The sequence below is a fragment of the Streptomyces sp. NPDC025793 genome, from assembly GCF_055558375.1.
Map to the genome: position 1 here is coordinate 1 of NZ_JBVHMR010000029.1, position 56,568 is coordinate 56,568.

The 56,568-nt window shown below is 72.6% G+C and carries 53 protein-coding genes and 1 riboswitch (1 of these 54 only partly in view); of the genes, 43 read left to right on the forward strand and 10 right to left on the reverse strand.

The genetic code is table 11. The features are described 5' to 3' along the window. Nucleotides 1-348, forward strand: a 348-nt coding sequence (locus ACZ4MF_RS35920; protein WP_467496789.1) for a methionine adenosyltransferase domain-containing protein, incomplete at its 5' end; no start/stop codon positions are given. Nucleotides 349-489: 141 nt separating this feature from the next. Further along, on the forward strand, nt 490-2,655 hold the full coding sequence (locus ACZ4MF_RS35925; RefSeq protein ID WP_467496791.1) for a primosomal protein N': 2,166 nt from the start codon (nt 490-492) through the stop codon (nt 2,653-2,655). Between the two features lie 91 nt (nt 2,656-2,746). Here the strand turns inward: ACZ4MF_RS35925 and ACZ4MF_RS35930 are convergent, their stop codons facing one another. Further along, nucleotides 2,747-3,292 (reverse strand): hypothetical protein, encoded by a 546-nt coding sequence (locus tag ACZ4MF_RS35930; RefSeq protein ID WP_467496793.1) that lies wholly within the window; start codon nt 3,290-3,292, stop codon nt 2,747-2,749. A 312-nt stretch (nt 3,293-3,604) separates the two neighbouring features. Between ACZ4MF_RS35930 and fmt the strand changes: the two genes are divergently transcribed. The 9 genes from fmt to ACZ4MF_RS35975 all read left to right on the forward strand — a co-directional run bounded on the left by fmt (nt 3,605) and on the right by ACZ4MF_RS35975 (nt 12,880). Next, nucleotides 3,605-4,537: a methionyl-tRNA formyltransferase gene (gene fmt / locus ACZ4MF_RS35935; protein WP_467496794.1), complete on the forward strand. Its 933-nt coding sequence runs from the start codon at nt 3,605-3,607 to the stop codon at nt 4,535-4,537. Between the two features lie 180 nt (nt 4,538-4,717). Further along, nucleotides 4,718-6,145, forward strand: a complete 1,428-nt coding sequence (locus ACZ4MF_RS35940; RefSeq protein ID WP_467496795.1) for an RsmB/NOP family class I SAM-dependent RNA methyltransferase — start codon at nt 4,718-4,720, stop codon at nt 6,143-6,145. Nucleotides 6,146-6,255: 110 nt separating this feature from the next. Further along, nucleotides 6,256-6,939, forward strand: coding sequence for a ribulose-phosphate 3-epimerase (gene rpe / locus ACZ4MF_RS35945; protein WP_467496796.1), 684 nt, complete (start codon nt 6,256-6,258; stop codon nt 6,937-6,939). A 90-nt stretch (nt 6,940-7,029) separates the two neighbouring features. Then, nucleotides 7,030-8,073 carry a sugar-binding transcriptional regulator gene (locus ACZ4MF_RS35950; RefSeq protein ID WP_467496797.1) on the forward strand — a complete coding sequence of 348 codons (1,044 nt, stop codon included), beginning with the start codon at nt 7,030-7,032 and terminating at the stop codon, nt 8,071-8,073. Nucleotides 8,074-8,175: 102 nt separating this feature from the next. Then, nucleotides 8,176-8,664, forward strand: a complete 489-nt coding sequence (locus ACZ4MF_RS35955; RefSeq protein ID WP_467496798.1) for a guanyl-specific ribonuclease — start codon at nt 8,176-8,178, stop codon at nt 8,662-8,664. After that, on the forward strand, nt 8,661-8,990 hold the full coding sequence (locus tag ACZ4MF_RS35960) for a barstar family protein (RefSeq protein WP_467496799.1): 330 nt from the start codon (nt 8,661-8,663) through the stop codon (nt 8,988-8,990). The genes ACZ4MF_RS35955 and ACZ4MF_RS35960 overlap by 4 nt, the downstream gene beginning before the upstream one ends. 132 nt (nt 8,991-9,122) lie before the next feature. Next, nucleotides 9,123-10,565, forward strand: a complete 1,443-nt coding sequence (locus ACZ4MF_RS35965; RefSeq protein WP_467496800.1) for a GuaB1 family IMP dehydrogenase-related protein — start codon at nt 9,123-9,125, stop codon at nt 10,563-10,565. Between the two features lie 347 nt (nt 10,566-10,912). Continuing rightward, a complete protein-coding gene (locus ACZ4MF_RS35970) occupies nt 10,913-12,400 on the forward strand; it encodes an amino acid permease (RefSeq protein ID WP_467496801.1) in 1,488 nt (495 codons plus the stop codon). A gap of 27 nt (nt 12,401-12,427) precedes the next feature. Continuing rightward, the gene (locus ACZ4MF_RS35975; RefSeq protein ID WP_067129751.1) at nt 12,428-12,880 is read left to right on the forward strand and encodes an Lrp/AsnC family transcriptional regulator; all 453 of its coding nucleotides are present in this window, start codon (nt 12,428-12,430) and stop codon (nt 12,878-12,880) included. Between the two features lie 115 nt (nt 12,881-12,995). On the opposite strand, the gene ACZ4MF_RS35980 is transcribed toward ACZ4MF_RS35975, so the two are convergent. Next, nucleotides 12,996-13,736 (reverse strand): GntR family transcriptional regulator, encoded by a 741-nt coding sequence (locus ACZ4MF_RS35980; RefSeq protein WP_467496802.1) that lies wholly within the window; start codon nt 13,734-13,736, stop codon nt 12,996-12,998. Nucleotides 13,737-13,941: 205 nt separating this feature from the next. Between ACZ4MF_RS35980 and ACZ4MF_RS35985 the strand changes: the two genes are divergently transcribed. The 11 genes from ACZ4MF_RS35985 (at nt 13,942) to ACZ4MF_RS36035 (ending at nt 26,485) form a co-directional block, all read left to right on the forward strand. Next, the gene (locus ACZ4MF_RS35985; protein WP_467496803.1) at nt 13,942-15,102 is read left to right on the forward strand and encodes an ABC transporter substrate-binding protein; all 1,161 of its coding nucleotides are present in this window, start codon (nt 13,942-13,944) and stop codon (nt 15,100-15,102) included. Then, nucleotides 15,099-15,980, forward strand: a complete 882-nt coding sequence (locus tag ACZ4MF_RS35990; protein WP_467496804.1) for an ABC transporter permease — start codon at nt 15,099-15,101, stop codon at nt 15,978-15,980. Before ACZ4MF_RS35985 ends, ACZ4MF_RS35990 begins: the two co-directional genes overlap by 4 nt. Continuing rightward, entirely contained in the window at nt 15,965-16,786 is an 822-nt protein-coding gene (locus ACZ4MF_RS35995) for an ABC transporter permease (protein WP_467496805.1), read from the forward strand. The genes ACZ4MF_RS35990 and ACZ4MF_RS35995 overlap by 16 nt, the downstream gene beginning before the upstream one ends. An 8-nt stretch (nt 16,787-16,794) precedes the next feature. Next, entirely contained in the window at nt 16,795-17,877 is a 1,083-nt protein-coding gene (locus ACZ4MF_RS36000) for an ABC transporter ATP-binding protein (protein WP_467496806.1), read from the forward strand. Between the two features lie 14 nt (nt 17,878-17,891). Further along, entirely contained in the window at nt 17,892-19,358 is a 1,467-nt protein-coding gene (locus ACZ4MF_RS36005) for an HAD-IA family hydrolase (protein ID WP_467496808.1), read from the forward strand. Nucleotides 19,359-19,452: 94 nt separating this feature from the next. Next, on the forward strand, nt 19,453-22,083 hold the full coding sequence (locus ACZ4MF_RS36010; protein WP_467496809.1) for a sensor histidine kinase: 2,631 nt from the start codon (nt 19,453-19,455) through the stop codon (nt 22,081-22,083). After that, nucleotides 22,073-22,525 carry a roadblock/LC7 domain-containing protein gene (locus ACZ4MF_RS36015; protein ID WP_356032739.1) on the forward strand — a complete coding sequence of 151 codons (453 nt, stop codon included), beginning with the start codon at nt 22,073-22,075 and terminating at the stop codon, nt 22,523-22,525. The genes ACZ4MF_RS36010 and ACZ4MF_RS36015 overlap by 11 nt, the downstream gene beginning before the upstream one ends. A 7-nt stretch (nt 22,526-22,532) precedes the next feature. Then, nucleotides 22,533-22,913, forward strand: coding sequence for a DUF742 domain-containing protein (locus ACZ4MF_RS36020; protein WP_356032742.1), 381 nt, complete (start codon nt 22,533-22,535; stop codon nt 22,911-22,913). Nucleotides 22,914-23,059: 146 nt separating this feature from the next. Beyond that, the gene (locus ACZ4MF_RS36025) at nt 23,060-23,710 is read left to right on the forward strand and encodes a DUF4232 domain-containing protein (protein ID WP_467496811.1); all 651 of its coding nucleotides are present in this window, start codon (nt 23,060-23,062) and stop codon (nt 23,708-23,710) included. Nucleotides 23,711-23,916: 206 nt separating this feature from the next. Beyond that, nucleotides 23,917-24,705 carry a carbon-nitrogen hydrolase family protein gene (locus tag ACZ4MF_RS36030; protein ID WP_467496812.1) on the forward strand — a complete coding sequence of 263 codons (789 nt, stop codon included), beginning with the start codon at nt 23,917-23,919 and terminating at the stop codon, nt 24,703-24,705. Nucleotides 24,706-24,787: 82 nt separating this feature from the next. Beyond that, nucleotides 24,788-26,485: a flavin monoamine oxidase family protein gene (locus ACZ4MF_RS36035; protein ID WP_467496814.1), complete on the forward strand. Its 1,698-nt coding sequence runs from the start codon at nt 24,788-24,790 to the stop codon at nt 26,483-26,485. A gap of 43 nt (nt 26,486-26,528) precedes the next feature. Here the strand turns inward: ACZ4MF_RS36035 and ACZ4MF_RS36040 are convergent, their stop codons facing one another. From ACZ4MF_RS36040 to ACZ4MF_RS36050, 3 genes are all read right to left on the reverse strand, one after another. Then, a complete protein-coding gene (locus tag ACZ4MF_RS36040; protein WP_467496816.1) occupies nt 26,529-27,458 on the reverse strand; it encodes an LLM class F420-dependent oxidoreductase in 930 nt (309 codons plus the stop codon). A 136-nt stretch (nt 27,459-27,594) separates the two neighbouring features. Further along, nucleotides 27,595-28,287 carry a DUF5995 family protein gene (locus ACZ4MF_RS36045; RefSeq protein ID WP_467496818.1) on the reverse strand — a complete coding sequence of 231 codons (693 nt, stop codon included), beginning with the start codon at nt 28,285-28,287 and terminating at the stop codon, nt 27,595-27,597. A 133-nt stretch (nt 28,288-28,420) separates the two neighbouring features. Beyond that, nucleotides 28,421-29,812, reverse strand: coding sequence for a uracil-xanthine permease family protein (locus ACZ4MF_RS36050; protein ID WP_467496915.1), 1,392 nt, complete (start codon nt 29,810-29,812; stop codon nt 28,421-28,423). 142 nt (nt 29,813-29,954) lie between these two features. On the opposite strand from ACZ4MF_RS36050, the gene ACZ4MF_RS36055 reads away from it, so the two are divergent. Next, complete coding sequence (locus tag ACZ4MF_RS36055) at nt 29,955-31,211, forward strand: alginate lyase family protein (RefSeq protein WP_467496820.1); 1,257 nt, start codon at nt 29,955-29,957, stop codon at nt 31,209-31,211. 86 nt (nt 31,212-31,297) lie between these two features. Continuing rightward, nucleotides 31,298-31,756, forward strand: a complete 459-nt coding sequence (locus tag ACZ4MF_RS36060) for an acyl-CoA thioesterase (RefSeq protein ID WP_467496822.1) — start codon at nt 31,298-31,300, stop codon at nt 31,754-31,756. A 31-nt stretch (nt 31,757-31,787) separates the two neighbouring features. Here the strand turns inward: ACZ4MF_RS36060 and ACZ4MF_RS36065 are convergent, their stop codons facing one another. Continuing rightward, nucleotides 31,788-33,002 (reverse strand): MFS transporter, encoded by a 1,215-nt coding sequence (locus ACZ4MF_RS36065; protein WP_467496823.1) that lies wholly within the window; start codon nt 33,000-33,002, stop codon nt 31,788-31,790. Between the two features lie 110 nt (nt 33,003-33,112). On the opposite strand from ACZ4MF_RS36065, the gene ACZ4MF_RS36070 reads away from it, so the two are divergent. After that, nucleotides 33,113-34,333 (forward strand): ROK family transcriptional regulator, encoded by a 1,221-nt coding sequence (locus tag ACZ4MF_RS36070; protein ID WP_467496825.1) that lies wholly within the window; start codon nt 33,113-33,115, stop codon nt 34,331-34,333. Between the two features lie 64 nt (nt 34,334-34,397). Here ACZ4MF_RS36070 and ACZ4MF_RS36075 read toward each other — a convergent pair whose 3' ends face one another. Then, nucleotides 34,398-35,141, reverse strand: a complete 744-nt coding sequence (locus tag ACZ4MF_RS36075; protein ID WP_467496826.1) for an SDR family oxidoreductase — start codon at nt 35,139-35,141, stop codon at nt 34,398-34,400. A gap of 359 nt (nt 35,142-35,500) precedes the next feature. After that, a riboswitch (FMN riboswitch) is annotated at nt 35,501-35,631 on the forward strand. A 155-nt stretch (nt 35,632-35,786) separates the two neighbouring features. Between ACZ4MF_RS36075 and ACZ4MF_RS36080 the strand changes: the two genes are divergently transcribed. From ACZ4MF_RS36080 to ACZ4MF_RS36120, 9 genes are all read left to right on the forward strand, one after another. Then, nucleotides 35,787-36,395, forward strand: coding sequence for a riboflavin synthase (locus ACZ4MF_RS36080; protein WP_467496828.1), 609 nt, complete (start codon nt 35,787-35,789; stop codon nt 36,393-36,395). Beyond that, nucleotides 36,392-37,033 carry a nicotinamide riboside transporter PnuC gene (gene pnuC, locus ACZ4MF_RS36085; protein ID WP_467496830.1) on the forward strand — a complete coding sequence of 214 codons (642 nt, stop codon included), beginning with the start codon at nt 36,392-36,394 and terminating at the stop codon, nt 37,031-37,033. The genes ACZ4MF_RS36080 and pnuC overlap by 4 nt, the downstream gene beginning before the upstream one ends. Then, nucleotides 37,030-38,319 carry a bifunctional 3,4-dihydroxy-2-butanone-4-phosphate synthase/GTP cyclohydrolase II gene (locus ACZ4MF_RS36090; protein ID WP_467496832.1) on the forward strand — a complete coding sequence of 430 codons (1,290 nt, stop codon included), beginning with the start codon at nt 37,030-37,032 and terminating at the stop codon, nt 38,317-38,319. The genes pnuC and ACZ4MF_RS36090 overlap by 4 nt, the downstream gene beginning before the upstream one ends. Nucleotides 38,320-38,340: 21 nt before the next feature. Next, nucleotides 38,341-38,826 (forward strand): 6,7-dimethyl-8-ribityllumazine synthase, encoded by a 486-nt coding sequence (gene ribH, locus ACZ4MF_RS36095; protein ID WP_071375103.1) that lies wholly within the window; start codon nt 38,341-38,343, stop codon nt 38,824-38,826. A gap of 34 nt (nt 38,827-38,860) precedes the next feature. After that, a complete protein-coding gene (locus tag ACZ4MF_RS36100) occupies nt 38,861-39,133 on the forward strand; it encodes a phosphoribosyl-ATP diphosphatase (RefSeq protein ID WP_007491392.1) in 273 nt (90 codons plus the stop codon). A gap of 52 nt (nt 39,134-39,185) precedes the next feature. Then, nucleotides 39,186-40,043 (forward strand): ATP phosphoribosyltransferase, encoded by an 858-nt coding sequence (gene hisG / locus ACZ4MF_RS36105; protein WP_362822005.1) that lies wholly within the window; start codon nt 39,186-39,188, stop codon nt 40,041-40,043. 16 nt (nt 40,044-40,059) lie between these two features. Continuing rightward, nucleotides 40,060-40,524, forward strand: a complete 465-nt coding sequence (locus ACZ4MF_RS36110; RefSeq protein ID WP_467496836.1) for a PH domain-containing protein — start codon at nt 40,060-40,062, stop codon at nt 40,522-40,524. Between the two features lie 292 nt (nt 40,525-40,816). Beyond that, nucleotides 40,817-42,151, forward strand: coding sequence for a hemolysin family protein (locus tag ACZ4MF_RS36115; protein WP_467496838.1), 1,335 nt, complete (start codon nt 40,817-40,819; stop codon nt 42,149-42,151). Continuing rightward, on the forward strand, nt 42,148-43,221 hold the full coding sequence (locus tag ACZ4MF_RS36120; RefSeq protein ID WP_402069024.1) for a hemolysin family protein: 1,074 nt from the start codon (nt 42,148-42,150) through the stop codon (nt 43,219-43,221). The genes ACZ4MF_RS36115 and ACZ4MF_RS36120 overlap by 4 nt, the downstream gene beginning before the upstream one ends. A gap of 100 nt (nt 43,222-43,321) precedes the next feature. Here the strand turns inward: ACZ4MF_RS36120 and ACZ4MF_RS36125 are convergent, their stop codons facing one another. Both ACZ4MF_RS36125 and ACZ4MF_RS36130 read right to left on the reverse strand, forming a co-directional pair. Continuing rightward, complete coding sequence (locus ACZ4MF_RS36125) at nt 43,322-45,184, reverse strand: AAA family ATPase (RefSeq protein WP_467496841.1); 1,863 nt, start codon at nt 45,182-45,184, stop codon at nt 43,322-43,324. 426 nt (nt 45,185-45,610) lie between these two features. After that, complete coding sequence (locus tag ACZ4MF_RS36130) at nt 45,611-46,231, reverse strand: uridine kinase family protein (protein WP_467496917.1); 621 nt, start codon at nt 46,229-46,231, stop codon at nt 45,611-45,613. Between the two features lie 215 nt (nt 46,232-46,446). On the opposite strand from ACZ4MF_RS36130, the gene ACZ4MF_RS36135 reads away from it, so the two are divergent. The 8 genes from ACZ4MF_RS36135 to ACZ4MF_RS36170 all read left to right on the forward strand — a co-directional run bounded on the left by ACZ4MF_RS36135 (nt 46,447) and on the right by ACZ4MF_RS36170 (nt 55,522). Then, entirely contained in the window at nt 46,447-47,403 is a 957-nt protein-coding gene (locus tag ACZ4MF_RS36135) for a hypothetical protein (RefSeq protein ID WP_467496842.1), read from the forward strand. A 74-nt stretch (nt 47,404-47,477) separates the two neighbouring features. After that, nucleotides 47,478-49,007: an amino acid permease gene (locus ACZ4MF_RS36140; RefSeq protein WP_467496844.1), complete on the forward strand. Its 1,530-nt coding sequence runs from the start codon at nt 47,478-47,480 to the stop codon at nt 49,005-49,007. A gap of 180 nt (nt 49,008-49,187) precedes the next feature. After that, on the forward strand, nt 49,188-50,564 hold the full coding sequence (locus ACZ4MF_RS36145; RefSeq protein WP_467496845.1) for a peptidase C39 family protein: 1,377 nt from the start codon (nt 49,188-49,190) through the stop codon (nt 50,562-50,564). A 101-nt stretch (nt 50,565-50,665) separates the two neighbouring features. Beyond that, nucleotides 50,666-50,806, forward strand: a complete 141-nt coding sequence (locus tag ACZ4MF_RS36150; RefSeq protein WP_358657992.1) for an SCO1431 family membrane protein — start codon at nt 50,666-50,668, stop codon at nt 50,804-50,806. Nucleotides 50,807-50,887: 81 nt separating this feature from the next. Continuing rightward, nucleotides 50,888-51,541, forward strand: coding sequence for a TetR/AcrR family transcriptional regulator (locus ACZ4MF_RS36155; protein ID WP_467496848.1), 654 nt, complete (start codon nt 50,888-50,890; stop codon nt 51,539-51,541). 270 nt (nt 51,542-51,811) lie between these two features. Continuing rightward, nucleotides 51,812-52,984, forward strand: a complete 1,173-nt coding sequence (locus ACZ4MF_RS36160) for an acyl-CoA dehydrogenase family protein (RefSeq protein WP_467496850.1) — start codon at nt 51,812-51,814, stop codon at nt 52,982-52,984. A 340-nt stretch (nt 52,985-53,324) separates the two neighbouring features. After that, nucleotides 53,325-54,425: an Rv3169 family protein gene (locus ACZ4MF_RS36165; protein ID WP_467496852.1), complete on the forward strand. Its 1,101-nt coding sequence runs from the start codon at nt 53,325-53,327 to the stop codon at nt 54,423-54,425. 14 nt (nt 54,426-54,439) lie between these two features. Next, nucleotides 54,440-55,522 carry a phosphotransferase family protein gene (locus ACZ4MF_RS36170; RefSeq protein WP_467496854.1) on the forward strand — a complete coding sequence of 361 codons (1,083 nt, stop codon included), beginning with the start codon at nt 54,440-54,442 and terminating at the stop codon, nt 55,520-55,522. Between the two features lie 29 nt (nt 55,523-55,551). On the opposite strand, the gene ACZ4MF_RS36175 is transcribed toward ACZ4MF_RS36170, so the two are convergent. Beyond that, nucleotides 55,552-55,986 carry a hypothetical protein gene (locus tag ACZ4MF_RS36175; protein ID WP_467496856.1) on the reverse strand — a complete coding sequence of 145 codons (435 nt, stop codon included), beginning with the start codon at nt 55,984-55,986 and terminating at the stop codon, nt 55,552-55,554. Between the two features lie 244 nt (nt 55,987-56,230). Here ACZ4MF_RS36175 and ACZ4MF_RS36180 point away from each other — a divergent pair, with 244 nt between their 5' ends. Further along, nucleotides 56,231-56,568, forward strand: partial view of an Lrp/AsnC family transcriptional regulator gene (locus ACZ4MF_RS36180; RefSeq protein ID WP_067046457.1) — the 5' portion only. The gene runs 103 nt beyond the window's last position; 338 of the gene's 441 nt are visible here — the first part of the coding sequence; it begins with the start codon at nt 56,231-56,233; its stop codon lies off the right edge, out of view.

Consider the following 56,568-nt stretch of genomic DNA (forward strand, 5'->3'; position numbering starts at 1 on the left):
GTGGACCGTTCGGCGGCGTACGCGATGCGCTGGGTCGCCAAGAACGTGGTCGCCGCGGGCCTGGCCTCCCGCTGCGAGGTGCAGGTCGCGTACGCGATCGGCAAGGCCGAGCCCGTCGGTCTGTTCGTCGAGACCTTCGGCACCCACAAGGTCGAGACCGAGAAGATCGAGAAGGCGATCGACGCCGTCTTCGACCTGCGTCCGGCCGCGATCATCCGCGACCTCGACCTGCTCCGCCCGATCTACTCCCAGACGGCGGCGTACGGCCACTTCGGCCGGGAGCTGCCCGACTTCACCTGGGAGCGCACCGACCGCGTGGACGCCCTGCGCAAGGCCGTCGGCCTCTGAGGCGAGCGGCGACACGGCTGACATCGGCTCCCGGGACCACCGTTCGGTGATCCCGGGAGCCGACGCCGTCATGCGGTACATGGATGTGAACGGCAGGCCGCAGGCGGGCCGTTGTCAGTGGCGTTTGGTAAGAATGCAAGCGTGAGCAGCGAGAACGAGCAGGGGGGCGGGGGCGCCGAAGGGGCGCCGCCGGAGCAGCTCGCGCTCATCCGGGAGAGCGTGCGCAAGGCGAGGACGCCGCGCGCCAAGCCGCGCACCTGGCGGGGCGCCGCGCTCGCCAAGGAGCTGCCCGTCGCCCGGGTCCTGGTCGACAAGGGCGTGCTGCACCTCGACCGGTACTTCGACTACGCCGTCCCCGAGGAGCTGGACGCGCAGGCGCAGCCCGGGGTGCGGGTGCGCGTGCGGTTCGGGGCCGGCCGGCACCGGGTGCGCGAAGGGCGCCGCGAGGGCGGCGGCCTCATCGACGGCTTCCTGATCGAGCGCCGCGCCGAGTCCGACTACTCCGGGCCGCTGGCCGCACTGGCCCAGGTCGTGTCCCCGGAGCCCGTGCTGAGCGAGGAGCTGCTCGGCCTCGCCCGGGCCGTCGCCGACCGCTACGCGGGCAGCCTCGCCGATGTGCTCCAGCTGGCCGTGCCGCCGCGCAGCGCCCGTGCCGAGCAGCGGCCGTCACCGGACCCGCTGCCGCCGCCGAACGCCCCGACGGCCGGATCCTGGGGGCGGTACGAGCACGGGGGCGCCTTCCTGGAGGCCCTCGCCTCCGGCGCGGCGCCCCGGGCCGTGTGGAACGCGCTGCCGGGTCCGCTGTGGAGCGAGGAGCTGGCCCGGGCCGTCGCCGCCACGCTCGCCTCGGAGCGCGGCGCCCTCGTCGTCGTACCGGACGGGCGGGCCGCAGCCCGGGTCGACGCCGCGCTCACGGCGCTCCTCGGCCCGGGCCGGCACGCGCTGCTGACCGCCGACGCGGGACCCGAGAAGCGGTACGCGCAGTGGCTCGCCGTACGGCGCGGATCCGTACGGGCCGTCGTGGGGACACGGGCCGCCATGTTCGCGCCCGTGCGCGACCTGGGCCTCGTGGCGGTCTGGGACGACGGCGACGACAGCCTGAGCGAGCAGCACGCCCCGCAGCCGCACGCGCGCGATGTGCTGCTGCTGCGCGCCGCGCTGGACAAGTGCGCCTTCCTGCTGGGCGGATTCGGCTGCACCGTGGAGGCCGCCCAGCTCGTGGAGAGCGGCTGGGCCCGGCCGCTGGTCGCCGGCCGTGAGCAGGTACGGCGGGCCGCGCCTGTGGTCCGGACGGTCGGCGACGACGACCTCGCCCGCGACGAGGCCGCCCGCGCCGCCCGGCTGCCGACCCTGGCCTGGCAGGCGGCCCGCGAAGGGCTGCGGCACGGGCCGGTGCTGGTGCAGGTGCCCCGGCGTGGCTACGCCCCCCGCATGGCCTGCGACCGGTGCCGGGCGCCCGCGCGGTGCCGGCACTGCGCCGGACCGCTCCAGGGCCAGGACGCGGGAGTGCTGCGGTGCGGCTGGTGCGGGCGTGAGGAGAGCGCGTGGCACTGCCCGGAGTGCGGCGGCTTCCGGCTGCGCGCCCAGGTGGTGGGGGCGCGCCGGACGGCCGAGGAACTGGGGCGCGCCTTTCCCGCCGTACCGGTGCGGACCTCGGGACGGGAGCAGGTGCTGGACACCGTGCCGGGCACGCCCGCGCTGGTGGTGAGCACCCCGGGCGCCGAACCCGTCGCCGAGGGCGGCTACGCGGCGGCCCTGCTGCTGGACGGCTGGGCCATGCTCGTCCGCCCCGACCTGCGGGCCGGCGAGGACGCGCTGCGCCGGTGGATCGCGGCGAGCGCGCTGGTCCGGCCGCAGGGCGAGGGGGGCACGGTGGTCGTGGTGGCCGAGCCGACCTTGCGACCGGTGCAGGCGCTGGTGCGCTGGGACCCCGTCGGGCACGCGGTGCGGGAACTGGCCGAGCGGGCGGAGCTGGGCTTCCCGCCGGTGTCCCGGATGGCGGCCGTCACAGGAGCGCCGGCGGCCGTCGCCGGCTTCCTGGCGTCGGCCGAACTGCCGCCGGACGCCGAGGTGTTGGGACCGGTTCCGGTGCCGCCCACGCCGCCCGGCCGGCCTCGCAGGCCCGGCGCTCCGCCGACCGGCGAGCACTGGGAGCGGGCACTTGTGCGGGTGCCGCCGGGGAGCGGGGCGGCGCTGGCCGCCGCGCTGAAGGCCGCTCAGGCCGTGCGGATGGCGCGGGGCAGCGGGCACGCCGGCGGGGCCGCGGAGGCCGTGCGGGTGCGGATCGATCCGCCGGACATCGGGTGACGTGTGCCCCCCGGGAGAGACGTGAGTGCCCTCCCGGATGTGGTGCCGGGAGGGCAGGCGGCGCGGGCCGGTGCGCGTCGGCGCGTCGGCGTCAGCCGTTGCGCGGCCCGGGGAATGCCGTCGGGCGGGCGTCGTCGCGCAGGGCGGGGCTGCCCGCGGTCGGCTGGGTGGGCATGGAGCGGGCCGCGGGGACCGTGGGCACCGTCGGCAGGGCCGTGTTCACGCCGAGCGTGCGCGCGGCGGACGGCTCCGGCGTCCGTTCGGTCTCGGCGGCGGCCGCCTGGGCCGCGGCGCGGCGGGCGCCGTAACGGCGGTGCACCGCCTGCTTGGTGACTCCGAGCGCCGAGCCGACCGCGTCCCACGAGAAGCCGAGTGAGCGGTCGAAGTCCACGGCGGCCGTGACCAGGGTCTCGACGCTGTCGCGGAGTTCCTGGGCCAGGCGGACCGTCGGGGCGGGGGCACGTCCGTAGACGACGAAGCCCGTGGACGGGCCGGAGCGGCGCGGGCGGTAGACGTTGCCCAGCTGGGCGGTGAGCGTGCGCAGCGCGTCCACCTGTCGGCGGACCCGCTCGATGTCCCGCACCAGCAAGTGCAGGCTGGCCCGGGCCTGGGCGTCGTGGGTTGCGTGGTCGGCCATGAACAAGCCTCTCGAACCGGCGTTGAAAGGAATTGGGCCGCGAAAGCGGCCCGTTGTGGTCAACTCTTTCTTGACCAACGCGTGTGCGCGCCGCTGGTCACGGGGTGGGGGCGTACGGGCATATGCGTACGCCGGTCGGGCGGGCGCCCACGCCCGGCAGCGGTGCGGGACCGCTGCTGCGCCCGCGCACCGCCCGTGTCTCCCGGCCGCGACGCCGACCTGTGCGGCTTCGGCCGTCGGCGGCCTTTCCCCGGTGGTCATAGACTGGTGCGCTGCCCGTCCAACCCCCGCCAGAGAGGCCCGATCCCGCCCATGAAGCTCGTCTTCGCCGGTACCCCCGAGGTCGCCGTTCCCGCTCTGGACGCCCTGATCGCCGCCGGGCGGCACGAGGTCGCCGCCGTCGTCACGCGGCCCGACGCGCCGGCCGGGCGCGGGCGCAGGCTGGTCGCGTCGCCCGTGGCCGAGCGGGCGCAGGAGGCGGGTATCGAGGTGCTCAAGCCCCTCAAGCCGCGCGACCCGGAGTTCCTGGAGCGGCTCACGCAGATCGCCCCGGACTGCTGCCCGGTCGTCGCCTACGGCGCCCTGCTGCCCCGGGTCGCCCTCGACATCCCGACGCACGGCTGGGTCAACCTGCACTTCTCGCTGCTGCCCGCCTGGCGCGGGGCCGCGCCGGTGCAGCACTCCATCATGGCGGGCGACGAGATCACCGGCGCCTCCACCTTCCTCATCGAGGAGGGCCTCGACTCCGGGCCCGTCTACGGCACTGTCACCGAGGAGGTCCGGGCCACCGACACCAGCGGCGACCTGCTCACGCGGCTCGCCTTCGCCGGCGCCGGGCTCCTCGCCGCGACCATGGACGGCATCGAGGACGGCACCCTGAAGGCCGTACCGCAGCCGGCCGACGGCGTCACCGTCGCGCCGAAGATCACCGTCGAGGACGCCCAGGTGGACTGGACCGCCCCCGCGCTGCGCGTCGACCGGGTCGTGCGCGGCTGCACCCCGGCGCCCGGCGCCTGGACCACCTTCCGGGGCGAGCGGCTGAAGCTCATCCAGGTCACGCCCGTGCCGGAGCGGATCGACCTCGCGCCGGGGCGGATGGCGGTCGGCAAGAACAGCGTGCACGTCGGCACGGGTTCGTACGCCGTCGAGCTGCTCTGGGTGCAGGCCCAGGGCAAGAAGCCGATGCGGGCGGCCGACTGGGCCCGCGGGGTGCGCATCACCGAGGACGAGACCCTCGGGGGCTGAGCGCCCCGCCGGAGGTGCTGCCGCAATGTGCCGTCAGCCGTCAGCCGTCAGCCGTCAGCCGTCAGCCGTCAGCCGTCTGCGGGTCTGCCGCGGCCGGTCGCACCCGCGCGGCGGAGGTGACGGTGTGCGGACGTAGGCTGGAGACCGCACCTCCTTCCTCGTATCCGGAGCACCTTTTTCGTGAGTGAGCAGTCCCGGCGGCCCCATAGGCCCGCCAAGCCCTATCGCCGTCCGCAGAAGGACCCCGTCCGCATCCTGGCCTTCGAGGCGCTGCGCGCGGTCGACGAGCGGGACGCGTACGCCAACCTCGTGCTGCCGCCGCTGCTGCGCAAGGCGCGCGAGAAGGAGGGGCCGGAGAAGTTCGACGCACGGGATGCGGCCCTCGCCACCGAGCTGGTGTACGGCACGCTGCGCCGGCAGGGGACGTACGACGCCGTCATCGCCGCCTGTGTCGATCGGCCGCTGCGCGAGGTCGATCCGCCGGTGCTCGACGTGCTCAGCCTCGGTGTGCACCAGCTGCTCGGGACCCGGATCCCGGCCCACGCCGCCGTGTCCGCCTCCGTCGAGCTGGCCCGCGTGGTGCTCGGCGACGGACGCGCCAAGTTCGTCAACGCCGTGCTGCGCAAGGTGACCCAGCACGACCTCGACGGCTGGCTGGAGAAGATCGCGCCGCCCTACGACGAGGACCCCGAGGACCACCTCGCGGTCGTGCACTCGCACCCCCGCTGGGTCGTCTCGGCGCTCTGGGACTCGCTCGGCGGCGGGCGCGCCGGGATCGAGGACCTGCTGGAGGCCGACAACGAGCGGCCCGAGGTGACCCTCGTCGCGCGGCCGGGGCGGGCCACCGCCGAGGAACTGCTGCGCGAGGAGGCCGCCGTGCCCGGGCGCTGGTCCCCGTACGCCGTGCGGCTCGCCGAGGGCGGTGAGCCGGGCGCGGTGAAGGCCGTGCGCGAGGGCCGGGCCGGGGTGCAGGACGAGGGCAGCCAGCTGGTGGCCCTGGCGCTCGCCAACGCGCCCGTCGAGGGATCCGACGCGCGGTGGCTCGACGGCTGCGCCGGCCCCGGCGGCAAGGCCGCGCTGCTCGCCGCCCTCGCCGCCGAGCGCGGCGCCACGCTGCTCGCCTCCGAGAAGCAGCCGCACCGGGCCGGACTGGTCGCCAAGGCGCTGGCCGGCAACCCCGGGCCGTACCAGGTCATCGCCGCCGACGGCACCCGGCCGCCGTGGCGGTCCGGGAGCTTCGACCGCGTGCTGATGGACGTGCCGTGCACCGGGCTCGGCGCGCTGCGCAGGCGGCCCGAGGCCCGCTGGCGCCGGCGCCCCGAGGACCTGGAGAACTTCGCGCCGCTCCAGCGCGCCCTGCTGCGCACCGCGCTCGACTCGGTGCGCGTCGGCGGCGTCGTCGGCTACGCCACCTGCTCGCCGCACCTCGCCGAGACCCGGGCGGTCGTCGCCGACGTGCTCAAGCAGCACCCGCAGACTGAGCTGATCGACGCGCGCCCGCTGCTGCCCGGCGTACCGGCGCTCGGCGAGGGGCCGGACCTCCAGCTGTGGCCGCATCTGCACGGCACCGACGCGATGTACCTGGCGCTCATCCGTCGTACCGGCTGAGATCACGCGTTCACCGGGAGTCATCCACAGGCGGCCGCGTCAGTACGATGAACGGCCCCGCCTGTGGACGGACGCGAACATCAGTGCTCCGGACATGGCAGTCTTGGGGCATGGCCCAGATCAACCCCAGCATCCTGTCCGCCGACTTCGCCCGCCTCGCGGAGGAGGCCAAGGCGGTCCAAGGCGCCGACTGGCTCCATGTCGACGTCATGGACAACCACTTCGTCCCGAACCTCACGCTCGGCGTGCCGGTCGTGGAGTCCCTGGCGCGTGCGACGGACACCCCGCTGGACTGCCATCTGATGATCGAGGACCCCGACCGCTGGGCTCCCCAGTACGTCGAGGCGGGCGCCTCCTCGGTCACCTTCCACGTGGAGGCGGCCGCCGCTCCCGTGCGGCTCGCCCGGGAGATCCGGGCCAAGGGCGCCCGTGCCTCCATGGCGCTCAAGCCGGCGACGCCGATCGAGCCGTTCGAGGATCTGCTGCCCGAGCTCGACATGCTGCTGATCATGACGGTCGAGCCCGGCTTCGGCGGCCAGGCCTTCCTCGACATCATGCTGCCGAAGATCCGCCGCACCCGGGAGCTGATCGCCAAGCACGGCCTCCAGATGTGGCTCCAGGTGGACGGCGGTGTCTCCGCCTCGACGATCGAGCAGTGCGCGGAGGCGGGCGCGGACGTCTTCGTGGCCGGCTCGGCGGTCTACGGCGCGGCGGACCCGGCGGAGGCGGTGCGTGCCCTGCGCGCCCAGGCGGACGCGATCACCGCCCGGTCGTCCTGGGCATGCGACCACTGAGCCACAGATACATGAACGGTTAAGTGAACGGCGCCCATCAGGGCAGATCAGTCGCCCCGAATCTGCAAGGATGAACGGCGAATCCAGAGTGTGAACAGCAGTGAGGAGATCGCCGTGTCGGGTATGTCGGCGGGCCGGTCAGCCATGCGGATGGGACCCGCTGAGCTGGTCCAGGCGGCGGCCATGGCCCGCCGCTTCTACCTCGAGGGGAAGTCCAAGATCCAGATCGCCGAGGAGTTCGGCGTCAGCCGCTTCAAGGTGGCCCGGGTCCTGGAGACGGCCCTCGAACGGGATCTCGTACGCATCGAGATCCGCGTGCCGGCCGAGCTGGACGCCGAGCGCTCCGACGCGCTCCGCGCCCGGTACGGCCTGAGGCACGCCGTCGTGGTCGAGTCCCCGGCCGAGGCCGAGGAGACCCCCGACCCGGAGAACCTCGGCGAGGTCGCCGCCGACCTGCTCGGCGAACTCGTCAACGAGGGGGACGTGCTGGGGCTGGCCTGGGGCCGGTCCACCATCCACATGGCGGCGGCGCTCGACCGGCTGCCGCCGTGCACGGTGGTGCAGCTGACAGGGGTGTACGACGCCGGGACCGCCGAGCGCGGATCGGTGGAGGCGGTGCGCCGCGCCGCGCAGGTGTCCGGCGGGGACGCGCACCCCATCTACGCGCCGATGCTGCTGCCGGACGCGGCCACCGCGGCGGCGCTGCGCCACCAGACCGGGATCGCCCGGGCCTTCGAGTACTTCGACAAGGTCACGGTCGCCTGCGTCTCCATCGGCTCCTGGGAGCCGGGCATCTCGACGGTGCACGACATGCTCAGCGACGAGGAGCGGGCGCACTACGCCTCGCTCGGTGTCGCCGCCGAGATGTCCGCACACCTCTTCGACGCCGAGGGGCGCCGCATCGGGCGGGACCTGGGGGAGCGGTGCATCACGGTCAAGACCGACCAGCTGCGCCGTATCCCGGAGGTCGTGGCGATCGCGGGCGGGCAGCGCAAGGCTCCCGCGATCGACGCGGTGCTGCGCTCCGGGCTGGTCACCAGCCTGGTCACGGACACCTCGGCCGCGGACTGCCTGATGACGGCGGGACCGACCCCGAAGCCGGCCCTGAGCCGCGCGGACCCCGACGGTTCCTGACCGGCCCCTGCCCCGGGCCCGGCGGAGCCGGCCCCACTCGCCGACTCCGGTCGCCGGGCGCGGAGTTCGTGGCGGTGGGACGGCCGTGGCAGCATCATCCGCATGTTGCTGCGGTTCGTCCCCCCACCGTCCCGACGACGGGCGGTGCCCCGCCTGTTCGCGGGGCTCCTCGTCGTCCTCGCCGTCCTGCTGACCGGCTGCTCGTCGCACCACACGAGCACCGGCACGGGCAAGAGCACCGGTATCGGCAAGAGCGCAGGCCCCGCCTCGCACGCCCCTGCCACCGCCTCGGCCACACCCGGCTGGGCCAAGGGCATGGCCACCGTCCAGGCGTCCGCGCTGCCCGCCGAAGCCCGGCAGACCCTCGCCCTCATCGACAAGGGCGGCCCCTACCCCTACGCCCGGGACGGCATCGTCTTCGGGAACGTCGAGCGGCACCTGCCGGGGCACCAGCGCGGCTACTACCACGAGTACACCGTCAAGACGCCCGGCTCGCGCGACCGCGGCGCCCGGCGCATCATCACCGGCAAGGCCGGGGAGATCTACTACACCGATGATCACTACAACTCGTTCCGGGCGGTGCTGAGATGAGCGAAGACCTGGCAGGGCGGCTCGTCGTCACCCTGGACCTCGACGGAGTCACCGACAAGGCCGGTCTGATGGACCGCGTCGCCCGGGCCCTGGCGCTGCCCGACTGGTTCGGCCGGAACTGGGACGCGCTGGCGGACTCCCTGTCCGACCACACCGTGTGGCCCGAGGGGGCCGTCGAGCAGGGGCTGCTGATCGTCGTGCGCGGCTGGCAGCCGTACGCCGAGGCGCGGCCGAAGGAGTGGCGGATCGCGCAGGACGTGTTCACCGAAGCGGTGGACCGGACTCCCTCGCTCACCGTCGCCCTCGCTGTTGGAGGATCCTCCTAGCTGATCCGCTGCGGGCCTGGATGTTCTGTGGGGGCATGGCCCGGCCCCCGACATGGGACAATGAAGTACGTGCTCTTTCCCCCCGGCACACCTGTCGGGGGGTCACCTCTGATCGACTGGGATGTGCGGCACGTGCGTTTCCTCAATGACATCCAGCCCCCGTACGACCTGACGTACGACGACGTGTTCATGGTGCCGAGCCGCTCCGCGGTCGGTTCGCGTCAGGGCGTGGACCTCAGCTCGCCGGACGGCACGGGCACCACCATCCCGCTCGTCGTCGCCAACATGACCGCCATCGCCGGCCGCCGTATGGCCGAGACCATGGCCCGCCGGGGCGGTCTGGTGGTCATCCCGCAGGACATCCCGATCGACGTCGTCACCGACGTCGTCTCCTGGGTCAAGAGCCGCCACCTGGTGCTCGACACCCCGATCGTGCTCGCCCCGCACCAGACGGTCGCCGACGCGCTCGCGCTGCTGCCGAAGCGCGCCCACAACGCCGGTGTCGTCGTGGACGAGAACCGCCGTCCGGTCGGCGTCGTCACCGACGAGGACCTGACCGGCGTCGACCGCTTCACGCAGCTCGAAGTGGTCATGTCCAAGGATCTGCTCCTCCTCGACGCGGACATCGACCCGCGCGAGGCCTTCAACACCCTCGACCAGCACAACCGGCGCTACGCCCCGGCCGTCGACAAGGACGGCAAGCTGGCCGGCATCCTCACCCGCAAGGGCGCCCTGCGCGCCACGCTGTACACGCCGGCCGTGGACGCGAACGGCAAGCTGCGCATCGCCGCCGCCGTCGGCATCAACGGCGACGTCGCGGGCAAGGCCAAGCAGCTGCTCGACGCGGGCGTGGACACGCTCGTCATCGACACCGCGCACGGCCACCAGGAGTCGATGATCAACGCCATCAAGCTGGTGCGCGCGCTCGACCCGCAGGTGCCCATCGCCGCGGGCAACATCGTCTCCGCCGAGGGCGTCAAGGATCTCGTCGACGCCGGCGCGGACATCATCAAGGTCGGTGTGGGTCCCGGCGCCATGTGCACCACCCGGATGATGACCGGCGTGGGCCGGCCGCAGTTCTCCGCGGTCCTGGAGTGCGCCGCCGAGGCGAAGAAGTACGGCAAGCATGTGTGGGCCGACGGCGGTGTCCGCCACCCGCGCGACGTCGCCATGGCCCTCGCGGCCGGCGCGTCCAACGTGATGGTCGGCTCCTGGTTCGCGGGCACCTACGAGTCCCCGGGCGACCTCCAGCACGACGCCAACGGCCGTGCCTACAAGGAGTCCTTCGGCATGGCGTCCGCGCGTGCGGTGGCCAACCGCACGTCGGAGGAGTCGTCCTACGACCGCGCCCGCAAGGCGCTGTTCGAGGAGGGTATCTCCACCTCCCGCATGTTCCTCGACCCGACCCGCCCGGGCGTCGAGGACCTGATCGACTCGATCATCGCGGGCGTCCGCTCCTCGTGCACCTACGCCGGCGCGGGCTCCCTGGAGGAGTTCGCCGAGAAGGCCATCGTCGGCATCCAGAGCGCCGCCGGCTACGCCGAGGGCAAGCCGCTGCACGCCAGCTGGAGCTGACCCCCAAGTCCATCGGGTCCCTCAAGTCCCTTCCGAGCGGCCCCCGTTGATCCCGTCCCCGGGACCGACGGGGGCCGTCGGGGTGTTCAGGACTTCGCAGAGCGGACCGGTGGGGCCGCCGCGCAACGCTCGTCGCTCCGGGTGCAACGAATTGGCGTTCTGGGCGGATGAACGCAATGATCATCCGGGGACGCGCAAGGTTGCTGCATTACGCCCGTGAAGGCCACCCCCGTAGGGTGCTGCGCTGTACGTGGCGTGGCGGGGACCCCGCTCGGTGGGCTCCTGCCCTGGCAGGGCTGCACCGGGTCCCCGTCCCGCAGTGATCGGCAGCGATAAGGAGCCAACGCGTGCTCGACCAAGGCGCACCCCCGCACGACCGCCCGGCGACCGTCCCCGCGTCCCCGGGCGTCGCCGCGCGCCTCATGCGGCGCAAGCCTGTGGAACGCCTGGTCGCGGAGGGCGGCCAGGGTGAAGGAGGGCAGCTTCGGCGCTCCCTCGGGCTGTGGCAGCTGACCATGATCAGCATCGGTGCCACGCTCGGCACCGGCATCTTCGTCGTCCTCGGCGAGGCCGTCCCCAAGGCGGGCCCGGCCGTCACCCTCTCCTTCGTGATCGCCGGTCTCACCGCGCTGTTCTCGGCCCTGTCCTACGCCGAGCTGGCGGGCACCATCCCGGTCTCCGGTTCCTCGTACTCGTACGCATACGCAACCATGGGCGAACTGATCGCCTGGGTCTGCGGCTGGTGCCTGCTGCTGGAGTACGGCGTCTCGGTGGCCGCGGTGGCCGTCGGCTGGGGCCAGTACCTGAACGAGCTGCTGCACGGCACCATAGGCGTCACCATCCCGGACGCCCTGTCGGCGCCGCCCGGCCAGGGCGGCATCTTCAACCTGCCCGCCCTGATCGTCGTCCTGCTCGGCATGGTGTTCCTGCTCGGCGGCGCCAAGGAGTCCGCGCGCGCCAACACCGTCATGGTGAGCGTGAAGATCGCCGCGCTGATCCTCTTCTGCGCCATCGGCTTCATGGGCTTCAAGTCCGGCAACTACGCCGACTTCATGCCGCTCGGCATGGCGGGCGTCAGCGCGGCCGGTGCCACGCTGTTCTTCTCGTACATCGGCTTCGACGCCGCCTCCACCGCCGGTGAGGAGGCGAAGGACGCACAGCGCGACCTGCCGCGCGCGATCATGCTGTCGCTGGTCATCGTGACCGCGCTGTACGTCCTCGTCGCGGCCGTCGCCGTGGGTGCCTGGCCCTGGAAGAAGTTCAAGGACTCCGAGGCCGCGCTCGCGCAGATCATGACCGACGTCACCGGGCAGAGCTTCTGGGGCACGCTGCTCGCGTTCTGCGCGGTCATCGCCATCGCCAGCGTCGTGCTGACCGTGCTCTACGGCCAGACCCGCATCCTGTTCGCGATGTCCCGCGACGGCCTGGTGCCCAAGATCTTCTCCAGGGTCCACCCGAAGACCGGCGCGCCGCGCGCCAACACGATCATCGTGTCCCTGTTCTGCGGTCTCCTCGCCGCCGCGATCCCGCTGGGCCAGCTGGCGGACGCCACCAGCATCGGCACGCTGTTCGCCTTCGCGCTGGTCAACGTCGCCGTCGTGGTGCTGCGCCGGACCCGCCCGGCCATGCACCGCACATTCCGCGTGCCGCTGTCGCCGGTGCTGCCCGCGCTGGGCTTCCTCTTCTGCATCTGGATGATGGGCAGCCTCTCCGAGGTCACCTGGATCGTGTTCGGTGTCTGGATGGCCGTAGGGCTCGTGTTCTACTTCGTATACGGCTATCGCCGTTCCCGTCTCGCGAGAGTTGAGGATCTCGCGGTGGCGGCAGAGAAGTGATCGAACCGAAGAAGTGAACCACCCCCTGTGCTGAACGATCTCGACGAACGCATCGTGCACGCCCTCGCCGAGGACGCCCGCCGCTCCTACGCGGACATCGGGCAACTGGTCGGACTGTCCGCCCCGGCCGTCAAGCGGCGCGTGGACCGGCTGCGCGCCACCGGAGCCATCACCGGGTTCACCGTCCGGGTGGACCCGGCGGCGCTCGGCTGGGAGACCGAGGGCTACATCGAGATCCACTGCCGGCGCAACACCTCGCCGGAGACCATTCAGCGGGGGCTGGAGCGGTACCAGGAGGTCGTGGCCGCGTCGACCGTCACCGGCGACGCGGACGCGATCGCCCAGGTCTTCGCGTCCGACATGCGTCACTTCGAGCGGGTGCTGGAGCGCATCGCCGGGGAGCCGTTCGTCGAGCGGACCAAGTCGGTGCTGGTGCTGTCACCGTTGCTGCGGCGCTTCTCCTCCGGGGCGCCGGGGTAGGGGGCACCCGCGCCGCTTCAGGGGGGGGTGGACTGCAACCCCCTAAGGGGCGCGGGGAACTGCGCGAGAAAGCACGACGGACCCGCACCCGGCAACGGCGAACGCCCCCCGAGCTCTATTCCGCCGTCTTCCGCGCCAGCGCATTGTTGCCGATCGAGTTCCGCACGCTGAAGCTCACCGCGTCCGAGCGGTACCGGTCGTCCGACCACTCCACCGGCCGCCCCTCGCGGGTCGTGGTCACGCGCCGCACCCGCAACAGCGGACTCGTCCGGCGCACCCCGAGCAGCTCGGCGTCCTGCGCGCCGCAGGCGACCGCGTCGATGATGTGCTCGCCGTACGCGAAGACGAGCCCCGTCTCGTCGTACAGGCGCTGGGTGACGGACGGGCAGTCCCGTTCGATGGACTCGACCGCGGGGGAGATCCAGTCGGCGTACACGGTGCGTTCCAGGAGCACCGGCTCGCCGTCCAGGCCGCGGACCCGCAGGACGTGCAACACCTGTGTGCCGACGGGGAGTTGGAGGCGTACCGCGTCCTCCTGGGTCGCCGGGCGGTACTGCTGGGCGACCACCCGGCCGGTGGCCTCGCGGCCCATCGCGCGGGCCCACTGGGCGAAGCTGCGCAGTTCCTCGAAGCTCTGGCTGCGGCGGCTGGCCAGGACCACCCGGCGGGCGCCCTGGCGGGAGCCGATCAGACCCTCGGACGTCAGGGCCGCGACGGCCTGGCGGACCGTGCCGCGCGAGACGCCGTAGTGCGCGGCCAGCTCCGACTCCGAGGGCAGCCGGCTGCCGACCGTGTACTCCTCGCGGTCGATGGCCCGCCGCAGCTCGTCGGCGATCTCCTCGTGGCGCGCGGTCATGCTTCCCCTCTGCGTAGGTCGCTGTGCACAGCGTGACCAGCCTAATCGACGTTTCTGGGTGATCCGTGTCAACTGTAAGTGTGCAGGGAAACTCGGGTTTGTGTTCGGCTGGTGTTTACGGAACGGTCACCAGGGGCGGGCGTACTGGGGCCGACTTGTTCAGACAAGTTCTCCCACCCTCGCCATGTGTCCCCCTGGAGAGACCGTGACCGTGTCCCTGCCGAGAAACGCCGTCCTCGGCGGTTCCCTCGCCGTCGTCGCCGCGCTCGCCCTGAGCGCCTGCGGCGCCGCCCCCGACAACGCGTCGACCACCACCAAGGACGGCAAGAACGCCGCCACCGCCACCTCCGCCGCCGCCTTCGGCGGCATGGACGCCCTCGTCAAGGCGGCCAAGAAGGAGGGCACGCTGCACATCATCGCGGTGCCCCGCGATTGGGCCAACTACGGCGCGATCATCGACGGCTTCCAGAAGAAGTACGGCATCAAGATCGAGGACGAGAGCCCCGACGGCACCAGCCAGGACGAGATCAACGCCGTCACCTCCCGCAAGGGCCAGGACCGCGCCCCCGACGTGCTCGACCTGGGCTCGTCGTTCGCGCTGAGCGCCGCCCAGCAGGGGCTGCTCGCGCCGTACAAGGTGACCTCCTACGCCGACCTCCCCGAGGCCCAGAAGGACCCGCAGGCCCGCTGGTACAACGACTACGGCGGCTACATCTCCATCGGCTGCGACGACAAGCGCGTCAAGGACTGCCCGACCAGCTTCAAGGACCTGCTCAAGCCCGAGTACAAGGGCCAGGTCGCCCTCAACGGCAACCCCACCAAGTCCGGCTCCGCCTTCGGCGGCGTCTACGCGGCCGCCCTCGCGAGCGGCGGCTCGTTCGACAACATCCAGCCCGGCCTGGACTTCTTCGCCAAGCTGAAGCAGAACGGCAACTACACGCCCGTCGAGTCCACCCCGGCCACCGTCGAGAAGGGCGAGACGCCCATCTCCATCGACTGGGACTACCTCAACGCCGGGTACGCCGACGAGTTCAGGTCCAAGGGCCTGGACTGGAAGGTGAACATCCCCACCGACGGCCAGTACGCCCAGTACTACTCCCAGGCCATCAACAAGGACGCCCCGCACCCGGCGGCCGCCCGCCTGTGGCAGGAGTACCTCTACAGCGCCGAGGGCCAGAACCTGTGGCTCAAGGGCTACGCCCGCCCGGCCCTGATGGCCGCCCTGGAGAAGGCCGGCACGCTGGACAAGACGGCCGCCGCCAAGCTGCCCAAGGTCAGCGGCACGCCCTCCTTCCCGACCGAGACCCAGCAGAGCAAGGCCAAGACGGTCATCGCTCAGGGCTGGGGGAAGGCCGTCTCCGGATGACCGCCGCTCTCACGCGTGCGGACGTGGCGCCCGTCGCTTCGGCGAAGCGACGGCGCCGCGCTCCCGGCTGGCTCGCCGTCGTACCGCTGCTGGTCTTCGCGGCCATCGCCTTCGGCCTGCCCGCCTTCGCCATCCTCGACGGCGCCTTCACGGTCGAGGGGCACTACGGGACGAAGAACCTGACCGACTCGCTCCAGGGGCCGTACCTCACCTCCCTGCTCGGCAGCGTCAAGCTGTCCGCCCTCGCCGCCGCGCTCGGCGTGCTGCTCGGGCTGCCGCTCGCCCAGGCCGTGGTCGGCTCCCGCTCCCGCTGGCTGCGCGAGGCCGTGCTGACCGCCTCCGGCGTGCTCGCCAACTTCGGCGGCGTCCCGCTGGCCTTCGCCTTCGTCGCCACCCTCGGCAACGCGGGCGTCCTGACCGTGCACCTCGGCCTGAAGGACAGCGGCTGGAACCTCTACAGCTTCTGGGGTCTGGTCCTCGTCTACCTGTACTTCCTCATCCCGCTCATGGTCCTCACCATCACCCCCGCGCTGGACGGCCTGCGCACCCAGTGGCGCGAGGCCGCGCTGAACAACGGCGCCACGGGCGTGCAGTACTGGCGCCATGTCGCCCTGCCCGTCCTCGCGCCCTCGCTGCTCGGCGGACTCGTGCTGCTCTTCGGCAGCGCCTTCGCCGCCTACGCCACCGCCGCCGCCATGGTCGGCAGCGCGGTCCCGCTGGTCACCCTCCAGATCGCCGACGCGCTGTCGGGCAACGTGCTGGTCGGCCAGGAGAACATCGCGCTCGCCCTCAGCCTCGACATGGTCCTGGTGGCCGGCCTGGTGATGGCCGTGTACCTGCCCCTGCAACGCCGGAGCGCCCGATGGCTCGATGCCTGACCCCCTGGCGCTGGGCCGTCCTCGGCCTCGCCGCCCTGTACTTCCTGGTGCCGCTCGGCGCGTCCGTCGTCTTCACCGTCGACGAGCCCGGCCGGGGCGTCTCCTTCGACGCCTACACCAAGATCCTGTCCACCGACGGCTTCGTCTCCAGCCTGCTGCTCTCGCTGGAGCTGGCCCTGGCCACCATCGCGGCCGTCCTGCTGCTGATGGTGCCCGCCATGGTCGCCCTGCGGCTCGGCGCGCCCCGGCTGCGGCCGGTGGTGGAGATCGTCTGCTCGCTGCCGCTGGTGGTGCCGCCGATCGCGTTCGTGGCGGGCATCGTCAGCGTGCTGAAGTGGGGCCCCGACCATCTGTCGCGCACCCCGCTGTTCGAGACGTTCGTCGCGATCCAGAACCCGAGCTTCCCGGTCGTGCTCGTCCTCGCCTACGTCGTGATGGCGCTGCCCTTCGTGTACCGGGCGCTGGACGCGGGCCTGCGCGCCATCGACGTGCGCACCCTGGTCGAGGCCGCCCGCAGCTGCGGCGCCTCCTGGCCGCAGGCACTGGTCCGGGCCGTGCTGCCCAACATCCGTGGCGCGCTCCTCAACGCGGGCTTCCTCACGCTGGCCCTGGTGCTCGGCGAGTTCACCGTCGCCCAGCTGCTCGGCTACCAGCCCTTCGCCGTGTGGATCTACAACGTCGGCGGCTCGCAGGCCCAGATGTCCGTCGCCGTCTCCGTGCTCAGCCTGCTCGTCACCTGGGCCCTGCTCCTCGCGCTCGCCGGCGTCGGCGGCGGACGCAACCGAACCGCGAACTCCCGGGGATGACACCGACCATGACCGCCACCACTCTTGAGAAGGCCACGGCCGAGAAGGCCGCGACCGTCGAATTCCGTTCCCTGCGGCGGGAGTTCGGGGCCACCGTCGCCCTCGACGGACTCGACCTCACCGTCCGCCCGGGGGAGTTCCTCGCCCTCCTCGGCCCCTCCGGCTGCGGCAAGACCACCGCACTGCGCATGCTCGCCGGGTTCGAACACCCCGACTCCGGCGCCGTGCTGGTGGACGGCGAGGACGTGACCCACGTCCCGGCGCACCGCCGCGACGCCGGGATGGTCTTCCAGTCGTACAGCCTCTTCCCGCACCTGAACGCCGTCGACAACGTCGCCTTCGGACTGCGCATGCGCGGCGTCCGCACGGGCGAACGGCGTTCCCGCGCCGCCGAGTTGCTGGACCTGGTCGGCCTCGGCGACAAGGGCGAGCGCTATCCGCACCAGCTCTCCGGCGGCCAGCAGCAGCGCATCGCGCTGGCCCGCGCCCTCGCGCTGCGCCCGCGCGTGCTGCTCCTGGACGAGCCGCTGTCCGCGCTCGACGCCAAGGTGCGGCTCACCCTGCGCGAGGAGATCCGCCGGCTCCAGCAGGAACTCGGCATCACCACTCTCTTCGTGACGCACGACCAGGAGGAGGCCCTGTCCGTCGCCGACCGGGTCGCCGTGATGCGCGCCGGGCGCCTCGAACAGTGCGCCGAACCCGCGGAGTTGTACGGCCGTCCCGCCACCGCCTTCGTCGCCGAGTTCGTCGGCACGATGAGCCGGATCCCGGGCGAGCTGGCCGACGGCACCGTCCAGGTGCTCGGGCAGCGGCTGCCCGCCGACGGCAACGGCGACGTGCCGGACGGTCCGGTCGACGTGCTGGTGCGCCCCGAGGCCGTCCACGTCTCGGCCGACGAGCAGGGCGCCGCCCGCGTCGTCGCCACCGCCTTCCTCGGCGCGGTCGTCCGGGTCACCGTACGGCTCGCCGACGGCACCGAGGCCAAGGCCGACCTGCCCGCCCACGAGGCCGCCGGACTCGGCGCCGGGGCCGCCGTCACCGTGTCGCTGCCCGAGCGGGCCGTGCTGGTGGCCGAACGTATCCAGAAGTGAGGAATGACCCGAACGTGACCCCCCACACCCCCCAACTCCCTCCGCAGGCAGTCCTGTTCGACATGGACGGCACGCTCGTCGACACCGAGCGGCTGTGGTGGGAGGCGGTCGAGCAGGTCGCCGGACGGCCGCTGACCGAGGCCGACCAGCCCGAGGTCCTCGGCCGCCCTGTCGAGCACACCGCCGAGTGGCTCGGCGCGGCCACCGGCCGGTCCGCCCGGGACCTCGCCGCCGACCTGCACCGCGAGTTCGCCGACCGCGTCCGCACCGGCATCGTGCCCCGCCCCGGCGCCCTGGACCTGCTGGCCGCGCTGGCCGCCGCCGGCGTCCCCACCGCCCTGGTCACCGCGTCCCCGCGCGCGGTCGCCGACGTCGTCCTCGACGCGCTGGGCGCCGGGCGGTTCGCGGCCTCCGTCACCGCCGACGACACACCCCGCACCAAGCCCGCCCCGGACCCGTATCTGGCCGCCTGCCGTGCGCTGGGCGTCGAGCCCACCGCCTGTGTGGCCGTCGAGGACACCGAGACCGGGGTCGCCTCCGCCGAGGCCGCCGGCTGCGCCGTACTCGCCGTACCGTCGCTCGCCCCGATCGGTGCGGCACCCGGCCGGACCGTGCGGGAGAGCCTCGCGGGGGTCACGGTCGAGGAGCTGGGGCGGATGGTGGCGCCCGAACTGCGGGTGATGAGCTGGAACCTGTGGCTCGGCGGCATCATGGTCGACGACCACCGGGCCAAGCAGCTCAAGGTCATCCTGGAGAGCGGCGCCGACGTCGTCGGGCTCCAGGAGACCGGCGGCACGGCCGCCCAGGAGCTGGCCGAGGCGCTCGGCTGGCACCACCACCGCGCCGGCGAGAACCTCGGCGTCCTCAGCCGCCACCCGATCACCGCCCGCCTCGGCGACCCCGACGTCGGCTTCTACGGCGCGGCCGGCGTCCGCATCGCCGTCGCGCCCGGCCGCGAGGTCGACGTGTGGACCGCGCATCTGCACTACACGCCGTACGGGCCCTACGAGTCCGCCTTCGACGGGCTGCCGGCGGCCGAGCTGATCGCCCACGAGGGGGTCCGGCTCACACAGATGCGGGACACCCTGCGCCGGATCGCCGAGTCGTGCGCCGACGGCGTCCCGGTCGTCCTCGTCGGCGACTTCAACTGCCCCTCGCACCTGGACCGGACGGACGTGGTCTGGCCGGTCACGAAGGCGGCCGAGGAGGCGGGCTTCGCCGACTCCTACCGCGAGGCCCACCCGGACCCCGCGGCCGCGCCCGGGCACACCTGGTCGCCGATCCACGCCGTGCACGAGGACGGCAGCGGGCGGCCCGAGCCGCAGGACCGGATCGACTACGTCCTGCACCGCGGCCTGACCGTGCGGGACGCGCGCACGCTCGTCACCGGCAGCCCGCGTCCCTGGCCGGACGTGGCGGACAACGACTGGCCCTCGGACCACGCGGCGGTCGTCACGACCTTTGCCCCGGCCACGAGGTGACTCGGGGTTACCGCAGGTCACCATTGCGGCACGGAGATCGATCCCGTAGGGTCTGCCGCGCTCTCTACTGACTGGTAACACCGGCAGGTACTTCATGCGCTGGCCACTCCGCCGCCCCACCACCGTCCGCACGCGGATCGTGGCGCTCGCGCTCGCCCCGGCCGTCGCGCTGATGGCGCTGTGGAGCTTCGCCATGTGGTCCGTCACCGGCGAACTGCGCGCGCTGGTCCGGGTCCAGGGGGTGTACGACGACTTCGGCACCCCCGTGGACACCGCGATCGGGCAGCTCCAGATCGAGCGCCGGATGTCCGCCGCCTACCTGGGCAGCCGCCTCGACACGGCCGCCGCCGGGCAGTTGCTCGGCCAGCAGCGCCGTACCGACCAGGCCGTCGAGGCCATGAAGCGGGCGGTCCAGGGCGGGGACCGGAGCCGGCTCACGGCTCGGCAGCGGCAGGCCCTGGACTCCGTGGTCGCGGCCACCGGCCGGCTGGAGGCGCTGCGCGAGCGCGTGCTGAACCGGCAGATCACCTGGGACCAGGCCGTCACCCGGTACAGCGCGCTCGTCGAGCCCGGCTTCGACGTGCAGTCCACGCTCACCGCCCTCCAGGCCGGCCAGCTCGCCCGCGAGGCCCAGGTCGTCATCGAGCTGGTGCGGGTGCGGGAGTTCGTCTCCCGCGAGGACGCGCTCGTCGCCGGGGCGCGGGCGGCCGGCACGCTGACCGGCGGGCAGTACGACACGCTGACCGCGACCATCGAGGACCGGCGCGTCTTCGAGCGGACGTACGTACCGGACCTGCCCGCCGACTCGCGCGGCCTGTTCGAGGACTTCCAGCGCGGCGACCTGTACCGCTCGCTGACCCGGGGCGAGGACGCCCTGCTGCGGGCCGGTGCCGCCGGTGCCGGGAAGGCGGTCGCCGCGAACACCTGGCGCTCGACCGTCGACCGGGCCGTCGTCCGCTACCGCGAGCTGTGCACCGGCTCCGCCGAGAACTCCGCCGCGCGCGGGCGCTCCTTCGCCTACCGGGAGCTGATCAAGGCGGCGGTGGTCGGCGGGGTCGGGCTGGCCGCCGCCGGGGTCTCGCTGTGGTTCGCGGTGCGCGGCGCCCGGCGCATCTCGCGGCGCCTGGAGACCCTGCGGGACGCGGCCGACGTCCTCACCCGCGACCAACTTCCCGACGTCATGCGGAGGCTGAGCGCCGGGGAGGACGTGGACGCGGGGGCGGCGGCGCCACCGCTGGCCGCCGACGCGCTCCACGACGACGAGATCGGGCAGGTCGGCCGCTCCTTCAACGCCGCCCGGCTCGCCGCCGTCGAGGCCGCCGTCCAGCAGGCAGGGCTGCGGCGCGGGCAGTTCGCGGTGCTGCTCACCATCGCGCGCCGCAACCAGGCGCTCGTGCACCGGCAGCTCAAGCTCGTCGACACGCTGGAGCGGCGCACCGAGGACCCGGACGTGCTGCGCGAGCTGTTCCGCATCGACCACCTCACCACCCGCATGCGACGGCACGCGGAGAGCCTGATCATCCTCTCCGGCGCCGCACCCGGCCGCCGCTGGCGCCGGCCGGTGCCGCTCGCCGACGTCGTCGCCTCGGCGGTCGGGGAGATCGAGGATTACGCGCGCGTGGTGGTGCCGCCGATGCCCGAGGTGGGGGTGGCCGCGGAAGCCGTCGCCGACGTCGTCCACCTCGTCGCCGAACTCCTGGAGAACGCCACGGTGTTCTCGCCGCCGCACACCCAGGTCACCCTGCGCAGCGGGCGGGTCGGCAGCGGGTTCGTCCTGGAGATCGACGACCGCGGGCTCGGCCTCGACGCCGACGCCCGCGACGGGGCGTACGCCACCCTCACCGCCCCCGACGCCTTCGACCCCACCCGCCACGACCGGCTGGGCCTCTACGTCGTCGGCCGCCTCGCCGCCCGCCACGGCATCGAGGTCAGCCTCCGGGACTCGCCCTACGGGGGGACGACGGCGCTGGTGCGGTTGCCTTCGGCGCTGCTCGCCGAGGTCACCACGGCGAAGGCCGCCACGGCGGAGCCCGCCGTGGCCGCGGACGCGCCGGTGCCGGCGGGCGGCCGGCGGGCCGCGGGAACGCTGGGCGCGGTACGGGAACTGCCGGTCAGGAACGCCACGGCACGCGGCCGGTCGGCCGAGGACACGGTCGTGCAGGAACTGCCCGCCAGGGGCCCGGCCCTGCGGGGACTTCCTCCTGGGGACGGGGACGGGGACGGGGACAGCGACGGCGACGTGCGGCGGCTGCCGTCCGGGGACGGGAGCGCACGGGGACTGCCCTCCGGGTACGCGGCCGTACCCGCGCTGCCGGCCAGGAAGCGGACCGGAACCTCGGCCGCCGGGCGCCCGGCACCGGCGCGGGAGCCGTCCGCCGCCGAACTGGCCGCGGAATCCGCCGCCGCGCCGGAAGCCTCGGCCCGGCCGGAACAAGGCCCCGCCCCCGCCCTCCCCACCCGTACCCGGCAGGCCGCCCTCGCCCCCGGGCTGCGGGACGACCCGCCGGCGCGCCCGGACACGCCCGAGCGACCGATGGACGCCGAGGAGATGCGGGCGATCTTCGGCGCCTTCCAGCGAGGGCTCGACCGCGGCCGCAAGGGCCTGCCCGCGCACCACGAGACGACCCCCGGCCGGGAGACCCCCGGCACCGAAGGCACCACCCCCCACGCAGGCGAAGCAACGACCGACGCCCACGAAGGGACGGAGACCGACGATGACCGGTGACGAACAGCCCGGTGACGACCACGGGCCCGAGCGGTCCGCCGCGCCCGGCGGAGCGGTCGGCACGGATCTCGGCTGGCTGCTGGACGACCTCGTGGCGCGCACCGGGGACGTCCGGCAGGCCGTGCTGCTCACCGCCGACGGACTGCCGCTCAGCAGCTCCGACGGCATGCGCCGGCGCGACATCGAGCATCTGGCCGCCATCTGCTCCGGCTTCCACGGCCTCGCCCGCTCGGCGGGCGAGCGGTTCGCCGCCGGCGCGGTGCGCCAGACCATGGTGATGCTCGACGACGCCTACCTCTTCATCACCCCGGCCGGCCACGGCACCCGGCTCGCCGTCCTCAGCGAGGCCCGCACCGACGTCGGCCAGCTCGCCCACGAGATGGCCCTGCTCGTCCGCCGTCTCGGCCGCCACCTGGACACGGCCGCCCGCACGGGCTCCTGATCCCACCGTGAGCGACGAGCACTGGTACGAGGACGAGACCGGGCAGATGGTGCGCCCCTACACCGTGACCCGGGGCCGCACCCGGCCCTCCGGCGCGCACGCCATCGACCTGATGTCCCAGGTCAGCGCGGTGGAGACCGAGGGGCCGGGACCGGACATCGACCACGCCGGTGCCGCCCTGCTCGACCTGGTCCGGCGCGGCCGGCGCCCCGTCGTGGAGCTGGCCGCGGACGCCGACCTGCCCCTGACCGTGCTGCGGGTCCTGCTCGGCGACCTGGCCGAGGCGGGCCTGATCCGCATCGACGCGCCCCGCCGCGCCCCGGCGGGCGCTCCGGGCGCCGACCCGGGGCTGCTGCGCGAGATCGTGGCACGGTTGCGTGAGATATGAGCAGGTCCGGGGACGCATGTAACAGGCATGTACGAGGCGGGTGGCGAGCGGAACGGCACGGGTGCCCGCGACGGTCTCACCGGGTGGCACGTGACCAGTGCCGCTCACGCTCGTTGCGTGAGGGGACAACGCCTCGAAGGGGAACCATGCGCGTCCAGAAGCTCTCGCTGCTCGCCGTCGCCGCCGTCGCGGGGCTGTCGCTCACCGCCTGCTCGGGAAGTGACAGCGGCTCCTCCGGCACGAGCGACTCCTCCGCCCCGGGCCGGAGCGCCGCCTCCCAGGGCTCCGGCGCCCAGGACTCCGGCACGCAGAGCACCGGCGGCAGCGGCGCGGCCTCCGGCAAGGGGACCAGCACCGGCACCGGCCAGGCGGGTACGAACGGCGGTGCGGCCGTGGGCGGCGGCGCGGGGGCCTGCAAGACCTCCCAGCTCGCGTTCAGCACCTCCGGCGGCATGGCCGAGGGCGAGCTGATCGTGAACCTGAAGAACACCGGCTCCGCCACCTGCTCCCTCAAGGGCTTCCCCGGCGCCGACCTGAAGAGCAAGGACGGCAGCATCAGCGCCAGGCGCAGCTCGGTCGCCCCCGTGCCGGTGCGCGTCAAGCCCGGCGAGGAGACCCGGTTCACGCTGCACTACCCGCCGAACAACTCCGGCGGCACCGGCGAGACCTTCACCACCCTCGTGGTCACCCCTCCGGGCGAGACCCACTCCCACAGCCTGCCGGTCGGCGTCAACGTCCCCGTCACGGACGGCGCCGGCGGCGCGATCACCGTCGACCCGGTCGGCACCGGGAAGTAGTACCTGACGTCACCGGTGCCCCGTCCACCACCTGCGCCGCAGGGGACGGGGCACCGTCGTACGGGCGCGCAACGAATCGCCGTATCGCCCCCGTCGCACGCAACGAACCGCGCACAGGCGCGCAACGGCTCCTTCTTGTCCGGCCGAGCGCGCCGACCGTACCGTCTTCGTGGCCCCCCAAAGTCCCTCTCCGGTGAGGATCACGCATGCGCACCGCCCTGCTCCAGAGCTCCGGCCGCCCCGGCTCGACCGTCGAGAACCTGAAGGTCCTCGACGCCGCCGCGGGCCGGGCCGCCGCCGCGGGCGCCGCGCTGCTCGCCGCCCCGGAGATGTTCCTGACCGGCTACGCGATCGGCGACGACATCGGCCGCCTCGCCGAGCCCGCCGACGGCGACAGCGCCGACGCGATCGCCGAGACCGCCGCCCGGCACGGCATCGCGATCGTCTACGGCTACCCGGAGCGCGACGGCGAGAGCGTCTTCAACTCCGCCCAGCTGATCTCCGCCGACGGCACCCGCCTCGCGAACTACCGCAAGACCCACCTCTTCGGCTGCTTCGAGCGGGACCACTTCACGCCCGGCGACCAGCCGGTCGTCCAGGCCGAGCTGAACGGCCTCACCGTGGGCCTGATGATCTGCTACGACGTCGAGTTCCCGGAGAACGTCCGCGCCCACGCCCTGGCCGGCACCGACCTCCTGGTCGTCCCGACCGCGCAGATGCACCCCTTCCAGTTCGTCGCCGAGTCCCTCGTGCCGGTGCGCGCCTGGGAGAACCAGATGTACGTCGCGTACGTCAACCGGGTCGGCCGGGAAGGGGAGTTCGAGTTCGTCGGGCTGTCCGTCCTCGCCGGTCCCGACGGGGTCGCCCGCACCCGGGCCGGCCGCGGCGAGGAGCTGGTGTTCGCCGACGCCGACCCCGCCCTCCTGGCCGCCTCCCGCGAGGCCAACCCGTACCTGGAGGACCGCCGCCCCGGTCTGTACGGGTCCCTGACCTGACATCCCCCTGAGCCTTCCCCCTGAGCTTCCCCCGAACTTCTGAACTTCCCCCGAGTTCTTTCGCGCAAGGAGTCCGTACCCCATGACGTCCACGGTGCCCAACGCCGTCGAGCACACCGACGGGCAGCAGCCGCCGATCACCATGTTCGGCCCGGACTTCCCGTACGCCTACGACGACTTCCTCGCCCACCCGGCGGGCCTCGGCCAGATACCCGCGACCGAACACGGCACCGAGGTCGCGGTCATCGGCGGCGGGCTGTCCGGCATCGTGGCCGCCTATGAGCTGATGAAGATGGGCCTCAAGCCCGTCGTCTACGAGGCCGACCGGATCGGCGGGCGGCTGCGCACCGTCGGCTTCGAGGGCTGCGACGAGTCCCTGACGGCGGAGATGGGCGCGATGCGCTTCCCGCCGTCCTCGACCGCCCTCCAGCACTACATCGACCTGGTGGGTCTGGAGACCCGGCCCTTCCCCAACCCCCTTGCCGAGGCGACGCCGTCGACCGTCGTCGACCTCAAGGGCGAGTCGCACTACGCCGAGACGATCGACGACCTGCCCCAGGTGTACCGGGACGTCGCCGAGGCCTGGAACAAGTGCCTCGAAGACGGCGCCGACTTCTCCGACATGAACCGCGCCATGCGCGAGCGGGACGTGCCGCGCATCCGTGAGATCTGGGCGAAGCTGGTCGAGAAGCTCGACAACCAGACCTTCTACGGCTTCCTCTGCGACTCCGAGGCGTTCAAGTCCTTCCGGCACCGCGAGATCTTCGGCCAGGTCGGCTTCGGCACCGGCGGCTGGGACACCGACTTCCCGAACTCCATCCTGGAGATCCTGCGCGTCGTCTACACCGAGGCCGACGACCACCACCGCGGCATCGTCGGCGGCTCCCAGCAGCTGCCGCTGCGCCTGTGGGAGCGCGAGCCGGAGAAGATCGTCCACTGGCCCTACGGCACCTCGCTGAAGTCCCTGCACCCGGACGGCGAGCCGCACCCGGCCGTGACCCGGCTGCACCGCACCGCGGGCGGCCGGATCACCGTGACCGACGCGAACGGTGACATCCGCACCTACCGGGCGGCCGTCTTCACCGCCCAGTCCTGGATGCTGCTGTCCAAGATCGCCTGTGACGACTCGCTCTTCCCGATCGACCACTGGACCGCCATCGAGCGCACCCACTACATGGAGTCCAGCAAGCTCTTCGTCCCCGTCGACCGGCCCTTCTGGCTGGACAAGGACGAGGACACCGGCCGGGACGTCATGTCGATGACGCTCACCGACCGCATGACCCGCGGGACGTACCTGCTGGACGACGGCCCGGACAAGCCGGCCGTGATCTGCCTGTCCTACACCTGGTGCGACGACAGTCTGAAGTGGCTGCCGCTGTCCGCGAACGAGCGGATGGAGGTCATGCTGAAGTCGCTCGGCGAGATCTACCCGAAGGTCGACATCCGCAAGCACGTCATCGGCAACCCGGTGACCGTCTCCTGGGAGAACGAGCCCTACTTCATGGGCGCGTTCAAGGCCAACCTGCCCGGCCACTACCGCTACCAGCGGCGCCTGTTCACGCACTTCATGCAGGACCGGCTGCCCGCGGACAAGCGGGGCATCTTCCTCGCCGGCGACGACATCTCCTGGACGGCCGGCTGGGCCGAGGGCGCCGTCCAGACCGCGCTGAACGCGGTCTGGGGCGTCATGCACCACTTCGGCGGCACGACCGACGCGGCGAACCCCGGCCCGGGCGACGTCTACGACGAGATCGCCCCGGTGGAGCTTCCCGAGGACTGACCGGGTCCGGCGGGAGCAGTGACCAAGGCGCGGCCGGCCGGCCTCAGACTCCGGCCGCCCGCGCCTTTTCGAACACCTCGGCGGCGACGTCCTTCAGCTCCTCCGCGTCCCGCGCGCCGCTCTGCACGTCGATCAGGAACTCGTCCATGCCCATCTCGGTGAACGGCACGAGGTCCGCCACGATCTGGTCGACGCTGCCCTGGAAGGTCCTGCGGTCGGCGCCCTCGTGGGGCTTCGCCTCCAGGGCGGTGTTCACCCGCAGCACCGTCCGGATCGGCTTCGTACGGCCCCGCTCCTCGGCCAGCTCCCGCAGCTGCCGCCACTGGGCCGCGACCTGCTCGACGCTGAAGCCCGCAGGCAGCCAGCCGTCGGCGTGGTCGACCAGACGCCGGAACGCCCGCTGGTTGCTCGCGGCCAGCAGAATCGGAATCGGGCGCACGGGCTTGGGCCCGACCACCGCGGAGGCGATCTTCGTGAGAGAGCCGTCGTAGACGACCGGATCCGGGCCCCACACCGCCCGGCTCACCTCGATGATCTCGTCCAGCGCCTTGCCGCGCTCCGCGAAGGGCCGCACCGAGGAGGCCGCGTACTCGTCGAGGGACCAGCCGGTGCCGAGGCCCGCGAGGACCCGGCCGCCGCTCGCGGCGTCCAGCGAGGCGAGGGCCTTGGCGAGCTGGAACGGCACGTGCAGCGGCGCCACCAGGACGCTGGAGCCCAGCTCCGCCCGCTCGGTGGCCGCCGCGGCCAGGGTGAGGGTGACCAGCGGGTCGGCCACATTGCGGTACTCGTCCGGCCAGGGCACGCCGTCCATGCCGTACAGCCCCTGGGTGGCGGGCTCGGGGAACAGGGCCCGCTCGAAGACCCACAGGCTCTCGTAACCGGTCCGTTCGGCGGCGCGGGCCACGTCGGGCACGTCCGAGCCGAGGGAGAACTGCCGCATCTGGGGAAGACCGAGACCGAGCCGTGCTGCCATGACCGCTCCTTGTGACGGATGACCGGGGGTACCGGACGACAACGTACGGAGCCGACACGGCTGTTCCACGGCGGCTCGCGCGAGGGTTCGGATCCGGCCAGTTCCGCCGGGCAGTCGGCCGTCGGATCGGCGTGGGTCAGATCAGCTCGGGGAGCGGGGTGAGCAGCATCCGGCCCGCGAACCCCACGGCCGCGTCGAGCCGTTCGGTGAACGCGTCGGCGACGTCGCCGCAGTGGCGCAGTGCCCACAGCGCCCGCGCCGCCACCCAGGTCGCGTCCCGGGCTCTCTCCAGACTCCAGGAACCCAGCAGATGGGTGAGCGGATCGGCGACCTGGAGCAGATCGGGGCCCGGCATCAGATCCTCGCGGACACGCTCCTCCAGCGATACGAGGAGTTCGCCCACGCGGTCGAACTCGTCCTCCAGATCGGCCGGTTCGCAGCCGAGCGCACCACAGGCGTCCACCACGGCGAGCGCCAGGTCGTGCCCGATGTGCGCGTTGATGCCCGCAAGGGCGAACTGCAGCGGCCGCACCCCGGGATGGCCGCGGAGCTGGAACAGCGGGCGCCAGCAGGCGGGCGGACGGCGGTCCGCCGACGCCGCGTCGACCGCAGCCAGATAGCGCCGCGCGAACCGCACGTCCAGCGTGACCGCCGCCCGCGGGTCCTCGAACTCCCCGGCGTCCAGACGCCGTTCGACCTCCTCGGTGACGGTGAGGTAGACGCGGTTGAACACGGCGACCCCGTCGCGCTCGGGCAGGGCCGCGTCGATCGCGCGCATCCGGGCGATCACCGCGTCGACGGGAGTGGTGAAGTGTTCCAACTGCGCCATGGGGGAAGGGTCCCAGTCCTGAGCCGGGCGGCGAGCCGACCGGCCCGGCGCTTCGCCGGAACGGGGGAACGGCACGGTGCCAGGCGCCTCGCGGACCGCCGGCCGCGCGCCGGCTCCCGGGCCCGTCCCACGCCTACGACGTGGCGCGCGGCCCGTCCGCGTCGTAGCGGGAGGTGCCCTCGTCCAGCAGAGGACGCTGCGTCTTGAGATGGGCCGGGGCGAAGGCGCGCAGGGCGTGGTAGCCGGTGATGACGACCAGGGTGCCGAGGGCGATGCCGCTGAGCGAGAAGTTGCTGGTGAACTTCATGCTGACGTTGCCGACGCCGATGATGATGCCCGCGGCGGCCGGCACCAGGTTCAGCGGGTTGCGCAGGTCCACCTTGGCGTTGAGCCAGATCTGGGCGCCCAGCAGGCCGATCATGCCGTAGAGGATGACGGTGATGCCGCCGAGGACACCGCCCGGGATCGCGGCCACGATCGCGCCGAACTTCGGGCAGAGGCCGAAGAGCAGGGCGAAGCCGGCGGCGGCCCAGTAGGCGGCGGTGGAGTAGACGCGGGTGGCGGCCATGACGCCGATGTTCTCGGAGTACGTGGTGTTCGGCGGGCCGCCGACGGCCGTGGACAGCATGGAGGCGACGCCGTCCGCCGAGATCGCCGTGCCGAGCTTGTCGTCCAGCGGGTCGCCGGTCATCTCGCCGACCGCCTTGACGTGGCCCGCGTTCTCCGCGACCAGGGCGATGACGACCGGCAGCGCGACCAGGATCGCGGACCACTGGAAGGACGGCCCGTGGAAGTGCGGCAGGCCGATCCAGTCGGCCTTGGAGACGCCGGAGAGGTCCAGTCGCCAGTGATCGGTGACCGTGCCGCTCGCGCTCACCGAGTGGATCCTGCCGAAGATCCGGTCGAACGCCCAGGAGATGCCGTACCCGAAGACCAGCCCGAGGAAGATCGCGATCCGGGACCAGAAACCGCGCAGACAGACCACGGCCAGCCCGGTGAACAGCATGACGAGCAGGGCGGTCCACTGGTCCTGCGGCCAGTAGGTGGCGGCGGTGACCGGGGCGAGGTTGAAGCCGATCAGCATGACGACCGCGCCGGTGACGATGGGCGGCATGGCCGCGTGGATGATCCGCGCGCCGAAGCGCTGCACCGCGAGCCCGACCAGGAACAGCACCACGCCGACGACGAACACCGCGCCGGTCACCGTGGCGCTGGTCCCGCCCTGGGCGCGGATGACGGCGGCCACCCCCACGAACGACAGGGAGCAGCCGAGGTAGCTCGGCACCCGGCCGCGCGTGGCCAGCAGGAAGATCACGGTCGCCACGCCCGACATCATGATCGCGAGGTTCGGGTCCAGGCCCATGAGCACGGGGGCCACGAAGGAGGCGCCGAACATCGCGACCACGTGCTGGGCGCCGAGGCCCACGGTCCGGGGCCAGGTGAGCCGTTCGTCGGGGCGTACCACCGCTCCGGGCGCGGGCGTGCGCCCGTCACCGTGCAGTTTCCAGCGCACGCCGAGGTCCATGGTGGGGTTTCGCTTTCTTACGTACATGAAGACGGTCCGCACCATTGTCACGGGTGACGAGCGGTCCTACGCTCACACGGTCCTACTCATGAACCATGTTCATGTATCTGACCGGTTCGACTGGCTCGGATGGGAGCCCCCGATGAGTGGAAGATCCCGTGCGGCCGTGCTGCTCGCCGCCGTGGTGGCGTTCGGCGCGGTGCTCGTCCCGGCCGCGCACGCCGCGCCGAAGGCCCCGCGCACCGTCGTGCTCGACGGCGCCCGCCTCCTGCAGACCCGGGCCCGCCTGGGCCACGACCCCCGACTCCGGCGCGTGCTCGGGGAGTTGACCACCCGTGCCGACACCTGGCTGGACCAGGGCCCCTGGACGGTCGTCGACAAGCCGAGGCCCGCGCCCGGCGGCGACGTGCACGAGTATCTGAGCCAGGCCCCCTACTGGTGGCCCACGACGACCCCCACCGCCGACAACCCCTGGGGCTGCCCCTACGTCCAGCGCGACGGGCAGCGCAATCCGGAGGTCGACAGCGGCACCGACCGGCAGGACGCCGAGAAGGTCTTCGACTCGACGTACGACCTCGCGCTCGCCTGGTACTACACCGGCAGGCGGATCTACGCCGAGAAGGCCGGGCAGATCCTGCGCACCTGGTTCCTCGCCCCGGCCACCCGGATGAATCCCGACCTGGACCACGCCCAGTTCATCCCGTGCACCTACGACGGCCGGGCCATCGGCATCATCGACTTCTCCCAGTCGTACACCAGCGTCCTCGACGCCCAGGCGATCCTGGCCACCGGCGCGCCCGGCTGGAGCGCGCGGGACCGCACGGCGATGGGCGCGTGGAACGCCGGTTTCCTGGACTGGCTGAAGAACAGCGCCTTCGGCAAGGAGGAGGGCGCCGCCGCCAACAACCACGGCACCTTCTACGACATGCAGCTCGCCGCCCTCGCACTCGCCACCGGCGACACCGCGCTGGCCCGGCGGACCGTGCTGGACGCGCGCGCACGGCGGATCGACCCGCAGATCGCGGCCGACGGCAGCCAGCCCCAGGAACTCGCCCGCACCCGCAGCTGGCACTACTCGGCCTTCGACCTCGTCGCCCACACCCGGCTCGCGGCCATCGGCCGGCACGTGGGCGTGGACCTCTGGTCGTACCGGGGTCCTGACGGGCAGGGCCTGGCCAAGGCGGTCGACTACCTGCTCCCGGCGGCGACGGGCGCCGCCGGCTGGTCGCATCCGGAGCTGGAGTTCCACCGGTACGCGGCCACCGACGTCGTCCACGCGGCGGCCGACGCGGGGGACCGGGCGGCCGCGAAGGCCGTCGCCGCACTGGAGGCGCCGCCCGGCGGCGATCTGTGGGCGCTGCGTCCCGCGGCCGAGCAACTGGACTCCATCGCGGGCTGACCGCTGCCCGACGGGTTACGGGCAGGGTTCCTGAGCGGTCGCTTAGTATGTGATTGTCCTTGCAACCATGTTCAGGAGCCCCTCCCGTGACCGCCGAAGCCCCGAGCGCGCCCGCCCTCTCCTACGGTCGGCTGATCCCCGTCACCGTCCACTTCGACGACCTCGACGCCCTCGGACTCCTGCACAACGCCCGCTACCCGCTGCTGGTCGAGCGCGCCTGGACCGAGTTGTGGAACGAGCACGGCGTCCGCTTCGACGGCGACTGGCACGCGGCGGGCGACGCCTGCAACGCGGTGCGCGAACTGCGCATCAGCTACGAGGCACCCGTGACCAGCCCCGGTGTGTACGCCGTCCACCTCTGGCTGGACCGGCTCGGCACCACCGGCCTGACCTACGGCTTCCGCTTCTGCTCGGCCGACGGCACGCGGACGTACGCCGAGGGCGCCCGGGTGCTGGTCCGGCTCGACGCCGGCACCCTGCGCCCCACGCCCTGGACGGACGCCTTCCGGGCCGTCGGCCGGGGACTGCTGCGCCCGGCGGGCTGACGTTCCGCGGGGGCGTCTGCCGAGGCGTCTTTCAGGGGCGCGGGTCGGGTACGGCGGCGGGACGCACGCCGGCCTTCGGGCGGCCGCCGCGCTCGGCGGTGCGCAGCACCCCCGCGCACACCGCGAGCCCGCACGCCAGCGCCGTCACCACGGCGAACGACACCACCAGGCTGGTCGCCTGGGCCACCCCGCCGATCAGGCTCGGCGCGATCAGCCCCGAGGTGTAGGTGATCGTCGCCACGCCCGCTATGGCCTGGCTGGGATTCGGCCCCGCGTGCCCGGCCGCCGCGAAGCACAGCGGTACGACCACCGCGATACCGAGCCCCATCAGCCCGAACCCGGCCATCGCCACCGCCTGTTGCCCGGCGGCGACGATCAGCAGTCCGCCCAGTACGGCCAGCACTCCGCCGGCCCGGACGGTACGGACCGCGCCGTACCGGTTCACCACCGCGTCCCCGGCGATCCGCGCCACCGCCATGGTCAGCATGAACCCGGTCGTACAGGCCGCCGCCACCCCGGCCGAGCTGTCCAGCCGGTCCCGCAGGAAGACCGCCGACCAGTCCAGACTCGCGCCCTCCGCGAACACCGCGCAGAAGCCGACCGTGCCGATCAGCAGCGCCGAGCGCGGCGGCAGCGCGAACCGCGGCGGCGGCTCCTCGTCCGCGGCCGGCTGGAGGTCCGGCACCCAGGAGCAGACCACCGCTCCGAGCACGGTGAGCACGGCGGCGGCCAGCAGGAAGTGCACGCGGGCGTCCGCCCCCAGATGCGCGGCGAGCGTGCCGGCCGCGGAGCCGGTCAGCGCCCCCGCGCTCCACATGCCGTGCAGCCCCGACATGATCGACTTGCCCAGCAGCCGCTCGACCTCGACGCCGAGCGCGTTCATCGCGACGTCGGCCGTCCCCGCGCTCGCGCCGTAGACGAACATCGCCAGGCACAGGGTGTACAGGTTCGGTGCCAGCGACGGCAGGACCAGCGACATCGTCCACAGCGCGAGCAGGCCGCGCAGCGCCGTACGGCTGCCGAAGCGGTGGCTGATCCGGCCCGCGAGCGGCATCGCGCACGAGGCGCCGAGCGCCGTGAACGCCAGCGCGAAGCCCAACTGGCCCGCGCCGAGCGAGGCATGGTCCCGGATCCACGGCACCCGGGTGGCGAAGGAGCCGGTCACGGCGCCGTGCACGGCGAACACCGCCGCCACGGCGTACCGGGCGCGCCTCACCCCGCCGGGTGCGTGTCCCACGTCACTCATGTTCCCGTCCCTCCCCGGTCCGGTCTCACCTCCGGTGGGCGCCCCTGCGGCACGCGGCGTAAACTATCAGGGACCCTTCCTGATAGATAGACGGTTCTAGGATTCCCGTCATGCCCGCATCGCCCAGCACCGCCCGGGCCATCAACGACCGCCTCGCCCTGCGGCTGCTCCAGCAGGAAGGCCCGCTGACGGCAGGGCAGTTGAAACAGCTGACCGGGCTGTCCCGGCCGACGGTCGCCGACCTCGTGGACCGGCTCGCCGACGCCGGGCTGATCACCGTGGTCGGCGAGTCGGGGGAGCAGCGCCGCGGCCCGAACGCCCGGCTCTACGGCATCGTCGCCGACCGCGCCCACCTGGCCGCGCTGGACGTCCGTACCGAGGGCGTCTTCGTGCTGGTGTCGGACCTGGTCGGGCGGGTGCTCGCCGAGGCGTCCGTGCCGATCGGCGGGGACACCGGCACCGGGTCCGCCGTGGAGCAGGCGGTGGCCGCGGTGGAGCGCGCCGCCAAGGAGGCCGGTGCGGACCGGCTGCACACCGTCGGCATCGGCGCGCCGGGCCTCGTCGACCCGGCCACCGGCGACCTGCGCGACTCCGGCGGGCTGCCCGAGTGGCACCGCAGCCTGTCCGCCGCCCTCCAGGAACGCCTCCCGGGCGCCCGCGTCACCGTGGAGAACGAGACCAACCTCGCCGCCCTGGCCGAGCAGCGCGAGGGAGCCGCCCGGGACCGGGACACCTTCGTCCTGCTCTGGCTGGGCCACGGCGTCGGCGCGGCGGTCGTCCTCGACGGCACCCTGCGCCGCGGCGCCTCGGGCGGCACCGGCGAGATCGGCTTCCTGCCCGTCCCGGGCACCGGCGCACTGCCCTCGGCGCAGGACTGCGACGGCGGCTTCCACTCCCTGGCCGGAGCGGCGGCGATCGGCGCCCTGGCGACGTCCTGCGGCCTGCCGGCACCGTCCCGCCCGGACGGCCCGGGCGCGGCCGAGACGGTGCGGGCGGCGGTGGGGGCAGCGGGGCGCGAGGCAGCGGTCGATACGGGTGCCGTTCCGCCCGCCACCCGCTTCCTGCACGCGCTCGCCGATCGGATCGCGGTCGGGGCCGCCTCCGTCGTGGCCGTCCTGGACCCCGGCTGCGTGGTGCTCGGCGGGGAGGTCGGGCGGGCCGGGGGTGCGGTGCTCGCGGGGCTGGTGGCGGAGCGGCTGCGCGGGATGTCACCGCTGCGCACGGAGGTCCGGGCCGGCACCCTCGGCGGCACGGCCGTCCTGCGCGGTGCGCTCCTGACGGCCCGGGACCGCGCCCAGGACGACCTGTTCGGACCCCCGGGCCTGACCTGACCCCTCCCCGACCGGATACGGCCCCGCGTGCCGCACCCCCTCCCGAACGGCCCCCGCTTCTTCGTCAGTTGCCGAAGCGGCGCTCCAGGTACTCCTCGAACGTCACCTTGCCCACCGCCCGCTCCGGTGCCAGGTGCCCGCCCGCGCGGAAGGCGCGGTACGTCCGGCCGGGCAGCGGTACCCGGACCACGCCTCGGCGGCGGCCGGTCGCCTTCAGATAGGCGCGGGCCAGGGAGTCGAAGGAGCGGACCTCGGGGCCGCCCATGTCCGGGACCCGTCCGGCCGGTGCGGCGAGTGCCAACTCGGCCAGCCGGTCGGCGACTTCGGTCACCTCCACCGGCTGGTCCGGCACCCCGGCCGGGAGCGGCAGGACGGGCGACCTGGCCAGTGCGCCCAGCACCGTCGCCACCAGGTCGTGGAACTGGGTGGCGCGCAGCAGCGTGAAGCCGAGCCCCGACTCCTCGATCAGCCGTTCCACGGCCAGCTTGGACCTGTAGTAGCCGAGCGGCACCCGGTCGACCCCGACGATCGAGATGTGCACCAGGTGGGGCACCCCGGCCCGCCGCGCCGCCGAGACGAGACGGCCGGCCGCCCGCTCGTCGCCGCCGCGCGGGCTGCTCGCGCAGTGCACCACCGTCCCCACACCCGCCAACGCGGCGTCCAGACCCGCTCCGCCCGCGCGCAGATCGACGGCGTACGGCTGCGCGTGCCGGCTGAGCACCCGCACCACCTGCCCGTCCGCCCGCAGCCGTTCCGTCACACGGCGGCCGAGTGTGCCGGTCCCGCCGGTCACCAGGATCGTGGTCATGCTGTTCCCGTTCCTCCGGACTCCGGGTGCCCCCGGTCGGAGCACCCCTCGCCGGTGGAAACCGGACGGCCGCGGGAATCGTGACATCGCGGCGACGGACTTCGCGGGCCCTGGCGGTCCGGCGGCGGGCAAGGGCCGTCGTCACCGCCACCGGACCCGTCCGCACCCTAAAAGGACTAGACCAGTACGGTCAATGGTCCGGGCCGCCATCCGGGGCACCGTCAACCGGACGTCCCCGAAGGGCAGTTGTCCCGTGCGGCTGCGCCGCGCAAGGGTGCCGGCACGCGCTGTGAGGGAGGCCACACGCCTCGCCTGTCTGGATGCCGGTCCGGCGTGGCACACTGGCCCTGTACCAGAAGCAGCGCACTCCGGGGTCGGTGAAAGTCCGAACCGGCGGTTACAGTCCGCGACCCGGTCGCTTCCAGCGGCCGGTTGACCAGGTGAAATTCCTGGACCGACGGTTAAAGTCCGGATGGGAGGCAGTGCGCGGCGAGCGGGCACGTCTTTCGTGTGCGCCGTCGTATCTGGGCTCGTCCGTACCCGGACGGGTCCTTGTCGGCGTCGTCCCTTCGTGCTCACTCGTACCTGCTGTCGTCATCGACAGGCCCCGGAGTCCGTGCCCGAAGAGGCAGGAGGACCCGGGAAGTGTTCACCGGAATCGTCGAAGAGCTGGGTGAGGTCACCGCCGTCGAGAACCTCGGCGACGCCTCCCGCTTCAAGCTCCGTGGCCCCGTCGTGACCAAGGGCGCGCAGCACGGCGACTCCATCGCCGTGAACGGCGTCTGTCTCACCGTCGTCGAGCACGAGGGCGACGAGTTCACGGCCGACGTCATGGCCGAGACCCTGAAGCGCTCCAGCCTCGGCGCGCTCACCGTCGGCTCCCGCGTCAACCTCGAACGCCCCACCGCCGTGGGCGCCCGCCTGGGCGGCCACATCGTGCAGGGCCACGTCGACGGCACGGGCCAGGTGCTCGCCCGCACGCCCTCCGAGAACTGGGAGATCGTGAAGATCTCCCTCCCCGCGGACCTCGCCCGCTACGTGGTCGAGAAGGGCTCCGTCACCGTCGACGGCATCAGCCTCACCGTCGTCGAGGCCGGCCCGGACTACTTCACGGTCAGCCTCATCCCGACCACCCTCGACCTGACCACGCTCGGCGTGAAGCAGGCCGGCGACCCGGTCAACCTGGAGGTCGACGTCATCGCCAAGTACGTCGAGCGCCTCCTCGGCGACCGCGCCGAGGGAGCCGGCAAGTGAACTGGCTGAACTCCGAGGCCTTCACCCTCTTCGGCCAGCGCATCATCTGGTCGGACATGGTCGGCAACATCCTCGGCCTGATCACCCTCGCCCTCGGCTGGCGCCGCTCCCTGTGGACCTGGCCCGTGCAGTTCCTCTCCGGCCTCGTCCTCTTCGCCGCCTTCTACGGCCATCTGGCAGGCAGCGCCGGCAAGCAGGCCGTCGTCATGGCCGTTGCCCTGTACGGCTGGTGGCAGTGGCAGCGCACCAAGGACCGCGCCGGCGACGGCCACATCACGCCCCGCTTCGCCACCTGGCGCGAGCGCGCGGCCATGCTCGCCGCGGCCGCCGTGGGCACGGTCGCCGTCGCCCTGTTCTTCCAGGCGTACCCGAGCCTGTCCTGGGACCCCTGGCCGGACGCGTACATATTCGTCGGCACCGTCGTCGCGATGTACGCCCAGGCCAAGGGCATGGTCGAGTTCTGGATCGCCTGGCTCCTCGTCGACGTCGTCGGCGTTCCCCTCAACTTCACCAACGGCTACGCCTTCTCCGGTTTCGTCTACGTCATCTACGGCGCGCTCGTCCTGTGGGGCATGCGCGACTGGTGGCTGCGCTCCCGCAGGCGTCCGCAGCCCGTCCTGGAAGGAGCTCCGGCATGACCGCGGCACCTCTGCTCCACGACATCGATCCCCTTGAGGACTTCCTGCTCGACCCCGTCGAACAGGCCATCGCCGACATCGCCGCGGGCCGCCCGGTCGTGGTCGTGGACGACGAGGACCGGGAGAACGAGGGCGACCTCGTCATCGCCGCCGAGAAGGCGACCCCCGAGATCGTCGCCTTCATGATGAGCGAGTGCCGGGGCCTGATCTGCGCCCCCATGGAGGGCGAGGAACTCGACCGGCTGCGGCTGCCGCAGATGGTCGAGGACAACACCGAGTCGATGAAGACCGCCTTCACCGTCTCCGTGGACGCCTCCGCCGCACACGGCGTGACCACCGGCATCTCCGGCGCCGACCGCGCCACCACGCTCCAGCTGTTGGCGAGCGGCACCGCCGAGCCGACGGACTTCGTCCGCCCCGGCCATGTCTTCCCGCTGCGCGCCAGGCCCGGCGGTGTCCTCGTGCGCGACGGCCACACCGAGGCCGCCGTCGACCTCGCCCGGCTCGCGGGCCTGCGCCCGGCCGGCGCCATCGTGGAGATCGCCGGCGAGGACGGCCGGATGCTCCGGCTGCCCGAGCTGGTCCCGTTCGCCCGCAAGCACGGCCTCACGATCATCTCCATCGAGGACCTGATCGCCTACCGCCGCAGCAGCGAGCCCACCGTCCGCCGCGAGGCCGAGACCCGGCTGCCCACCGCCCACGGCACCTTCACCGCCTACGGCTACCGGGCCGTCGCCGACGGCGTCGAGCACGTCGCCCTCGTGCACGGCGAGATCGGCGACGGGGAGGACGTCCTGGTCCGCGTCCACTCCGAGTGCCTCACCGGCGACGTCTTCGGCTCCCTGCGCTGCGACTGCGGCCCCCAGCTGGACACCTCGCTGGAGCGCATCCAGAAGGAGGGCCGGGGCGTCGTGGTCTACCTGCGCGGCCACGAGGGCCGCGGCATCGGCCTGCTGTCCAAGCTCCGGGCGTACGAACTCCAGGAGCAGGGCCGCGACACGCTCGACGCCAACCTCGAACTCGGCCTGCCGGCCGACGCCCGGGACTACGGCGCGGGTGCGCAGATCCTGACCGACCTCGGCGTGCGCAGCGTCCGGCTCATGACCAACAATCCGGACAAGACGGACGCGTTGCGTAGCCGCGGCATCAAGGTCACCGACCGCGAGCCGATGCCGGTCCAGGCCGGGGAGCACAATCTGCGGTACCTGCGCACCAAGCGCGACCGGATGGGCCACGACCTGCCCTGGCTCGACACGCCCGCCGTGGCGGCCTGCGGCAACCAGTAAGCAAGCATTCAAGGGAGAAACGTGAGCGGCAAGGGTGCACCGGAGCTGTCCGTACGGGGCGCGAGCGACCTCAGGGTCGCCGTCATCGCGGCGCAGTGGCACGAGAAGGTGATGGACGGTCTGGTGAACGGCGCCCTGCGCGCCCTGCACGACCTGGGGATCGACGAGCCGACCCTGATCCGGGTCCCCGGCAGCTTCGAGCTCCCGGTCGCCGCCAAGGTCCTCGCGGGCCGCGGCTACGACGCGGTGGTCGCCCTCGGCGTCGTCATCCGCGGTGGCACGCCCCACTTCGACTACGTGTGCCAGGGCGTCACCCAGGGCCTCACCCAGGTCAGCATCGAGACCGGCGTCCCCGTCGGCTTCGGCGTGCTCACCTGCGACACCGAGGAGCAGGCCCTGGACCGGGCCGGCATCGAGGGCTCCAACGAGGACAAGGGGCACGAGGCGGTGACGGCGGCGGTGGCGACGGCGGCCACGCTGCGCTCGGTATCCGAACCCTGGCACTAGGTCGGCCACCACAGCGGCTAGGGTGGGGCACACCATGTCCAAGAAGACGTTCGAGGAGCTCTTCACCGAGCTCCAGCACAAGGCCGCCCACGGCGATCCCGCCACCTCCCGCACCGCAGAGCTGGTCGGCAAAGGCGTCCATGCCATCGGCAAGAAGGTCGTCGAGGAGGCCGCCGAGGTCTGGATGGCCGCCGAGTACGAGGGCAAGGAAGCGGCCGCCGAGGAGATCTCGCAGCTGCTCTACCACGTCCAGGTGATGATGGTCGCCCGCGGGATCTCCCTGGACGACGTCTACGCCCACCTGTGAACAGCCTGCCGTACCAGCCGTAAAACCCCTTCACGCAAAGGAAGCCGACCTCATGCTGCGCATCGCCGTCCCCAACAAGGGTTCCCTGTCCGGCCCTGCGGCGGAGATGCTGCATGAGGCCGGCTACCAGCAGCGCCGCGAGTCCAAGGAGCTGCGGATCGTCGACCCGGAGAACGAGGTCGAGTTCTTCTACCTCCGTCCCCGCGACATCGCGATCTACGTCTCCTCCGGCCGCCTCGACATCGGCATCACCGGCCGCGACCTGCTGATCGACTCCGGCGCCGGCGCCGAGGAGATCCTCCCGCTCGGCTTCGCCCGCTCCACCTTCCGCTTCGCCGCCAAGCCCGGCACGGCGAACGGCATCGCGGACCTCAAGGGCAGGACGGTCGCCACCTCCTACGAGGGCATCGTCGCGGGGCACCTCGCGGACAGCGGCGTCGACGCCTCCGTCGTCCACCTCGACGGCGCCGTCGAGACCGCGATCGAGCTGGGCGTCGCCGAGGTGATCGCCGACGTCGTCGAGACCGGCACCAGCCTGCGCAACGCCGGCCTGGAGGTGTTCGGCGAGCCGATCATGAAGTCCGAGGCGATCGTCATCCGCCGCACCGGCGCCGACGCCGCGGAGGCCGCCGAGCCGAAGGTCCAGCAGTTCCTGCGCCGCCTCCAGGGCGTCCTGGTCGCGCGGACGTACGTGATGATGGACTACGACTGCCGCGTCGAGCAGCTGGAGAAGGCCGTCGCACTCACCCCCGGCCTGGAGTCCCCGACCGTCTCGCCGCTGCACAACGAGGGCTGGGTCGCGGTCCGCGCCATGGTCCCCGCCAAGGAGGCGCAGCGGATCATGGACGACCTCTACGCCATCGGCGCCCGCGCCATCCTCACCACGGCCATCCACGCCTGCCGCCTGTAGAGGGGTACGCCGACCGATGTCCGACCCGACCTCCCTTCCCGACCTCCCCGTCACCTTCCGGCCGGGCCACACCCGGGCCATCCTGCTCACCGCCGGCGTGGCGATCTTCCTGACCATCACGGCGGTCGGCCTGCTGCTGGAGCAGCTGGGCCCGGGCGAGCGGCTCAGCTTCGTCGTCACCGGAGGGCTCATCTTCTGGGTGCTCGCCCTGCTGGCCCGGATCAGGGTGGTCGCCGACGACTCCGGCGTCACCGTGGTCAACATCGCCAGTAAGCGGCGCCTGGAATGGGCGGAGATCGTTCAGGTGAACCTCCGCCCGGGCGACCCGTGGGTGTTCCTCAACCTCAGCGACGGCACCAGCCTGCCGGCGCTCGGCATCCAGCCGGGCCTCGCCAAGGAGCGTGCCATCGCCGACGCGCGGACTCTGCGGGCGCTCGCCGAGGCCCGCTCGACGGTCGACGCCGCCCACGACCGGGGCTGACCCGGCGGCCGAGCACGGCCACTCAGGGGGCGCGTCGCGGCCTCCTCGAGGTCGGCTCCGGGCTCACTCGGGGGCAGATCGGGGACGACTCCGGGGCGCCCACCCTGCCCGAGCGGCCCTTGTCTTGATTAATCTGGTGGCGGAGGCCTTTTCGCTGCGCCTCCGCCCCTGCGCGCCGCCCCGGTGCCCAGGGGTTCCTGCTACCCGAGGAGTGACTCCCTCCAGCGATGGACGGATCGTCCTGTAGTACCTGCGCCGCCCCGACCCGACATACCGGGAAGGCGGCGGCATCGTGACCACCTCTCTGCTGCTCCTGGCAGCCGCCCTCCTGCTGATTCTCGCCAACGGATTCTTCGTGGCGGCCGAGTTCGGCCTCGTGACGGTCGAGCGCCCGGAGGCCGAGAAGGCCGCCGCCGACGGCGACCGACGCGCTCGTACGGTCGTCGAGTCGCTGAAGGAGCTGTCCTTCCAGCTCTCCGGCACCCAGCTCGGCATCACCATCACCTCCCTGGTCGTCGGTATGCTCGCCGAACCGGCCCTGGCCCGGCTGCTGCACGGCCCGTTCGCCGCACTCGGCCTGCCGGGCGGTGCCGTCTCCGGTATCGCCGCGGTCGTCGGCATGCTGCTGGCCTCCGCGATCCAGATGGTCATCGGCGAACTCGTGCCCAAGAACTGGGCGGTGTCCAAGCCGCTCCAGGTCGCGCGCTTCGTCGTCGGCCCGCAGGCCCACTTCTCGCGGCTGTTCCGCCCGGTGATCGCCGCGCTCAACACCGTGGCCAACCGGCTCGTCCGGGCCCTCGGCGTCGAGCCGGCCGAGGAACTGGCCTCCGCCCGCACCCCGGGCGAGCTCGTCTCCCTGGCCCGGCACTCCGCCCAGGCCGGCGCCCTGGAGCAGGACACCGCCGACCTGTTCGTGCGCACCCTGTCCCTGGGCGAGCTGACCGCACAGCACGTCATGACCCCGCGCGTGAAGGTCAGCGCCCTCCAGGACTCGGCCAGCGCCGAGGACGTCGTGAACCTCACCCGGGCCACCGGCCTGTCCCGTTTCCCCGTCTACCGGGAGAAGATCGACGAGATCGTCGGCATGGCCCACCTCAAGGACGCCCTGGCCGTCCCGGTCCACGACCGGCTGCGCACCCCGGTGAGCCGCATCGCCCGCAAGGCGCTGCTCGTCCCCGAGACCCTGCCGGTCCAGCCCCTCCTCGCCCGGCTTCGCTCCGAGCAGCCCATCGCGGTCGTCGTCGACGAGTACGGCGGCACGGCCGGCGTCGTCACCCTGGAGGACATCGTCGAGGAACTCGTCGGCGAGGTCCGCGACGAGCACGACCGCCCGGACACGCCGGAATTCGCCGTCGCCCCGCCGCAGGACGGCAAGCCCGCCTGGGACGTCGACGGCAGCGTCCGCGTCGACATCCTCCAGCGCATAGGACTCGACGTGCCCGAGGGGCCGTACGAGACGGTCGCCGGACTGGTCGCGGACCTGCTCGGCAGGATCCCGGCCCCCGGCGACCGGGCCGAACTGCCCGGCTGGCGGCTCTCGGTGCGCCGCGTCGGCCACTACCGCGCCGAACGGGTCCGCCTGGTCAGGACGGCCCCGGCGGCGAACGTGATGGAGGCCGCCCGATGAGCCTCCTCCAACTGGCCTTCGCCGCGCTGCTCGTGCTCGCCAACGGCTTCTTCGTCGGTGCCGAGTTCGCGCTCGTCTCCGTGCGCCGCAGCCAGATCGAGCCGCTCGGCACGGCGCGCGCCCGCCAGGTGCTCTACGGCCTGCAGCGCCTGCCGCAGATGATGGCCGCCGCCCAGTTCGGCATCACGGTCTGCTCCCTGACCCTCGGCGCGGTCGCCGAGCCGACGGTGGCGCATCTGCTGGAGCCGGTGTTCGCGGCGGTCCGGCTGCCGGACGGCATGATCCACCCGCTGGGTTATGTGATCGCGCTGATGGCGGTCGTCTTCTTCCACCTGGTGATCGGCGAGATGGTGCCGAAGAACCTCGCGATGGCGGCCCCTGAGAAGGCGGCGCTCTGGCTCAGCCCGGGCCTTGTGGCGTTCGCCCGCGTGTGCAAGCCGATCACGGTCGCCCTCGGCGCCTGCGCCCAGGCCATCCTGCGCCTGTTCCGGGTCGAGCCGAAGGACGAGGTGGAGGCGGTCGTCACCACCGAGCAGCTCAACCGCCTGCTGGAGGACTCCGGCCAGGCGGGCCTGCTCGGCCCCGAGGAGCGGGAGCGCCTGGAGGACGCCCTGGAGCTGGGCTCCCGCCCGGTGACGGACGTCCTGCTGCGCCGGGAGTCCCTGGTCGTCGTGGCGCCGGCGGTCACCCCGGGCGAGATCGTCGACCTGACGGCCCGCACCGGCTACTCCCGCTTCCCGGTCGCGGCGACGGACAAGGGCGCCTTCATGGGCTACGTCCACGTCAAGGACGTCCTGGACCTGGAGAGCTCCGACCGTGCCGTCCCGCAGCACGTCTGGCGCCCCATGACCACCCTGCGGGCCGAGCTGCCGCTCGACGACGCCCTCACGGTCATGCGCCGCGCGGCCACGCACCTGGCCCAGGTGGCCGACGCCTCCGGCAAGGTGCTGGGTCTGGTGGCCCTGGAGGACGTACTGGAGCTGCTGGTGGGAGAGGTACGGGACCCGGCCCACCGCGAGATGCCCGAGCCGAGAGTCAGCGACGAGCCGGAGGGGGCGCTCGCCAACTAGCCCGGACGGCGGGGAGCCGCGTGACGGCGGGCCGGTGGCCGGCCGTCACGTAGTTCCCCGAGTCCGTTCCGGTTCCCCGCGTCCGTTCGGGGGAGGGCGCTCACATGCCCGGCGGATCCTGTGGGCCCCGCCCCGACAGCACCTCTCCGTACGCCTGCATCAGGTCGGGCAGCCGCAGCGTCGCCAGGTCGTCCCGGGAGAGCGCGCCCAGGTAGGCGGAGAGCCGCAGGTCCCGGTACGCGCAGCTCTTCTCGTACAGCGTCCGCAGGAAGCGGCCGTTGCCCAGCTCGTCGATCCACCCCTGATCGACCACGTGCCCGGCGATCGAGCGCAGCTCCTCCAGCGCCTCCTCGTCCCACACGTCCCCGTTCTCCGCCGCCAGCACCTTGCCGATCTCGGTGAGTTCCTGGGGCCGGTAGGAGGGGAAGTCGACACGGGTCGTGAAGCGCGAGGACAGCCCGGGGTTCGCGGCCAGGAGCCGGTCCATGCCCTCGGGATAGCCGGCCAGGATCACCACCAGGTGGTCCCGGTTGTCCTCGGCCCGCTTCAGCAGCACTTGCAGGGCCTCGTCGCCGTACGCGTCCCCCTTGCCGTACCCGGAGTTCGACAGCGAGTACGCCTCGTCCACGAACAGGACACCGCCGATCGCGGAGTCGATCAGCTCGTTGGCCTTCACGGCCGTCTGCCCGAGGTACTCGCCGACGAGATCCGCCCGTTGGGCCTCCACCAGGTGGTCCCCGCCGAGCAGGCCGAGCGCGTAGAAGACCCGGCCGAGGATCCGGGCCACCGTGGTCTTGCCGGTCCCCGACGGGCCGGAGAAGACGAAGTGCCGCTTCGGCGGCTGCACCGGCAGCCCCTGCCCGGCCCGCAGCCGGGCCATGTTCAGCTGCGCGGACAACGCCTTCACCTGGCGCTTGACCGGCTCCAGCCCCACCATGCGCTCCAGCTCGGCGAGCGCCTCCTCCAGCAGGGCGGGATCCGTCGGCCCGGCCGGGATCGGGGAGGAGGAGACCCCTGTCTTCGCGCGCACCGCCGGGTCGGCCACCGAGGGCAGGGGCCCGGTCGGCAGATCCGGCTCCGGCAGGCGCAGATCACGGCCCTCGGTGCCGAAGAGGGCGTCGAAGCCGTCCGGTCCGTCGACGCTGTCCTGCCCGGCGCCGGTCAGGCTGATCGCGGCCAGGTCGGCGGCGTCGTCGTACCCGTCCCCCTCGGCGATCGCCGCGAGGCGCGCCGAGGTGTCCATGAACGCGGGGTCGACGCGGTGCACGGCCCGGTACAGGGGGAGCGCCGCCGCCGAGCGGCCCGTGCCCTCGTGCGCCCGCGCCAGCCAGTAGCGCAGCTCCTTGCGCTGCGGCTGCTCGCTGCGGCAGCGCATCAGCGCCGCCGACAGCAGCGGCTCGGCCTGGCCGTACATCTCCAGCCGGACCCGGGCCATGCCGCCGAACAGGCCCGCCTCGATGCCGAGCAGGGGATCGTCCAGCAGCGGGTCGGTGTGCCGGACCAACTGCTCCCAGTCCTTGACCAGATAGGCCCGGCAGGCGTGCAGGAAGCGCACCTGGGGGTCGGTGTCGACGGGGGGCAGTCCGGCGAGCGCCCGGTCCAGCTCGGGCACGTGCCGGCCGTCCAGCCAGTGCGAGGCGTGCGCCAGCAGCAGATCGCGCGGGCTCTCCAGCACCGGCTGCACCCACCAGCCCAGCCAGTACCACGAGTTGAGGGGCCTGCGGTGCCGGGTGCGCTGCTCGCCGAAGCGGTCGCGGTGCCGGAACATTCTGAGCAGCGCGGTCGTCGTGTCGACCCGGAGCGCGTGCAGCCCGAGCCAGCCGTCCGCCATGCCCGGGTCCATCCGCACCGCGGTGCGGAACTCCTCCTCCGCCTGCGGATAGGCTCCCATCGTGTACGCGTCGACACCTCGCAGCCAGGCGAGGTCGGCCGGAGCGTCGGGGCCCTGCGTGCCGAAGTCCATCCGTCCCCCCACAGACCGTGCCCCCGTGGTTCACCACCGGGCGGACGCCCGGGGCCGCCGCGGTCGAACCGCCGTGCCGCGGACCGGAGTTGCAGTGTGCGAGGCAGCCGCTCGTCGCTCGCACCGATGGCATCGTACCCGCGCCGGGACCGCCTGCCGAAGGGTGCCGTAGGGGCCGTTTGACGAGGTGGGAGCGGACGGGGCGGACAGACTTCGTGACCGAGGGTGAGCGGCTCGATGCGCGGAGCGCCCGGAAAGCGGCATTAGGGCAGTACGAAGCCCCCGGTCACGGGGGAACAACCGGGGGCTTCGCGTTGGTGGGCGGTTCCGATTGACCGCACATTGAGAACGTAAGACCTGTACGGGACCCCGGTCAAGCAGAGTTGAGGCACTCGGAGAAGTTCACCCGCAGGGGCCTTCACGGCTTCACCACATTGCCGATGTCCCGTCACTCAGGGTCACGGCCTGGTCCGGTCCAGGGGTTGACCCGGGTCCCGGCAGCACCTCGTACCCCATCGGTGTCTGTGTCACCAGGAGATCGGCATGGGGGTACGAGGGGTCGGCGGCGAAGTGCGCGCGCTCCGCCTCGACCCAGCCGTCCCAGAACTCCCGCTGCTCCGCCCCGTCCCGCAGCCGGCCGCGCGCCCAGGACTCCTCCCGGGGCAGCTCCATCCACAGCAGCCGCGCCAGATGCGGCCGCAGCTCCCGGCGGCCGGCGCCGACGCCCTCCAGCAGGATCACCGGCGCGGCGGGCAGCGGCCGCGTCGCGCCGAAGGCACGGGCCCGCCAGTCGTAGGGGGTGTAGTGCCCGCTCTCGCCGCGGGCGAGCGGGCCGACCACCTGGGCCATGAGCCGGTCCGTCCAGTCGAAGAGCTGCTCGTGGCTCGCGACGTCGTCGAGGTGCAGCACCGGCGCCCCGTCCAGCGCGGCGGCCAACTGCCCGGCGAACGTGGACTTTCCGGAGCCGGCGTGCCCGTCGACGCCGATCAGCCGGACCGGCCCGAGGGAGGGCGGGAGCCGGCGCAGCCGGGCGGCGAGGTCGCGAATGACGGTTCCCGAGGTGTGCGGTGGTGTGGGTGGATTTCCGGAAACAGTCTAGTCGAGGCTTGAACCATCGGCTGGCGGCCAGTCAATGGCCCGGAAAAACATTCGGGAAATCACCTGACCGATATGTCGAATTCGGCGTTCCGGGGGTGCCCGCCCGTGAGTAGGGTGCCTCCAGCGCAACTGACCATGCGTCGTACGGGGACTGGTAGGGGAACATGGCCGCGGAGTTATTCGAAGGGCAGTATGTGTGGCATCCGGCCGCCGACGACCGTGTGCTGGCGAGTGTATGCGTCGACGTGCGTGCCGGTCGTTATCGATACGCGTACGAGGCGCTCGCCGAGACGCGTTCCGACTTCGGCCTGCGCGCCCATCGCTCGCTGGTTATCGCCTCCGAGGCCGCCGGCACCGATCTGGTCGAGCGCTGGCTCGACGAGGAGCCGACCCCCGAGGCCGCGCTGATGTGGGCCCGGGTCGCGGTGCAGCGCGCGCTGCGGGCCGCGGACGCCCACGACGAGCGCGCCGAGGCGCTGGAGCGGATCGCCCTGACCGCCTGCGACCGCGCCGCCGCCCTGGCCCCCGCGGACCCCACCCCCTGGGCGGCCAAGCTCGCTATGGCCCGGCTGCACCGGCTGCGCGACCCGGCCCCGCACGGCCTGCTCACCGCCCCGCCCGGCCCCTGGCGGCTGTTCGCCCACGTCCTCTCGCTGGACCCCTGGCACCGCGAGGCCCACCACCGCTTCCTCTCCTTCTTCTTCACGCGCCACGGCGGCTCCGTCAACGCCGCCTGGGACGTGGCCGCCTTCCTCAGCCAGCGGGCGCCCGCCGACTCCGCCCTGCGGCTGCTGCCCCTGGTGGCCCTGGTGGAGAGCTACAACCCGACCCAGTTGCTCGCCGACCAGGTCTGGGAGCAGCCGCAGTGGCGTGCCACCGCGCTCGCGATCTACCAGAACTGGCTGCCCGCGGTGGCCGGATACCGCTTCACCCCGGTGCTCGACCTGGCCTACCTCGCGCACGCGCTGGTCATGGGCCAGCGCGAGTTCGAGGCCCGGGCGGTGTTCACGGCGATGGGCCCGTACGCCTCGCGCATGCCCTGGAGCGCCTTCGGCGACCCCGCCGAGCAGCTCTCCCGGGCCCGGCGCGCCTGCGGCCTGCCCGTCCCGGGGCCCGCCTGACCCCGCACGGTCTCCGCCCCCGGGAGACGCGTGCTCCGCCCCCACCGAGAGAAAGGCGAACAGTGTCGGAACGGATGTCGGCTCCACGGGCGAAGGCCCGTGCGGGCGAAGAGGCGGTCGCGCTCGACGACGACGCGACCCTGCATGCGATGGGCTATCCGCGCAAGCTCACCCGGCGCTTCCAGGCGTTCGACAATTTTGCGATCTCCTTCACCATCATCAATATCCTCTCGGGCATTTTCTCCTCCTTCGGATTCGGAATGGGTGCGGGCGGCCCCCGCATTCTCGTTTTCGGCTGGATCGGCGTGTCCGTGATGGTGCTGCTCATCGGCGCGGCCATGGCGGAAGTCGCCTCGGCCTATCCGACGAGCGGCGCCCTGTATTTCTCCGCCGGTAAACTCGCCAAGCGGCACAAAGGGGCCTGGTCCTGGTTCACGGGCTGGCTGAACTTCGTCGGCCAGATCGGCGGCACCGCCGCCACGGGCTATGCGGCCGCCACCTTCATCCAGGCCTTCGTGAGCCTCCAGTGGCCGTCCTACCAGCCGACCACGCATCAAACGGTGCTGATCACAGCGCTGGTCATCGTGGTGCAGGGGCTCGCCAACACCTACACCGTGCAGCTCGTCGCCGTACTGAACCGCATTTCCGTGTGGTGGCTGCTGATCGGACTGGTCGTGATCGTGGGCGCACTCATAGTGATCCCGGATCACCATCAACCGGCTTCGTTCGTGACGCATTTCGAGAACAACACCGGCTTCACGAGCGGACTTTACGGCGGCATGCTCGGTCTGCTGGTGACCAGCTGGACCTTCACCGGCTTCGACGGCAGCTTCCACATGTCGGAGGAAACGGTCCGCGCGACGGTCAACGCGCCGAGGGGGATCACCCGCGCCATCGGCTATTCGGCGATCACCGGCCTGATCCTGATGCTCGCATTGGTCTATAGCATTGGCGACTACGCCAAGGAAGCCGGCGCGGGCGCACCACCCGTGCAGATCCTCATCGACGCACTCGGCCTCGGCACCGCCAAGGTCATGCTCCTCATCGTCATCGGCGCGATGCTCTTCTGCGGTCTCGCCAACCTCACCAGTAACACCCGGCAGATCTTCGCCTTCTCCCGGGACGGCGCGATGCCCGGCTCGCGCTGGTGGCACTCGGTCTCGACGCGCACCCGTACGCCCGTGAAGGCGGTCTGGCTCGCGGTCGTCTGCTCGCTGGCCCTCGTCGTGCCCGGCTGGTGGTCCCACACGGCGTTCACCGCGATCGTCAGCGTCAACGTGGTCGGTCTCTTCCTCGCCTACGCCGTGCCGATCTTCCTGCGGCTGCGGCTCGGGGACGGGTTCGAACCGGGCCCCTGGCACCTGGGCCGCTGGGGCCGGCCGGTCGGCTGGCTCGCGGTGATCTGGATCCTGCTCAGCAGCGTGCTGTTCATGCTGCCGCAGGCCTCGCCGCTCACCGTCGACTCCTTCAACTACGCGCCGATCGCGCTCGCCGCCGTCCTGCTCGTCGCGACGGTGTGGTGGTTCGCCACCGCCCGCCGCCGCTTCCAGGGGCCGGTCAGCTACGGCGGCCCCGACGAGGTGGCGGCGATGGACCTCGTGTGACCGCCCGTGCCCCGCACCCCGCGATCCCAGGGGCGCGGGGCACGGGGCCAGAGGCGCAGACCAATATTCATCGCGCGGCATGCGCCGAAGCGCTGGCAGGGGCATGGCGCCTGCCTCATAGTTGGCGCAGACCACCTACCGGACCAGCCCCGACCCGGACACCTGGGGGTAACCGCGCCCATGAGCAGAGCCCAGCAGCCGTCCCGCAGAACCGTCCTCACCGCCGCCGCAGTGGTCGCCGCAGCCGCGGCCGGCGCCGCGCCCCCCGCTGCCGCCGCCGCGCAGCGGACGTCCGCCGGGGCCGGCCGGCCCGCCCGGGCGCAGGCCCGCCCCATCGACTACCGGGCCTGGACCACGTACCGCCAGTGGCGCCTCGGCGCCGCCGAGGGCGTCCGGGCCGTCTCCGGCGTGCGCCCCGGCGTCGTGATCGGCATCCCCGCCGGCCGCACCGACTACACCGACCCGCACACCGGCACGACCGCCACCTGGGAGTACGCCGTGTGGACCGGTCCGGTCCACCTCCTCGCCGTCCCGGCCACCGAGGTCGTCGCCTCCTGGAACGCCCACACCCCCGAGGGCACCTGGCTCCAGGTCGAACTGCGGGGCACGTACTCCGACGGCACCGCCACCCCCTGGTACGTGATGGGCCGCTGGGCCGCCGGCGACCAGGACATCAGGCGGACCTCGGTGGACGGCCAGGGCGACGGCAGGAGCGCCATCTCGACCGACACCTTCGCCATCGCCGACGCGAGCACCGGTCTGCGCCTGGTCTCGTACCGGCTGCGCCTGACCCTCTACCGCAGGCCCGGCACCGAGCTGACCCCGACCGTCTGGCGGCTCGGCGCCATGGGCTCCGACGTCCCCGACCGCTTCACGGTCCCGGCCTCCGCCCCCGGCCTCACCCACGAACTGACCGTCCCGCGCTACTCGCAGGAGATCCACAAGGGCCAGTACCCGCAGTACGACAACGGCGGCGAGGCCTGGTGCAGCCCCACCTCCTCGCAGATGATCGTCGAGTACTGGGGCGGCCGGCTCACCCCCGAGCAACTGGCCTGGGTGGACCCGTCCTACGCCGACCCGCAGGTCGACAACGCGGCCCGGTTCACCTACGACTACCAGTACGAGGGCTGCGGCAACTGGCCGTTCAACGCCGCCTACGCGGCCACCTTCGACGGCATCCAGGGCGTGGTCACCCGGCTCGCCTCGCTCACCGACGTGGAGACGCTGGTCGCGGCCGGCATCCCGGTCATAACATCCCAGTCCTTCCTGGCGAGCGAGCTGACCGGCGCGGGCTACGGCACCTCCGGCCATCTGATGACCGTCATCGGCTTCACCGCGGAGGGCGACGTCATCGCCAACGACCCGGCCTCGCCGGACGACGCAGCGGTCCGACGGGTCTATCGCAGACGGGAGTTCGAGAACATCTGGCTGCGGACCAAGCGGTACAACGCCGCCGGCAAGGTCGTCTCCGGCAGCGGGGGAGTCTGCTACCTCTACTTCCCGGCGCGTCCGGACCCGCGCCGGCGCGAGGCGCTCGCGGCGGTGGGCGTGCGCTGACCGTGTGAGCAAGCTCATCACCGCACAAGCCGTCGCGGGTGGCAAGGTGGACAAATGGGTGGGGAACCTGCTCTGTACGTCCGACCTCTGCGAGTAACTCCATGACCGCACACCCGGCCACCGCCACCCGCGCCCGCACCGGAGGGCCCCGCGACGACGGCCCGAAGATCGTCGAGCACGTCATGGGATGGGTCCTCGTGGCCGTCGTCGCGATGCTCGTGACCCAGCTCGGTCTGCTCTGATCCGACCCGCTCACGCGTGCGGCTTGTTCTGACATACTGCGGATGTCCCGCCGACCGCCTGGAACAGGGTCGAAATTGAACATGCCGCACCAGCGTGCCGCCGTCCGTCCCCGGATGCGCGGCACCGAGCGCTCGGTCGCGCGTCGCGCCGAACTCATCGCCATCGGGCGGAAGTTGTTCGCCGACACATCCTACGACGCGCTGTCCATGGACGACATCGCCCGCCAGGCGCATGTCGCCAAGGGGCTGATCTACTACTACTTCCAGTCCAAGCGGGGCTACTACCTGGCGATCATCCAGGACTCCGTGGCCGACCTGGTCACCTTCGCGGCGAGCGGGCTCGACCTGGCCGCCGTCGACCGCGTCCACCGCACCATCGACAGCTATCTGCGCTACGCCGAGTATCACCAGGCCGCGTACCGCACGATCGTCAGCGGCGGCGTCGGCTTCGACGCCGAGGTGCACGCCATACGGGACGGCGTGCGCGAGGCGATCATCGACACCATCGCCGAGGGCGCCTACGGCCGCCGGGACATCTCCGCTCCGGCCCGGATGGGCCTGCTGTCCTGGGTGTGCAGCGTCGAGGGCGCGACCCTGGACTGGATCGACCGCCCCGGGCTGTCCCGCGACCTGATGCGCGAGCTGCTGGTGAAGACGCTGGGCGGCGTCCTGCGCGCCGTCGAGGAGCTGGATCCGGCCCACCCGGCCCCGCAGCCGGCCCGCCGCGACACCTGAGAGCCGGTCGTCCCGCGTACGTCCGGCGCGGGAACCTCCGTCACTTTCTGTTGAAAGTTGCATGCTCCGAGTAGTGATGCTTTCTTGAAGTAAGCGGTCGTTAACTGGTGACGGGAGGTCCCTGATCGGGCATACTCACAGCGCAGAGCCGCTGGTCAGCAACTCCTGAGACCCAGGAGCGGGCGCCCGCGGCCATCCAGAACGATCAGGCGGAGCAGCTCCCACCCCACGGGCCACCCGCCTGTGCCCGACAGGGAGGAGACCGACGCCATGTCCGACCGCGACCCGCAGCCGGTGGAGCGTCAACTGCCCACGGAAGAGGCGAGGGACCTGCTCGCGCTCGTCCGTGAGATCGCCCAGCGCGAGATCGCGCCGACGGCCGCCGAGGAGGAGGAAGCGGGCCGCTTCCCGCGCGAGGTCTTCACCCTGCTCTCCGAGTCGGGACTGCTCGGCCTGCCGTACGGCGCCGAGTACGGCGGCGGCGACCAGCCCTACGAGGTCTACCTCCAGGTCCTGGAGGAACTGGCCATGGCCCGGCTCACCGTGGGCATGGGCGTCAGCGTGCACACGCTCGCCTCCTACGCCCTCGCCACCTACGGCACCAAGCAGCAGCAGGTCGAGCACCTGCCCGCGATGCTCGGCGGCGGTCTGCTCGGCGCCTACTGCCTCTCCGAGCCGTCCTCCGGCTCGGACGCCGCGTCCCTGCGCACGAAGGCCGTGCGGGAGGGCGAGGAGTGGGTGCTGAACGGCACCAAGGCCTGGATCACCCACGGCGGGATCGCCGACTTCTACACCGTGATGGCCCGCACCGGCGAGGACGGCCCGCGCGGCATCACCGCCTTCCTGGTCCCCGGCGACGCCCCCGGCCTCGGCGCGGCCGTGCCCGAGAAGAAGATGGGCCTGAAGGGCTCACCCACCGCACAGGTCCACCTCGACGGCGTCCGCATCGGGGACGACCGGCGGATCGGCGAGGAGGGCCAGGGCTTCTCCATCGCCCTGTCCGCCCTCGACTCCGGCCGGCTCGGCATCGCGGCCTGCGCGATCGGCCTCGCCCAGGCCGCCCTGGACCAGGCGGTCGCCTACGCCGGCGAGCGCCGCCAGTTCGGCCGCCCCATCGCCGACTTCCAGGGGCTGCGCTTCATGATCGCCGACATGGCCACCCAGATCGAGGCCGGCCGCGCGCTCTACCTCGCGGCGGCCCGGCTGCGCGACGCGGGCAAGCCGTTCGCCCGGCAGGCCGCCATGGCCAAGCTGCACTGCAGCGACACGGCCATGAAGGTCACCACGGACGCCGTGCAGATACTCGGCGGCTACGGCTACACCGCCGACTTCCCGGCCGAGCGCTATATGCGCGAGGCCAAGGTCCTCCAGATCGTGGAGGGCACCAACCAGATCCAGCGGATGGTCATCGCCCGCCATGTGGCGGGACCCGAGGGTCGCTGAACTGCCCCCTACGGACCGTCGGGGCCGCCAGCCTGAGCCACTCCGGGTCGTGGCGGCCCGGCAGGGTGCGGCCCCGGTCGGCCCACGCCCGCATGAGCGCGCGGTAGATGGGCGGATCCTGCGGCGCCGGCGGAACCGATTCCGCGGGGCGCGGGACGAAGAGTCGGCGCTGACGCCCGGTGTCCTCGTACATGAGGGTCATACCCGGGCAACGCCGTCCAGGCCGGACAGGTCACCGCCCCGCGGAATCGGGCGTCAGTTCACGCACGTCCGGTTCCCGCTCTGGCCACCTCCCGCCTAACTGACGTACCGTCAGCGAACCGTCCACCAGGGGGTGTCCGTGGCCGACGACCGTCCCGTACCGCTCGACGAGTACCCCGTGCACCAGGTGCCGCTGTCCATGAAGCACGTGGCCACCGGGGACCGCAACGCCTACGACCGCTGCATCTTCCACGTCTTCGACCACGCCGGACGCGCCCTGCTCGTCCTGGGCCTCGGCGTCTACCCCAACCTCGGCGTGATCGACGCCTACGCCACCCTGCGCAGCGGCGACACCCTGCACGCCGTCCGCGCCTGCGACGCCCTCGGCGAGGACCGCATGCGGCTCGCCGTCGGTCCGCTGCGCATCGAGGTCGCCGAGCCGCTGCGCCGGCTGCGCCTGATCTGCGCGGACGAGCAGCTCTCGTACGACCTCACCTGGACGGCCGCCTTCCCCGCGCTCTGGGAGCCGCACCACCTCCAGCGCCGGGGCGACCGGCTCACCCTGGAGGGCCGCCGCTTCGTGCAGGCCGGCACCGCCGAGGGCGTGATCCGGGCCGGGGGAGAGGAGTTCCGGGTCACCGCCGCGGACTGGACCGGCACCCGGGACCGCAGCTGGGGCGTGCGACCGGTCCCGGGCGAGGACGGCGGACCGCTCGCCGAGAACCACCCCACCGAGGGCTTCCACTGGATCTGGTGCCCGGTCCGCTTCGAAGACCGCTTCCTGATGGTCGTCACCCAGGAGGACGCCGACGGCCACCGCTCCCTGAACGACGCGACCCTCGTCCGCCCCGGCCACCGCGACCGCCAACTGGGCTGGCCCCAGGCCGAGATCAGCTACCGCTCCGGCACCCGCCACCCGCGGCGGGCGGTCGTCCACCTGGGCGATGCCCGCAGCTCCCGCCAACTCGACGTCGAGATCCTCGCCTCCTCGCCGCTCGCCGTCGGTGCCGGCTACCCGCCCGCCGACGACTGGCAGCACGGCACCTGGCGCGGACCGGGCTGGACCGACCGCCGCACGTACGACATGACGGCGCCGCACCCCCTCGCCGCCTACGGCGTCACCGACCACTCCGCCCGCTTCCGGCTCGACGGACGCACCGGGTACGGCATCTTCGAACACGGCTCGTTCGGCCGGCACGACCCGAGCGGCTTCACCGGCTTCGACTCGGTCGCGCCCTGAGGGAGGAGCCCCGCATGCGCCCCCGCACCAGCACCCGCGACCCCGAGGAAGTCGGCCGCCGCCTCACGGCCTGGCTCGGCACCCGGCTGCCCGGCGCCAAGGCCACCGGGATCACCGTCCCGGCCTCCAACGGCATGTCCAGCGAGACCCTGCTGTTCGACATCGAGCACCCCCGACCACCGCTGCGCTCCTGCGCGTTGCGGCTGGCCGCGGACCCGTCGGCGTACACCGTCTTCCCGGAGTACGACATGGCCCGCCAGTACCGCACCCTGCGCCTCGTGGCCGAGCGCACCGACGTGCCCGTGCCCCAAGTGCTGTGGCTGGAGGAGGACCCGGAGCCGCTCGGGGCGCCGTTCTTCGTCATGGAACGCGTGGCGGGCCGGGTGCCGCCGGACGTCATGCCGTACACGTACGAGGGCAGTTGGCTGCACGCGGCGAGCGAGGCGGAGCGCGAGCACCTGGAGGCGGCGACCATCGGGCTGCTGGCCCGGCTGCACGACCAAGTCCCCGCCGCAGAGGCCGACTTCCTGTCCCTGCCCGGCGACGGCGACGCGCTGCACCGCCATGTGTCGGCCCAACGCGCCTACTACGCCTGGGTGATCGACGGACTGCCCCGCTCGCCGCTGATCGAGGCCGCCTTCGACCGGCTGGCCCGCATCTGGCCGGGCGAGCCCGGCGCACCCGTCCTCACCTGGGGCGACGCGCGCATCGGGAACGTGGTCTACGACGGCTTCGACCCCGTCGCCGTGCTCGACTGGGAGATGGCGGCGCTCGCCCCGCGCGAGGTCGACCTCGGCTGGACGGTCTATCTGCACCGCTTCTTCCACGACCTCACGGTCGGCTCCGGACAGCGCGGCCTGCCCGAACTCCTGCGCCGCGACCGGGTCGAGGCGCGCTACGCACGCCTGACCGGGCACACCCCGCGCGACATGGACTTCTACCTTCTCTACGCCGCCCTGCGGCACGCGATCGTCATGCTGCGCGTCGCCTATCGCCAGGTGCACTTCGGAGAGGCCGCCGTGCCGGCGGACCCGGACACGCTGATCCTGCACCACGCCGACCTGCGCGCCATGGTGCGGGGCACGTACGGGAGTTGAGCCGGCCGGCCGGCGGGAGTCGCGGTGGCTCAGGCGGCCTGGTGGCGCATCTCCGGCACGCGCATCGGGCGCGAGCCCGGGCCGCCGACGTGCGAGAAGGGCTGCGTCCGCCAGTTCAGACCCTGGGGGAGCGTGAGCAGCAGGGCGGTGTCCTGCTCCTGCGGCTCGGCGGACTCGTCCGCCGAGCGGGCGTCGGCCGCCGCGCGGCCCGTACCCGCACAGACCGTGAGCCCGAACGGGTTCCACGGCGAGACGCACAGCGCGTGTTCCGGCAGGATCTCCTCGCCCGCCAGCAGCGCGATCGGCTGCGCGCAGTCCGGGCAGATCACCCGGTACATCTCGAAGGTGTCGTAGGCGTCCGGTTCGTCGTCGAGGGCGTCGGGTTCGGCGTACTCCGGCTCGGGCTCGACGACCGGCTGCTGTCGCTTGGACGTGGTGCGACCAGGGCGATGGACACTCTGCATGGGATTCTCCCCCTAAGGCTGGGCCGTGAAGGCGCTGCGGCCTCGACCACAGCAAGCACTTCCCGTCCGGTCCCGGGGGTAATCACGAGAACATCACGGAGACCGTTCGGGGCGTGTGTCGTTCGTCACATGCCGCGTGCAGGTGCGTGCGCTGGGCGATTCGCGGTGCTTTTCGTCGCGAACCGGCCATGACCTGCACTCTCGGCTACCCCGGGAGATCAGGCGCAGGGTAGGTTTTGGCGCCATGGAGGAGCTGGACCGACAGATCGTGCAGCTGCTCGTCAAGGACGGGCGGATGAGCTACACCGACCTGGGCAAGGCCACGGGCCTGTCCACGTCGGCCGTGCACCAGCGGGTGCGGCGGCTCGAACAGCGGGGTGTCATCCGCGGCTATGCCGCGGTGGTCGACCCCGAGGCCGTCGGGCTGCCGCTCACCGCCTTCATCTCGGTGAAACCGTTCGACCCCAGCGCCCCCGACGACATCGCGGACCGCCTCGCCGGCGTCCCCGAGATCGAGGCCTGCCACAGCGTCGCCGGCGACGAGAACTACATCCTCAAGGTCCGCGTGGCCACCCCGCACGA

Coding starts and splice junctions, on each gene's coding strand:
- ACZ4MF_RS36155 (WP_467496848.1), top strand. CDS start 50,888: ATGCCGCACCAGCGTGCCGCCGTCCGTCCCCGGATGCGCGGCACCGAG.
- ACZ4MF_RS35990 (WP_467496804.1), top strand. CDS start 15,099: ATGACCGCCGCTCTCACGCGTGCGGACGTGGCGCCCGTCGCTTCGGCG.
- ACZ4MF_RS36170 (WP_467496854.1), top strand. CDS start 54,440: ATGCGCCCCCGCACCAGCACCCGCGACCCCGAGGAAGTCGGCCGCCGC.
- ACZ4MF_RS36145 (WP_467496845.1), top strand. CDS start 49,188: ATGAGCAGAGCCCAGCAGCCGTCCCGCAGAACCGTCCTCACCGCCGCC.
- ACZ4MF_RS36025 (WP_467496811.1), top strand. CDS start 23,060: ATGCGCGTCCAGAAGCTCTCGCTGCTCGCCGTCGCCGCCGTCGCGGGG.
- ACZ4MF_RS36160 (WP_467496850.1), top strand. CDS start 51,812: ATGTCCGACCGCGACCCGCAGCCGGTGGAGCGTCAACTGCCCACGGAA.
- ACZ4MF_RS36030 (WP_467496812.1), top strand. CDS start 23,917: ATGCGCACCGCCCTGCTCCAGAGCTCCGGCCGCCCCGGCTCGACCGTC.
- ACZ4MF_RS35930 (WP_467496793.1), bottom strand. CDS start 3,292: ATGGCCGACCACGCAACCCACGACGCCCAGGCCCGGGCCAGCCTGCAC.
- ACZ4MF_RS35955 (WP_467496798.1), top strand. CDS start 8,176: ATGTTGCTGCGGTTCGTCCCCCCACCGTCCCGACGACGGGCGGTGCCC.
- ACZ4MF_RS36140 (WP_467496844.1), top strand. CDS start 47,478: ATGTCGGCTCCACGGGCGAAGGCCCGTGCGGGCGAAGAGGCGGTCGCG.
- ACZ4MF_RS36050 (WP_467496915.1), bottom strand. CDS start 29,812: ATGGACCTCGGCGTGCGCTGGAAACTGCACGGTGACGGGCGCACGCCC.
- ACZ4MF_RS36120 (WP_402069024.1), top strand. CDS start 42,148: ATGAGCCTCCTCCAACTGGCCTTCGCCGCGCTGCTCGTGCTCGCCAAC.
- ACZ4MF_RS35995 (WP_467496805.1), top strand. CDS start 15,965: ATGGCTCGATGCCTGACCCCCTGGCGCTGGGCCGTCCTCGGCCTCGCC.
- ACZ4MF_RS36100 (WP_007491392.1), top strand. CDS start 38,861: ATGTCCAAGAAGACGTTCGAGGAGCTCTTCACCGAGCTCCAGCACAAG.
- ACZ4MF_RS36110 (WP_467496836.1), top strand. CDS start 40,060: ATGTCCGACCCGACCTCCCTTCCCGACCTCCCCGTCACCTTCCGGCCG.
- ACZ4MF_RS36000 (WP_467496806.1), top strand. CDS start 16,795: ATGACCGCCACCACTCTTGAGAAGGCCACGGCCGAGAAGGCCGCGACC.
- ACZ4MF_RS36090 (WP_467496832.1), top strand. CDS start 37,030: ATGACCGCGGCACCTCTGCTCCACGACATCGATCCCCTTGAGGACTTC.
- hisG (WP_362822005.1), top strand. CDS start 39,186: ATGCTGCGCATCGCCGTCCCCAACAAGGGTTCCCTGTCCGGCCCTGCG.
- ACZ4MF_RS36015 (WP_356032739.1), top strand. CDS start 22,073: ATGACCGGTGACGAACAGCCCGGTGACGACCACGGGCCCGAGCGGTCC.
- rpe (WP_467496796.1), top strand. CDS start 6,256: ATGGCCCAGATCAACCCCAGCATCCTGTCCGCCGACTTCGCCCGCCTC.
- ACZ4MF_RS36040 (WP_467496816.1), bottom strand. CDS start 27,458: ATGGCAGCACGGCTCGGTCTCGGTCTTCCCCAGATGCGGCAGTTCTCC.
- ACZ4MF_RS35980 (WP_467496802.1), bottom strand. CDS start 13,736: ATGACCGCGCGCCACGAGGAGATCGCCGACGAGCTGCGGCGGGCCATC.
- ACZ4MF_RS36070 (WP_467496825.1), top strand. CDS start 33,113: ATGCCCGCATCGCCCAGCACCGCCCGGGCCATCAACGACCGCCTCGCC.
- ACZ4MF_RS36175 (WP_467496856.1), bottom strand. CDS start 55,986: ATGCAGAGTGTCCATCGCCCTGGTCGCACCACGTCCAAGCGACAGCAG.
- ACZ4MF_RS36045 (WP_467496818.1), bottom strand. CDS start 28,287: ATGGCGCAGTTGGAACACTTCACCACTCCCGTCGACGCGGTGATCGCC.
- ACZ4MF_RS36010 (WP_467496809.1), top strand. CDS start 19,453: ATGCGCTGGCCACTCCGCCGCCCCACCACCGTCCGCACGCGGATCGTG.
- ACZ4MF_RS36065 (WP_467496823.1), bottom strand. CDS start 33,002: ATGAGTGACGTGGGACACGCACCCGGCGGGGTGAGGCGCGCCCGGTAC.
- ACZ4MF_RS36035 (WP_467496814.1), top strand. CDS start 24,788: ATGACGTCCACGGTGCCCAACGCCGTCGAGCACACCGACGGGCAGCAG.
- ACZ4MF_RS36125 (WP_467496841.1), bottom strand. CDS start 45,184: ATGGACTTCGGCACGCAGGGCCCCGACGCTCCGGCCGACCTCGCCTGG.
- ACZ4MF_RS36135 (WP_467496842.1), top strand. CDS start 46,447: ATGGCCGCGGAGTTATTCGAAGGGCAGTATGTGTGGCATCCGGCCGCC.
- fmt (WP_467496794.1), top strand. CDS start 3,605: ATGAAGCTCGTCTTCGCCGGTACCCCCGAGGTCGCCGTTCCCGCTCTG.
- ACZ4MF_RS36075 (WP_467496826.1), bottom strand. CDS start 35,141: ATGACCACGATCCTGGTGACCGGCGGGACCGGCACACTCGGCCGCCGT.
- ACZ4MF_RS36150 (WP_358657992.1), top strand. CDS start 50,666: ATGACCGCACACCCGGCCACCGCCACCCGCGCCCGCACCGGAGGGCCC.
- ACZ4MF_RS35960 (WP_467496799.1), top strand. CDS start 8,661: ATGAGCGAAGACCTGGCAGGGCGGCTCGTCGTCACCCTGGACCTCGAC.
- ACZ4MF_RS36055 (WP_467496820.1), top strand. CDS start 29,955: ATGAGTGGAAGATCCCGTGCGGCCGTGCTGCTCGCCGCCGTGGTGGCG.